This window comes from Roseovarius aestuarii, assembly GCF_019966515.1.
In the GTDB taxonomy this organism is placed as follows: Bacteria; Pseudomonadota; Alphaproteobacteria; order Rhodobacterales; family Rhodobacteraceae; genus Roseovarius; species Roseovarius aestuarii.
The window spans coordinates 1-46,912 of sequence record NZ_JAIMIB010000024.1; the positions used below are offsets into that span (position 1 = coordinate 1).

Below are 46,912 nucleotides of genomic sequence, written 5' to 3' on the forward strand. Positions count from 1 at the left end.
TTGTCCATCTCGACCCCGATGGTGCCGCGGTCGAGCTTGCGGTCAGCAAGCTGTGCCGAGAGGTAATCCATCGGGTGCCGCTCGGTCGATTGCACGTAGTGGTCCGGGTAACCGATGATGTTAGCGGGGTCCATAAAGCAGGTTCTGAGCGCGCCGTTGGCATCCTGCCCGCGCCCATACCAGATCGGTTCGCCGTCGAGCCCAAGCACCACGCATTGATGCACGTAAAAGGACCAGCCGTCATAGCCCGTGAGCCAGTTCATGTTGCTGGGATCGGTGACAATCAGCAAGTCCAGCCCGCGTTCGGCCATGGCGGTGCGGGTCTTCGCGATACGCGCCGCAAATTCATCGCGCGAGAAATGGAGTTTCGGTGTTGGCATGATCGATGCTCCGCTAAGTCAGCTTGTAAAGGTGGCGCCCAGGCCAGCGGCTTCGGCGCGCTGACGGGCAAGCGTCGCGATGGCGGTGTCCTGCACGCCCGTGCCGGTCAGATCGGCGATGATGAGATCGTTGCCGGACTGGCGACCAGGGGCCTTGCACGACGTGATATCACCGAGTTCGGTGAACTGGCGATCTGCCGGGAATACCCCCGCTTTGATCGCACTGCGCAGCTCGCCCTTGAGAGCGCATTGCGACTGGTTGTCGGGCACATAAAGCGTCGCCTTGGCAAGGCAGCCGGGGTCCAGTTCGACCTTATGTTCCTGATCCGAGCCCATGGCGATGACAAGCTGTCCCGGCTGCAGCCAGTCGCTTTGAATCAGCGGCGTGTCCGACGGTGTCGTGGTGACCACGATATCAGCCAAGGCCACGGCGTTGGCGGGGTCGATGCTGGCAGTGGCGTCCATCCCAAGCTCGTTGCGCAGATCGGTACAGGCGGTTTCGGCCTTGGCGCCATCCCGCGCCCAGATCACGGCGCTGGTGATCCCCCGCACAAGGGCCATAGCCTTGAGTTGCAGCCGTGCTTGTACACCCGCGCCAATAACGCACACACGGGCCGCATCTTCACGGGCGAGATGGCGCGCGGCAACAGCCCCTGCCGCAGCAGTGCGCACATCCGTAAGGTATCCATTGTCAAGAAGCAGTGCCTCGAGCACGCCCGTGGTGCTTGAGAACAGCACCATCAGGCCCGAGGTGGACGGCAACCCCAGTTTGGGATTGTCAAAGAAACCCGGGCTCATCTTCACGGCAAAACTGTCGATACCAGGAACATAGGCGGACTTTACGCAAACCTCGCCATTATGATCCGGCACCATCAGCGTCATGATCGGCGGCATCACCACCTTGCCGCCTGCCAGCGTCGTGAAGCCCTGTTCAACACACTCCACCGCGTCGATATCCAGCGGCACCAGATCGCGCAGCTCACCCTCGGTCAGTATCTTGATGTCAGGCATCTACCCCCCTGTTATCTGGGTCACGTCCATCCCTTGTCGGGAAAGATCTTTGACTTGTGGTCACGTGGTCTTGGATAGCATCCGTCCCAGCGGCTTGCCTCCCAGAATGTGCATATGGAAATGCGGCACCTCCTGCACACCGTCGTCACCGGCATTTGCAATGGTGCGGTAGCCGTCGCCGTCCTCGCCGGGCTGGATACCCTTCATCTGACAGACCGCGCCGATGGTGCGGGTGAAATCGGCGATTTCGGCATCGCTGGCTTCAAGTGCGAAATGGTCGTGGCAGACATAGGCGCCCTTTGGGATCACAAGCACATGCACCGGCGCCTGTGGTTGTATATCGTTGAAGGCCAGGCTGTGTTCGGTTTCAAGAACCGTGTCATTGGGAATCTCGCCGCGCAGGATCTTGGCAAAGATGTTCTGGTTGTCATAGGCGTATGGCATAAGCGGTGTCCTCAATCGGCAAACAGATGTTCCTGCTGCACAATGTCCTGCGTTTTTTCGACCGGAAGATCAAGGAAGCGGGCCAGCAGGTTGGCGTTCCGCTCGGGTTCTGTCGATTGGTGCATTACCAGGTGGTTTTCGAACTCAGAATCCCTGATACGGTCGCTCTCGAACGTCATGTCACCGCGAATTGTCGGTAACAGGCGCTCCAACGTGTCGGAGGGTGTCTGCTCACCGGCAAGACCCACGCGCATGGCATGGCCGATCAGGTATTCATCGGTAAACTCGCACTGCACCTCAAGCAGTTTCGTGGTGGACCGGTCGCCGCAGAAATCCTGTAGCAGGTCCAGATTGCCCGGATCGATGCAGACGATCAGACGGTCGGTTTCGAAGTAGTCGAACAGCATCCGCATCAGTGCGCGGCGGTGGCGGGTACGTTTGCCCAGCGTGGCCTGAATGCCGCCCAGATCGGGCAGGGCGGTGTCCTCTTCGTTAAAGAGATATTCGATCGCGGGCACGTTGGTGACCTGGCGAATGCGTTCCAGCAGACGTTTGGCAACATGCCATTTCTTGCAGATCACGATCATCAGTTCACGCTCGCGCCCCAACGTGCTTTCGGTTTCCCAGAAGCGACTTGCGAAGCGGCGGCCGATCCGTCCTCGCCCGCTCAGAAACTTGAAAAGACTGCGCCCCTCATTCGAGATCTGGAACTGCGCCTCGTCATTGGAATATAGCGCGCCAAGCCGCTTCTTGAGTTCAAGCGCCTCAGGGCTGATTTTGCGGGCGAAGAGAAAGTCCTGACTAAGCAGCAGATCATAGTGATCATTATAGAAGGTAACGGGTATTCCGTAATCGGTGAACATCAGGAAGGTCAGGGTACGTGTCTCGATCTCGGACTCGGGTACCAGATGGCGCACGAGCGTCTGGAAAAAGGTTTCATCCGGAATCCAGGTCGAGCGGAAAAAGCGCATCACATCCGTGCGCCGCCGGGTGAAATCGAGGATCCACTCGACCGTGCGGCGGCGCAGACACCACCACTGGCTGCCGATCTGGATTTGGATGTCATGCGGGATGTCACGAACCAGCCCCAGCTTTTTCTGCATGCTGAGGCTGGTGTAAAATAGCTGTTTGTTCTTTCGTTCGTTGAAAAAATGGCGATAGATCAGCCGTTCTTCCTTCATCCCGGTCTTGATCCAGTCGCTTTCGAAATAATCGAAGCTTTCGATGTAATCCACATCGTGTTCGTCAAGCAGATCATGGGCGTATCTCGCAGATTTGATCGCGGCACAATCGCCGGACAGCATGTAGAAATGTGTGGCCCGGGGAAATTCTTTTACAGCGGCGTCGATCGCATTCAGCGTGGCCTGGACAAGGCTCCATTCCCCCCAGCCGCATCTGACCCGTTTTCTGGCGAAGGTCACGTTTGGATTGTCGGCCAAGGCCTCGCGTATCTGGCGGTAGTGGTCCGGTTTCGCCCGCGCATCGAAATGGATCGCCATGTAGTCGCCCGCGGCCGTCAACATCTGCGCCTGCCCAATGACCGCTTTGGGATCCTTATGGCAGAGAAGAATGAAGGCGATTTTGGCCATGTTGGAAACGAACTACCGGATGCTGCCTCGATTGTTTACATTGATAAGCATGAATAGGTGTTGAATAAACAGGCTTTCTTTGAATTTTTTAACGGGTTAAAAACCACTAAGCCCGATTAAACCGGGCAGATCGAGCGTGGAGGCGGCAGAATGGGGTTTCCCGGCACCTGGATGACCGAAAGTGAATCCGTAGTTTACCGCGTGGTGCCGAAATGCGCCTGCTCGACCATCGGTCAAATCCTTTACTATTCCGATCATGGCGAATTCTTCGATGGTGATATTCACGATGCCACCGATGGGCTGCATAAATGGGCCCGAGAGGAAAGCCAGCCGACCATCACGGCCAATGTAACAGCGCATGGGTCCTATGCCTTCACTTGCGTGCGCAATCCCTACACCCGTATCCTCAGCAGCTTTTTCGACAAGATCTGCGGCATTCAGCGCAATGGTAAGCGGTATCGCGGAAAGTTGGTGCCGCTTCTGGTGCAGAAATACGGGATTGAGGTTGGCGGCGAGGATGGCAAACAGGAGTTCGACCAGGTCCAGAGCTTCCGGCGGTTCCTGCTCTTTGCGCGCGACACCATTCGCTGGCGCCGCCCGATGGAACCTGACATTCACTGGTCGGCGCAATCCGGCCACGTCTCGACCTTCATCGTCAATGGGGGCACCTATGACAAGATTTTCTGGACCGAGAAGTTCAATGACGGCATGGGCGAGGTTCTGAAATCAATCAAGACACCGAAGAAGGTCAATATCAAGAAAATCCCGCGGTTCAACGAGTCCGAGGGGCATGGCCCAAAGCGAGCGCACCCGGTTGAGGATTATTTCGACGATCTGTCGATGCATCTTGTCTATGAAATCTACAAACGCGATTTTGACTTGTTCAAGTATGATTTCGAAGATCCATCCAACAAGATGCCGATCGGCGAGATTGATCTGGACGAGGTGCATGTCAAGCTGGGCGAGTAGATGGTTGGGTATTCGGGCCGCCCGCTGCACGCCAAACTGGGGCTTAAGCCCGGCATCAAAGCTGTCTTGCTGGATGAGCCTGACAATTATGCTGAATTGCTGGGGCCGAATGTGCCCGACGTTGTGTTTCAGCGGAAGCTGACGAGTGGCGCCGCTTTCACCCACCTGTTCACGACCAGACGGGCAGAATTGGAAAAATCTCTGCGCATTGCGCTACCGGTTATGGCGCGTGACGGCATGATCTGGGTCAGCTGGCCCAAGAAAGCGTCGAAACGGCCAACGGATGTGACCGAGGATGTCATCCGCGAAATAGCTTTGCCGATGGGGCTGCTCGATGTGAAGGTTTGCGCAGTTGATGCTGTCTGGTCTGGATTGAAACTGATGATCCGGAAAGAGCTGCGGTGAGGCAGCCTTGCAATAGTTGCCAAAGGTCAGGATTTCCTGACCTATCATTTTTTCCGGAAATATAGAAAACTGTTCTCAGGGGCAAATTTTAGTATGATAAATAGTATCTCCCGACGTACTTTGCTCTTGGATGGCGGGGCGGTGATTGGTGGGTGGGCGACCCGGCATTTCACCCCCGCCAAACCCAAATCTGGATGGGGCTAAGTCGCTTGAGCCCGGTGGGGCCACCACTAGATTGAACGACACTAGCGGGCTCAGCACTTCCCGCATTATTGCCGTTGCTTCCAGGTGACGCGGCCGGCGGCGACCTCGTATATTTCTCTCTCAGACGTTCATTGGCAATTTGTCAGGCGCCGCGCCGCTGCTATAGTGCGCGCCGAACCTGGGAAAGACATCAATCGGGCAGGTCTTGCCACGTCCTGGCCTCTTGCAACCGCACACAGGGTACGCCATGTAAGCCTCAACCTATTCCAGTAAGCTCAACAAACAGGTGCGACATGCTTGAACTTGGCAGCCAACCCCCCGCGCAAGACCTGATCAAGGATGTGTCCGAGGCCGATTTCATGGCCGAGGTGATCGAGACTTCCAAGACGACCCCGGTGATTGTCGATTTCTGGGCGCCCTGGTGCGGTCCCTGCAAAACCCTTGGCCCGGCGCTTGAGGCAGCAGTGACCAAGGCCAAGGGCGCGGTCAGGATGGCCAAGGTCAATGTCGACGAAAACCAGGGCATCGCCGGGCAGCTTAGGGTGCAGTCGATTCCGACAGTCTATGCGTTCTGGCAGGGCCAGCCGATTGATGGCTTTCAAGGCGCGGTGCCGCCGTCCGAAATCGACGCTTTCGTCGAACGCACGGTCAAAGCCGCAGGTGGAGATGCCAGTGGTGGGCTGGAAGAGGCCGTCGCCGCCGCCAATGAGATGCTTGACGAAGGTGCTGCCACTGATGCGGCACAGACCTTTGCCGCCATTTTACAGGAAGATCCTGCAAACGCCCCGGCCTATGCCGGGCTGGCGCGGGCTCATATCGCGATGGATGATCTAGATCAGGCCGAGGCAATCCTGAACGGCGCCCCGGTTGAGATCAGCCAGACACCCGAGCTTGAGGCGGCCCATGCGCAGCTAGAACTGGCGCGCCAGGCCGCGGATGCCGGGCCGGTTGGCGAGTTGCAGGCGCAGGTCGAGGCCAATCCCGAGGATCATCAGGCACGGTTCGATCTGGCGCAGGCGCTGAGTGCCAATGGCCAGACGCAAGAAGCCGTCGATCAGTTGCTGGAACTGTTCCGCCGAGATGCCGAGTGGAACGAAGGCGCCGCCAAGCAACAGCTGTTCACCCTTTTTGATGCGCTCAAACCCAATGATCCGGTGGTGTTGAATGGTCGTCGCAAGCTGAGCTCAATGATATTTGCCTGAGCCGTATCCTGCGCTAGGTTGGTTTACATGAAACACCCTGCCGACCTGCCGGATGTCGTCCCGATCTTTCCCTTGCCGGGGGCGCTCCTGCTGCCGCGTTCTCGTCTTCCACTACATATTTTCGAACCACGCTATCTGGCGATGCTGGACGATGCGCTAAAAACGCCGGAGCGGATGATTGCGATGATCCAGCCGAACCGGGTGCCCAATGGCTGCGACGATGCTCTTTACTCGATCGGATGCGCGGGCCGCATCACTCAGTTCTCTGAAACCGAGGATGGGCGATATATGATCACGCTTTCCGGTCTGTCGCGATATCGGGTTGTCGAAGAGCTGGAAGGATTCACCCCCTATCGCCGCGCAAACGTATCATGGTCAGGGTTCGAGCGTGACCTGGGCCCGACAGATGTGGACGTGCATTTTCAGCGCGGGCCGTTTCTGGACCTGCTGGGGCGCTATTTCCACGCGCGTGAGTTGCAGACGGATTGGGAATCACTGAAAGAGGCGGATGATGAATTGCTGATCAATTCATTGTCGATGTTGCTGGGTTTTGAACCCGAGGACAAACAGGCCCTACTGGAGGCACCATCGCTGACGACCCGGCGCGAAACACTGGTGACATTGATCGAATTTGCCCTGCGCGGTGGTGACGACGAGGAATTGGTGCAATGAGCGATAAATTACCCGGCCCTGAATTCGACCGTCGCATGTTGGAGGCGCTGATCTGCCCTCAGACACAATCACGGCTGGAATATGATGCAGATGCACAGGAACTGATCAGCCGTGCCGCCGGTTTGGCTTTTCCCATCCGCAGCGGCATACCGGTCATGCTGATAGACGAAGCGCGTGTTCTAGAGTGAGCGGCTGTCCTAACGCTCGTCATGAGAGATGAGATCTACCAGATTGGTTTTATTCGGCGGGTGCGAAGCCGGTGATGAGTTGACGTAAGCCAAGGGCTGCACCCACAAAAATGGCCAGGAAGGTGACGGGGGCGCTATAGGCAAGAACGGAAAATGCCGAGATACCTTGCCCCACGCTGCATCCCACCGCAACAATTGCACCAGGACCCATCAGCGCCGCGCCCAGGATTTGCCGTTTCAACTCGCGCGGGTCCTCGCAGGCTTCCCAGCGGAAATGCCCTTTCGAGTACGATCCGAGTGCTGCGCCAATGACAACACCCAGGACTGAGCCTACGCTGAATGACAGGGCATTGCCTGAGGCTGTCATCGAATAGATGATCGTGTCGCCTATAGGCGCCGCAAAGGTATGGGTTTCAATCGGTTCCGCCTCGAATCCGGTGGTCGCAATCCAATAGGTGCCTATCCAACCCGACAAGATGGCCAGGCCGACAATCATACCCCAGAAAATATGCCCGGGCGATCTGCGCATTTCGCGGCTGGACAGGGCAGCAACAAGGATCAGAGCGCCAACCGCAAGACCTGTAACTGGAGGTGATATCCCCCAGATGCTTTCGCCGAGTTGTCCGATACCTTGCGGTGTCGTGGCGCCGGTTTCGGCGGGAAACAACCACACCCGAAAATGCGCAAGTGGCCCCGACATGACGAAATAGGCAGACAGGCCCATCACGATGACGATCATGAACGAGCGCAGGTCACCACCGCCGAGCCGCGCCAGCGCGCCGTATCCGCAATTGCCGCTCAGGGCCATGCCATATCCGAAAAGAAGCCCTCCCACGACCGAGCCGACTGGGTTCCAGACGCGGTCGAGATAGGCCGTCGCCGCGCCATCCAGGAACCCCAGAGCCATTGAAATCTGTGTGCCGATGACAGCCGTGGCGATTGCAATACCCCACATGCGCATGCGCCGGTTGTCTGATCCGTAAAGTACGTCTTCGATGGCGCCCAACGTGCAGAAACGACCAATGCGAGCGGCCAACCCCAACGCGATACCGCCGATCAGGCCGATCAGCGCAGCTGCGTTGGCTTCTCCTAAAGTCTCCAGCATTTGGCCCCCTCCAGGCGCCGAAAAGCGGCCTGAAATCCAGTCAGTCTTCCTTACAGAACATGTCGTAGACGAGTTCCATGATTTGCCGGGGTCGCTCATCTGCCAGGCTGTAGTAAATTGCCTTGCCGTCCCGCCTTGGCGTAACCAGGCCCTCAAGCCGCAACCGAGAAAGCTGCTGGGAAACGGCTGCCTGTCGTGCAGAAAGAAGGTCTTCCAGTTCAGTCACGGACTTTTCGCCCGAAGCCAGGTGACAAAGGATCATCAGCCGACCCTCGTGGCTTATGGCTTTCAGGAAATTCGATGCACGCTGAGCATTGCGCATCATCTTTTCCATGTCTTCGGCGCACATATTGGCGTCGAGCACGGGCAAGCGTGAAGCGGTATCAGTCAAACTGTTTGTTTCAGATGTCATATGAACTGTCATAGCGGATTAGCCCGTTTGATCGAAAGAGATATTTGCCTGTTTGAACATCATATTCAGCAAGCTCCAAAAGAAATCTTCGCCCGGATACCCTTCGATCCGACCGACTTCTTTCCCATTTTCAACAAGGATGAAAGTGGGTGTGTAGTGAACGCGGCTTCGAAGATCTGCCCCGGGATCGTCCGCGTGGAGATCATAACGCCTGAGAGGTGCGGTCTTGCCTTCATCTGTCTTGGGGTAAATGTGCGAAATCTCTTCATTCCAGCGCGCGCACCAATAGCATCCCTGTTCTTCGGCCATGAGCAGGTAAGTTTCGGCCGCAGATGAAAAGGGCAGCCATGACATCGCCACGATCAGAAGGGCTTTTAGGCGGATCAAGGCGGACTCCGATTGACGCGCGTTTAAATGTTATCATAATCTAATATTTGAATACTTCAAGTTTTACCAGCGGGATCCAGATGTTTGATGTGACCTTTCTTGGGGCATTGGTGGCCGGTTTGCTGTCCTTTCTGTCCCCCTGCATCCTGCCGATCGTGCCGTTCTATCTCAGCTATCTCGCCGGTGTCGGAATGAACCAGATTTCGGCCAATTCAGGCATATCCGGCGCTGTAAGGACGCGTGCTTTCCTTGCAGCGGTTTGTTTCGCCCTGGGTGTCATCACCGTATTCATGGGGCTGGGAGCCACGGCGACGGCATTTGGTCAGATGGTGCGGGAGTATTTTGACATCCTTCGCTGGGCGGCGGCCGCGATTATCATTGCGATGGGGCTACATTTCCTTGGCGTCATTCGAATCGGCATCCTCTACCGGCAGCTTCGGGCGGATGCCGGCGACACAAGCAATGTGAGCTTTCTGGGCGCCTATATCATCGGGTTGGCCTTCGCTTTTGGCTGGACGCCTTGTGTCGGGCCGGTGCTGGCGGCGATCTTGTTCACAGCCGCCGGACAGGAAACTGCCGGGCAGGGAGCGACCCTTCTATTTGTGTATGGGTTGGGCATGACCCTGCCCTTTGTTCTGGCGGCACTCTTCATTGGGCCGTTCATGCGGTGGATGGCGCGGTTTCGTCGCCACATGGGCTTGATCGAAAAACTGATGGGGCTTTTACTGATCCTGTTCGGCCTTCTGATCGCCACCAATTCAATCAACATAATCGCGCAATGGATGCTGGAGAACATTCCCTGGTTCAGTAACATTGGATAGTTAGGAGGACTTACGATGACACGATTTCTGACACTATTAGCGGCACTTTTGATGGGCGGGCAGGTGTTGGCCGCCGAGGTGGGCGATGACGGTCTGCACAAGGCCGCCTGGATGCGCGATACGTTTAAAGATCTCAGCGAAGATCTGGAGGAAGCAAACGCAGAGGGCAAGCGCCTGATGGTCATCATCGAGCAGCGGGGGTGCATCTATTGTAAGAAGATGCACGAGGAGATTTTCGTCATTCCCGAGGTTGAACATTTTATCGAAGAGAACTTCTTTGTCGTGCAAATCAACATGTTCGGGGATGTGGAAGTAACTGATTTTGACGACACCGCCATGCCGGAAAAGGATATGGTGAAACGCTGGGGCGCGCTGTTCACGCCAAATATCTATTTCTTTCCGGAAGAGGTAAGCGATGACGCGATGGCATCCCAGGTGGCGGTGGCCAATATGCCTGGCGCGTTTGGGCCCGGAACAACGATGAGCATGCTCCGTTGGGTGGTCGAAAAACGCTACGAGGGGGAAGAGTCATTCCAAAAGTACCATGCGCGACGGTTGGAGGAAGAAGGCTAAGCTGTTTGGAGAGTTGTATAATTGCGGAATATGTTGCTCATGCGAACAAATACAAAAATTCACGTAGTTGAATTTGATGTTGCGTTGGCGTGGCTGTGTGCAGTAACTTGCAATTCAACCAAGGCACGGAATCGACCTAGGGAGGGTGCATGAAACACGCATTGGGAGGAGCCGCACTTGCCATAATGGCGGCAACGTCGGCGTACTCGGAAGCAGTGAAACCGGCAAATGTTGCTTTCAATGATGGCATCGTCGAAGCTTCCTTGACTGGTCAGCCCGGAGACCCGGTTGCAGGCCGCGCTGTATTCGCGGACCGCAAGCTTGGCAATTGCCTCGCGTGCCATACGAATACAGACCTGTCTGAGGAGTCTTTTCACGGCGAGGTTGGACCACCTATGGACGGTGTCGCCGACCGTTGGGGCGAAGCTGAGCTGCGTGCCATCGTGACCAACTCTAAAAAGGTCTTTGAAGGCACCATCATGCCGGCCTTTTATATCGACAGCGGCTATGAGCGCCCGCTGGAGGACTTTGCAGGCACGTCGATCCTGACCGCTCAGCAGGTCGAGGACGTAGTGGCGTATCTGCTGACGCTCAAAGAGTAGCGACCTACAGAGATTGAGGAGATCAACATGCAACTGACACGGCGCAACATGCTGATGTTGAGTACGGCCAGTGTTGCCGCGACAGCAATGGGGACGTTCCCGGCTTTCGCATCGCTGACCGATGACGAAATCGCAGAAATTACCGGCGGGGCTGATCTGGGCGAGGGAGCGATTACGTTGACCGCCCCTGAAATTGCGGAAAACGGCAACACCGTTCCAATTGAAGTAAGCGCGCCCGGCGCGGTTGCGATTACGCTGTTTGCAGACGGTAACCCGGTGCCCAACGTTGTCACCTTCAACTTCGGACCGCTGAGCGCGTCGCGCAGCGCGTCCACCCGTATTCGTCTGGCCACCACTCAGAACGTTGTCGCCATCGCTCAGATGGAAGACGGTTCGTTCCAGAAAGCGTCAGCCAATGTGAAAGTAACCATCGGCGGCTGCGGCGGCTAAGGCAAGGACGAGGAGAAAGAACATGGCAAAAGGTGTAAAACCGCGCGTCAAGGTCCCGAAAAAAGCAAAAGCCGGTGACACGATTACGATCAAAACCCTGATCAGCCACAAGATGGAAAGCGGTCAGCGCAAAGACGATGATGGAAACATCATCCCGCGTTCGATCATCAATCGTTTCACGGCCGACTTTAACGGGCAAAACGTGATCGACGTGACGCTTGAACCCGCGATCTCAACCAACCCGTATTTCCAGTTCGAGGCGATCGTACCCGAGTCCGGTGAATTCACCTTCACTTGGTATGACGACGACGGCTCGGTCTACGACACGAAGAAAAAGATCGAAGTCTCATAAGAGGCTCAGACGATCTTGTCAGGGAGGGACAAGAATGAACCTGAAGAAATGGGTTACTTTCGCGGCTGCAGCAGGTTTCGCCGGAGGCGCTTTTGCACAGGACAGCAACTCGCTGTCGATTGAAGGCGAGGCGATGGTGACCGAGACCGCGGCTCCGGCACATATGGAAAACGTCAGCACGATTTATTCTGGCTGGCGGTTTCGGTCCACCGAAACACAGGCATTGGAAACCGACGATTTCGACAACCCGGCTTTCGTTTTTGTCGAGCAAGGTATGGATCTGTGGGGTAAGGTCGAGGGGGCAGCAGAAAAATCATGTGCATCCTGCCACGAGGATGTGGCGGATTTTGCCGGTTTGCGAACCCAGCTTCCCAGGGTCGATGACGGTCAGTTGGTTGCGATGGAAGATCTGATCAACGAGTGTCGCACGGAACGGATGGCAGCCGAGCCTTGGGAATGGTCCAAGGGCAACATGACGGCGATGACCGCCCTTATCGGTTTGCAATCGCGCGGCATGCCGATTTCCGTCGCGACCGACGGCGAAGCCGCGCCGTTTTGGGAGCAGGGTAAGGAGCTTTACTACACACGCGTCGGTCAGCTGGACATGGCATGCTCTAACTGTCACGAGGATAATTACGGCGTGATGATCCGTGCGGATCACCTGAGTCAAGGACAGATCAACGGGTTTCCGACCTACAGGTTGAAGAACGCCAAGCTGAATTCAATCCACGGCCGTTTCAAGGGTTGCATGAAAAACATTCGGGCAGAGCCTTTCAAGGAAGGCGGGCCGGAGTTCAAGGCGCTGGAGCTGTATCTGGCGTCGCGCGGACAAGGGCTTTCTGTCGAAACGCCTTCGGTTCGCAACTAGAAACCACAGACCCCGCATCCAGGAGGTGCGGGGTTTTCTCGACGCATAACATTCAAACATGCGCATATGTAATGAAAGATCTGATATATGATCTCGCGACGCGATTTTCTGCAAGTTGGGATGGCCGCCTCGGCCATGGTCGGTGCTTCCGGGTTTGGCAACTGGGCGCGGCTGGCAGCGCAGCAGTCACTGACCCAGGATCAGCTTTTGGAGTTCGAGATGTTCGGAAACATCTCACTGATTCACATCACGGATGTCCATGCCCAGCTCAAACCGATCTACTTTCGAGAGCCGTCCTTCAATCTGGGTGTTGGCAGCAACAAAGGTGCCGTGCCGCATGTTACCGGCGCTGACTTTCGCCGCCTCTACGGGATCGCTGATGGCAGCCCAAGCCATTACGCCCTGAGTTCGGGTGATTTTGCTGCGTTGGCGCAGGGCTATGGCCGCGTGGGCGGGCTGGACAGGGTCGCGACGGTGGTCAAAGCCATTCGTGCCGATCGCCCGGATGCAATTCTTCTGGATGGCGGTGATACATGGCATGGGTCCTACACCTGCTATCACACGCAAGGCCAGGACATGGTCAATGTGATGAATGCGCTGAAACCTGACGCGATGACGTTTCATTGGGAGTTCACACTGGGGTCGGATCGGGTGGCAGAACTTGTCGAATCCCTGCCGTTCGCTGCACTTGGACAAAACATCTTCGATGCCGAATGGGACGAACCGACCGATCTGTTCCCGCCCTACAAAATGTTCGAGCGTGGTGGCACCAAGATCGCCGTCATCGGACAGGCTTTCCCGTACATGCCCATCGCGAACCCGCGCTGGATGTTCCCCGAATACGCCTTTGGTATTCGGGATGAGAACATGCAGGCCATGGTCGACGAGGTACGTGCCGAAGGTGCGGAATGTGTGGTTGTTCTCAGCCACAACGGTTTTGACGTGGACAAGAAGATGGCGACGGTTGTGAGTGGCATTGACGTGATCCTGTCGGGGCACACACATGATGCGCTGCCCGAGCCGGTTCTGTCGGGCGATACGATCATCGTGCCCTCAGGGTCGAATGGTAAATTTGTCAGCCGCGTCGATCTGGATATCCGCGATGGGCGGATGATGGGGTATCGCCACAAGCTGATCCCGATCTTTTCGGACGTGATCGCACCTGATGCGGATATGACCGCACTGATAGATGCGCAGCGTGCGCCCTATGTTTCAGAGCTGGCTGAGGTAATCGGGCAGACCGAAAGCACGCTGTATCGCCGGGGGAATTTCAACGGCACGTGGGACGATCTCATATGTGACGCGCTCTTGTCGGAACGCGAGGCCGAGATCGCGCTTAGCCCGGGTGTCCGCTGGGGGCCGTCGATGATCCCGGGTCAGGACATCACCCGAGAAGATATCTGGAACGTGACCTCCATGAGTTATGGTGAGGCGTATCGCACAGAAATGACTGGTGAGTTCCTGAAAATCGTTCTGGAGGACGTGGCTGACAACATCTTCAACCCGGACCCCTATTACCAGCAGGGCGGCGACATGGTGCGGACCGGCGGGCTTGGCTACAGCATTGATGTCAGCAAACCGCAGGGCGAGCGTATCAGCAACATGACCCTGCTTGGCAGCGGCGAAGCGATTGATCCTTCCCGGTCCTACGTCGTTGCCGGTTGGGCGTCGGTCAACGAAGGTACCGAGGGGCCGCAAATCTGGGACGTGGTTGAAAACCATATCCGCACACTCGGCACCGTCACGGTGCAACCGAACAACAGCGTCGAAGTAACCGGCGCTTAAGAAACGGAGAGCACACATATGGACGATATCTTCAAATCCAGAACGTCGCGCCGTGCCTTCCTGCGCGGAAGCGCTGCCGCCGTGGCCGGCTCGGTCGCCGGAACGGCTGCGGCAAGCGAACCCGATCCGCTGATCACTGAACTTCAGGACTGGGCATCCTACACCGGGGTTGGCGTTGATGAAACGCCCTACGGTCTGCCCATCCGTTTCGAGGCGGACGTGGTTCGGCGCAATGTGGAATGGCTGACGGCGTCCCCGATCAGCTCGATCAATTTCACGCCCATTCACGCGCTTGACGGCACGATCACGCCTCAGGGCTGCGCGTTCGAACGGCATCATTCCGGCGCAATCGAGCTATCCAAGGAAGATTACCGGCTGATGATCAACGGGCTGGTCGATCAACCACTTGTCTTCACCTATGAGGATCTGGAACGTTTCCCGCGTGAGAACCATGTTTATTTCTGTGAATGCGCGGCCAATACCGGCATGGAATGGGCGGGGGCGCAGCTGAACGGTGTTCAGTTCACCCACGGCATGATCCACAATATGGAATATACCGGCGTTCCGTTGCGCACTCTTTTGAACGAGGCGGGCCTGAATGCTGCCGGCGAGCTGTCAGACAAATGGGTTTACGTGGAGGGCGCAGATGCCTCGTCGAATGGTCGATCCATTCCGATGGAAAAGGCGCTTGATGACGTGCTGGTGGCGTTCAAAGCCAACGGTGAAGCATTGCGCATGGAGCACGGCTACCCGGTGCGCCTTGTTGTGCCCGGTTGGGAAGGCAACATGTGGGTCAAATGGATCCGCCGCATCGAAGTGGTCGACGCCGCAGTTGAGAGCCGTGAAGAAACCTCGAAATACACCGACGTTTATGAAGATGGCACCGCGCGTAAATGGACGTGGGTAATGGATGCGAAATCTGTTGTGACGTCGCCCAGCCCGCAAAAACCGATAACCCACGGCAAAGGTCCGTTGGTCATCTCTGGTCTTGCGTGGTCGGGCCACGGGCGGATTACGCGCGTGGATGTCTCGAAAGACGGTGGCATCAACTGGGAAACAGCACGCCTTGGCAAACAGGGTGACACCAAGGCCTTGACGCGCTTTTACCTCGATACGGAATGGGACGGCTCCCCCATGCTCCTGCAGAGCCGGGCGATGGACGAGACGGGGTATGTCCAACCAACCAAAGATCAACTGCGCGAACAGCGCGGGGAGAATTCCGTCTACCACAACAACTGTATCCAGACCTGGTACGTGAATGCAGAAGGGATCGCCGAGAATGTCGAAGTCTCTTAGTCACATTTTTCTGCCGGCATTCGGTGGTGCGGCGCTCGCGATCGCGGCGGCTGTCGTTGTTGCCAATCGCGACTACGGTCAAAGCAAGATCGAGACGCTCGAGGACCGGATCGCCCAAGTTGAAGCACAGGCGTCCGCGGCCAGCGAAATGGCAAGAGCCGAGGCCGAACGTGCAACTGCATTGGACGTGAAGATAGCAGAAGTTCAGGCCGCTGCTGCTGAGAGGATGGAGAGCGGAGTAACTCTCATCGCATCTGCACCAGATGCTGATGGCCGATATGGATTGGGACGCGCCGCACTTGTCGATGAAATCGCGGCATGGGACGTGGATGTCTTGCCCGACGGTCGTGGCCTTCCGGAAGGGTCAGGCGATGTATTTACGGGCGAAGAGGTGTTCGCCGAAAAATGCGCTTCATGTCATGGCGATTTTGCCGAAGGTGTTGACAACTGGCCCGTGCTTGCCGGTGGATTTGATACATTGGGTGACAAAGACCCGGTCAAGACAGTTGGCTCTTACTGGCCTCATCTGTCGACAGCCTGGGATTATATCCATCGCTCCATGCCATTTGGCGAGGCAGGTACGCTGACGGCTGATGAAACCTACGCGATTGTGGCCTACATCCTCTATTCCAACGATCTGGTCGATGATGAGTTCGAGCTAAGCCACGAGAACTTCACCGCCTTCGAGATGCACAACAAGAATGGTTTCGTGGTTGATGACCGGTCCGAGCTTGAATACGCTCAGTGGAGAAAGGAGCCTTGCATGGAAAACTGCAAGGACAGTGTTGAAATCACCATGCGCGCGACCTTCCTTGATGTGACGCCGGAAGGTGGCGGTGATTCCGTCATGAACCACGCTACGACGAACGATACTCCGACCTTTTCGGCGGTCGCTGCGTCTGACACCAACGCTCAGTCAGTTGATGCTGGCACAGCCGACGTCGCCGCGGTCGATCCGGCCCTCGTTGAGACGGGTGAGAAGGTATTCAAAAAGTGCAAAGCCTGCCATGCGGTTGGCGAGGGAGCCAAGAATAAATCCGGCCCCCAACTCAACGCGCTTTTGGGGCGTACAATCGGGGCGATCGAGGGGTTCAAATATTCCGCTGCTTTCAAGGCTGCTCACGATGAAGGGCGCACCTGGGACGAAACGGCAATGACGGAGTTTTTAACCAAACCCAAAGCCTACATGAAAGGCACCAAAATGAGTTTTGCGGGCCTCAAGAATGAGGACGACATCGCTGCTGTCATTGCCTACCTCAAAAGCTTCGGTGGCTAAGGAGATGGCGGCGCCCACACGGATCGCAGCATTTGTGACTGGATTGGTGTGTTTGGCCACCTCTGCATTGGCCGAGAGCGGCGATGTCGAAGCTGGAAAGCGCGTCTTTTCCAAATGTCAGGGCTGCCACCAGGTGGGCGAGGAGGCGAAACACCGGATTGGCCCGCATCTGAACGGGCTCTTCGGACGGCGGGCCGCCAGTCACGACGATTTCAGGTATTCGAAAAGCTTCCGGCGCGCGGGAACAGGCGGGTTGGAATGGCATGCCGAGACACTGGATACATTCCTGGAAAACCCGAGATCTATGGCCAGCGGCACGCGCATGAGTTTTCGGGGGCTGAAAGATGCTGGCGATCGTGCCAACCTTATCGCCTATCTGCGCACATTTTCCGATGATCCTGCCAACATACCTGAGGCGGATCCGACGGCACGCGGCACCGATCATGATCTGGAACCGACTATCTTGGCCCTCAAGGGTGATCCGGAATATGGAGAATATCTGAGTGGCGAATGCGTAACGTGCCACCAGGCGTCGGGAGCCGGCAACGGGATTCCATCCATAATACTGTGGCCCGAGGAAGATTTCGTGGTCGCAATGCATGCCTACAAGAAGAAGCAACGCAAGCATCCGGTCATGCAAATGGTGGCCGGACGTTTAGGTGATGAGGAGATCGCCGCACTGGCCGCATATTTTGGTCAACTGAACGAATAACAAAAAGCATAAACGGGAGGAAATGAAATGAAACTCAACAGAAGAGCGTTCCTGGGCACGACCGCGGCAGCCGCGGGCACGATCGCGGCGCCGGTGGTGCTGGCAGACGGCCATAGCAAACCGCGCGTCATTGTTGTCGGCGGTGGCGCAGGCGGCGCAACCGCCGCGCGCTATATCGCGAAGGACAGCAAGGGCGAAATTGACGTCACCCTGATCGAGCCAACGCGCACCTATTACACGTGCTTCTTTTCCAACCTTTACCTGGGCGGGTTCAAAGAGGTCAGCGATATCGGTCACACCTATGGCAAACTGGCCGCAAGCGGCGTCAATGTGGTCCATGATTGGGCTGTGGGCGTCGATCGTGATGCCAGAACAGTTTCGTTGGCCGGTGGCGCATCCTTGCCCTACGATAAGCTGATCCTCAGCCCCGGTATCGACTTTGTTGATGGCGCTGTTGAAGGTTGGGATCTGAGTTCGCAGAATGCCATGCCTCATGCCTATAAAGCAGGATCGCAATCGGAGTTGTTGAAAGCGCAACTGGTGGCGATGCCCGAGGGCGGTACCTTTGTCATGGTGGCCCCGCCCAATCCGTTTCGCTGCCCGCCGGGACCCTATGAGCGGGTGTCGATGGTGGCGCATTTTCTGAAAAACAACAATCCCACGGCCAAGATCATCGTGGCCGACCCAAAGCCGAAATTCTCGAAGATGGCCCTGTTCCAGGAAGGCTGGGCTAACCATTACGAGGGCATGGTCGATTGGATCGGTGAAGACTTTGGTGGCGGCAACGTCTCAGTTGATCCTGCGGCAATGACCGTGTCGATCGATGGAGAGGAAACCAAGGCCGATGTCTGCAACGTGATCCCGGCGATGAAGGCCGGGCGCATCGCAGAACTGGCTGGGGTGACGGATGGTAACTGGGCGCCGGTGAACGCCGCTGATATGTCATCCAAGGCCGATCCGGACATTCATGTACTGGGGGATGCAAGCCAGCAGGGCGACATGCCCAAATCTGGATTTGCCGCCAACAGCCAGGCCAAGGTTTGCGCCAATGCGGTTCGCGGCGCGTTGACCGAATCCAAAGTGTTCCCGGCCAAGTTCTCGAACACGTGCTGGTCGCTTATCGCCGCTAACGATGGCGTTAAAGTGGGTGCTACCTACGAGGCTACGCCCGAGAAGATCGCCAAGATCGATGGTTTCATCAGCCAAACCGGCGAAACATCGGATGTGCGCAAGGCGACCTACGAAGAGTCCGAGGGGTGGTACACGGGTATCACCACCGACATGCTGGGTTAGTCCCCGCGACATGCGCCCCGGAAATTGACCTCGCTCAACGATCGGGGCGCGTAAATTTGCCAGTCTTAAGGCGATATCAAAGGAGGATCTTGCCATGAAAAAATTGATCGCTGCGATTTCGTTGGGGCTGTGCACCGCCGCTTATGCGGAGGGGCCTGTCACTGTGCCCTACGACGGGTCATTCGAGGATGCGGCATTTGCTGTCGAAAGTGCCATCGTGGATCAGGGATTGGTTGTCGATTACGTCAGCCATGTGGGCGAAATGCTTGTGCGCACCGGTGCCGATGTTGGCAGTGACAAAACGCTGTTCAAAGAAGCAGACATCTTTATCTTTTGCTCGGCGGTTGTCTCACGCAAGGTGATGGAGGCCGACCCAATGAATATCGCGCACTGCCCCTACGGGATTTTTGTCGCCGAGAACGCCGATGGCGTGATGGTCGGCTACCGCACCTATCCCGAAGGGCCGATGCAGTTAGTACAGGATTTGCTGGCCAGGATTGTGGCCGAAGCAGTGGAAGAATAGCGGATTTCAGGCGCTTACCCCGCTTACCCCGCTTGCCGAACGCGACGGCCCGATAGGAACCACTGTGTGGCCATCGCACCCAGCCACATACAGAAAACAGCAAGCCAGGCGGTGACCGCGAATATCGAACCTCCGGCCATGCCGGCCCCGACCGCACAACCGCCCGCCAGCATGCTGCCGAAACCCATCAGGACACCACCCGCTAGATAGCGTTCCATAGGGACGTCCGGTTCGAACCGCTGAATGCGGGCCTCGCGTTTGATCAAGGCCGCCAGCAGCGCCCCTGAGAAAACACCTGGTACAAGCCCGGCGCCGAAACTGAGCGGGAAACCCCGTTCGTTCACAAGCGCCATCAACGTGTCGGTGGAAGGTCCGGTAAATGTGACGGACTGGATCGCGACAACCTCAAAAGAATGTGCGGCGATCACATAAGTGAGAACCCAGCCCGCGCAAACTGCAAGCCCCACAGAAGCGGCAGCGGCCAGTTCTGAAGGCCGAACTTTTTGCCGCCAACCGAAGAAAAGAGACAGGACAAAAGTGCTGACCACCATCACCGTCACCATTCCAGGGCTGAAGTTCAGAGATGTTGCCAAATTCCGCGCTTGGCCACCCGAGATCGTCCAGAGGGAGGCCAGGCTTTCGCGTGCGGGTGACAGAACACCGCGTAAGGACGCCTGCGCAACGAGGGTCACGACAAGGCCCGTCATGATAGCGCGCAGATTGCCGGAGGCCGACAAGACCAACAAGCGGCTAACACACCCTCGCGCCAGGATCATACCGGCGCCAAAAAGAAGCCCGCCGATTATGGCGCCTGACACGCTGCCGATGCCGGCCAGTTGTCGTGCTTCACTTAAGTCCAGAGCACCAGAGAATACGAATAATTGCACCGAGGCCAGGGCCGAGAAGAACGCCACCAACCAGATCGCTAGCCTGGGTCCCAGTGAACCGCCCGTTACCTCAACTACTGCGGCACGCAGGCAGAACCGCGAATGGTAAGCAGCAAGACCAAATACCACGCCTACGACTGCACCAGAAGCCAGTAAGAGCTGCCCTTCGCCGAAACTTTCGACCAACTGATCCATCTCAGAGCCCGTGTCGTTTCCTGGCGTGATACGCGCTACACGCGCGCTCGTAATTGACTTCGCTCAAAGCCGGAAGTTCTGATCTGCGTGGTTTATTCAAATTCCATCTGTTCATACACCCGGCCGGCATTCTTGGTGGCCAGTTCATCGAACGTATGCAAATGCGAATAAGGCGACTGGTCGACGTAATAGGCATCCGCCAGATCACCGCCCGCGTCCAGATGCTCTCCGATCTTGCCGCGCAGGTACATGAGGTAGTCTTTGGTGTACCTGCGCACCTGAGCCATGTTCGTGGGATGGCCGTGCCCCGGGATGACATAAGTGGCGTTCAGGGCTTCAAATTCAGCGTCCCAGGTTTCCAGCCAGTCCGCTGTCATCGTATCGTCAAAAATGGGCAGCAAGCGCTCGTGGAAGGCCATATCGCCTGCGATAACAAGGCTTTGTTCGGGCAACCATACTGACACGTCTCCTGGGCTGTGAGCGGGGCCAAGATAGCGAACCTCGATATGGAAATCGCCCATATCGACGATGTAGTCATCTTCGAACGTCTCTGTCGGTCCCGCCAGAAATGTTCCCTCGGCCTTTTCGCGATTGTAGCGCTTCATCCCTTCAAGAATCTGCCCGCCGTATTCTTCAAACTCATGCGCGGCGTCCACATGGGCAAGGATCGGCACGCCTTGTTCCGACCAATAGGAATTGCCCAGCATCGAGTGCCCCTGACCATTTTCGTTGATGACCAGTTTCACCGGTTGATTGGTGATTTTTTTGATCTCGCCATGCAGCGCCTCGGCCAGAATATAAGCCGCACCGCCATTGATCACGATGACGCCGTCCCCGGTCACGATAAAGCTGAGGTTGTTGTTATGTCCGGTGTTCTCATAGGTCGGCGGCGCTGTTGCCCCAATGGCGGACCAGACATGCGGGATAACTTCAACGGGTTTGGAATATAGCGCAGAGCCGGGATATTGGTCAGCAATGTTTTCATCGGCAAGCGCGGGAAGCGCGCAAAGCATTGCGGAAAGGATCGCAAGAATGCGCATCATAGATCCTCCCCGATGAACCGATACCCGTCGCCCGACACCTCTGCGCGGCCAATGCCGTTACCGGGTAGATGGAACCCCACAAGCGTCATTTGTTCGGCGCTCAGCCGATCCAGGAGCCGACGGCGCGCGGCAATCGCCTGTTCGGCATTCTGATCCGCGCCACTGGGCCAGTCGGGTCTGGCAAAGGCAACATGATGGTTGCCGATGGCATCGCCGACGACCATTGCAGCGTCTGATCCGTTTCGAACCTCAAAGCTCATATGCCCCGGCGTGTGCCCATTTGATGCGATGGCTGCGACACCTGGCAGGATTTCCTGGCCGTCATCAAAAAATTCTACCGTATCTTCAATAGCCTCCATGCGACGCCTTGCCCCAACGGCAAAGGCGGCACGATCTTCGCCAATGGTGTTGACCGTTTCAGGATTCCACCAGTAATCCCATTCATCCCGGCCCATCATATAGGTGGCATCGGTAAAGAGAGGATCGTCAAATTCGTCCAATAGACCCCAGATATGATCGGGATGTGCGTGGGTGAATACCACATGAGTGATGTCTTCGGGGCTAAGACCCAAGCCATAGAGCGACTCAGTCAGCATCCCGGCCGTCGGCATGAAGTCGGGGCCAGACCCGACATCAAAAAGCACGGTATTTTCACCGTCGCGGTATAATGCAAGATTGCACGCAGGCTTCAGTTGATCCTCCGAAAGTCCGAATTCCTGAAGGATCGGTGCCAGCTCGTCTTTCGTCATCGGCTCGAACATAAAGCTGCCAGGTAAAACCAGATGACCGTCACTGACAGCGGTCAGAACACCGGAACCGATTTTCACCTCCGCCAGCGCCTGTTGCGGCAGGCTGGCCAGACACGGCCAGGCGGCGAGCGCAGAGAGGAAATCTCGACGGGAAAAAGACATCTTCACCTCCAATAAATTCTCGTATTAGAATATGTATTAATATCATCAGAAGTGCAACGATTTCAGAAGGCGTAACCAACGCAAAAAATTCCTGAGTAGATGCGTGCCGTCACAGCCTGCGCTCTTCCCGGTACGCACTCGTTGGGCACATGGCTACCGGAGGTCTAAAAGCCCGACCGGGGGTCTGAGATTTGTGAACCCCGTTCATGCCTGATGCGGCGACCGGTCTTACGCGTCCACATTGGTCGCCGAAAAATTTTTAATATCTGCGCGATCCTATCCGCCGCGAACCGCATCGATCATTCGCTGAACATTGTCCGGATCTGCATCTGGCGTGATACCGTGTCCCAGATTGAAGATATGCGGGCCGCCCTGGAAAGCTTTGACGATGGCGCAGGTTTCAGCCGTCAGGGCCGCCCCGCCGGTCACCATGTGCGAGGACGCAAGATTGCCTTGCACACAACCATCTTTTTGGATGTTTGCGGCGGCCCAATCGGGGCTGACCGAGTTATCCAATGCCACGCAATCCGCGCCGGTGGCAGCGTGAAAGCCGACATATTTGCCAGCCGCCTCGCGCGGAAAGGCGATGATTGGCGTGTCGGGATGACGAGCCTTCAGTGCGGCGATGATCTGGCGGGCAGGTTCAATCGCATAGCGGTCGAAATCTTCGTCCTTGAGCGACCCGGCCCAGCTATCGAAGAGTTTGATCACTTCGGCCCCGGCTTCGATCTGCGCCGAGAGATACTCGATCGTTGCCTCGGTAAGGCGCGCTAAAATCCCCTCGAATACGGTGCGGTTTTCCGCCTTGAGCGCATGGGCCGGACCCTGATTCGGGGTGCCGCGCCCGGCGATCATGTAGGTGGCCACTGTCCATGGGGCGCCGGCGAAACCGATCAGCGTGGTCTCGGGCGGCAACGCCCCCGACAGGTTGCGTACGGTCTGATAGATCGGCGACAGTGTTTCATGAATGTCCGAAGTGGGTTTCAGCGCGTCCAGCCCGGCCTGATCGGTGATGGTCGACAGGCGCGGCCCCTCGCCGGTGACAAACCACAGATCGGCGCCAAGCGCCTGCGGCACCAGCAGGATATCGGCAAACAGGATCGCGGCATCAAACCCGTAGCGGCGAATGGGTTGCAAGGTGACCTCGGTCGCCAGATCGCTGTTGTAACACAGCGATAGGAAATCCCCGGCCTCGGCCCGCGTGGCACGGTATTCCGGCAGATATCGTCCGGCCTGGCGCATCATCCAGATCGGCGGCACATCCTGGGTCTCGCCCGCCAGTGCCTTCAGAATCGTCTTTTGTGCGGCCATCGTTACCCTCCGATTTAAGGGGTGTTCACCTCCCGGCGACAAGATGTCAACCGCACCTGCCTTGCAAGAGCGAAACCCCGGGGCTAAACCGCCCGCATGAAACTGGAATTACCCTCGCCCCGCACCCCGCTGAAACTGGGCACGCGCGGCTCTCCGCTGGCGCTAGCGCAGGCGTACGAAACCCGCGACCGGCTGGCCGGGGCATTTGATCTGCCGCATGAGGCGTTCCAGATCGTGGTGATAAAGACTACCGGCGACAACCGCGCCATGATCGCCGCCGACCGCCCGCTGAAGGAAATCGGCGGCAAGGGGCTGTTCACCAAGGAAATCGAAGAAGCGCTGCTGGCAGGCGTGATTGATGTTGCCGTGCATTCGATGAAGGATATGCCGGTATCGCAGCCCAATGGGTTGGTGATTGATTGCTATCTGCCGCGCGAGGACGTGCGCGACGCCTTTGTCGCGCCCTTGGTTGACGTCCTCGCCGATCTGCCCGCAGGCGCAAAAGTGGGCACCTCGTCGCTGCGCCGAAAGGCCCAGGTGTTGGTGGCCTACCCCCACCTTGAAGTGGTCGAATTTCGCGGCAATGTGCAGACCCGGTTACGAAAGCTGGATGATGGCGTGGCCGACTGTACCTTCTTGGCGATGGCAGGGCTGAACCGGTTGGACCGGTCGGATGTGGCAACGGCAGCAATCGATCCCGATGTGATGCTGCCCGCCGTGGCGCAAGGCGCGATCGGGATCGAACGGCGCGCCGATGATACCCGCGCCGCGGATATGCTTGCCGCGATTCATCATGCATCTACCGGCCAGCAATTGGCCGCGGAACGGGCGTTTCTTGCCGCGCTTGATGGCTCTTGTGAAACACCTATCGCAGCGCTGGCTGAACTAACGGGCGGCAATTTGCGTCTGCGTGGCGAAATCCTTCGTCCCGATGGCAGCGAAAGTCTAAGCGATGATCGCACCGCGCCGATCGAGGATGGGATTGAGCTTGGACGCGCGATGGCCGAAACCCTGTTAAACGAGGCCGGAGATGGGTTTTTTGACTGGCGGGTTTAGGATCGAGCCGGGTAGGCCAATATGACCACTACGGTGTTTCTGGTGGTGATCGCCGCTGCGCTGTTGCACGCGTTATGGAATGCCTTGCTGAAATCCGGCGCCGACAAGTTTGTCGGCATGAGCGCGGTCATGATGGGTCAGGCACCGCTGGCGGTGATCGCCGCCGTCAGCTTTCCGTCGCCCGCCGCCGACAGCCTGCCCTATCTCTTCGCCGGGATCGCCCTGCATGTCGGCTACCAGATCTTTCTTACGCTGGCCTATCGCGTGGGCGATCTGAGTCAAGTCTATCCCATCGCCCGCGGCGTCGCACCGCTGATCGTCGCCGGCGTGTCGGTCGGGTTTCTGGGCGTGGTGTTGAACCTGCCCGAGATCATCGGCGTCGCCACGATCGGTATCGGGATCATCAGTCTGGCGCTGGTGCGCAAGGAAACCGGCCAGCGCAACCTGACCGCCGCAACACTGGCACTTGTGACCGGTTGTTTTATCGCCGCCTATTCGTTGGTGGATGGGCTGGGCGCGCGGGTGTCGGGTTCTCCCATCGGGTTTTATGGCTGGCTGGCGATCGGTTCGACGCTTGGGTTTACCGGCTCGATGCTGCTCTGGCGGCCACGCATTGTCCGAACGGCGCTTGCCACGCAGAAACTGCGCGGCGTACTGGGTGGCAGCGCCTCTTTCATCGCCTTCGCGCTGGTGATCTGGGCGTTCACTCAGGCCCCGATCGCGCTGGTCACCGCCCTGCGCGAAACCAGCATCGTCTTCGCGCTGCTCTTCGGCGTGGTGTTCCTCAAGGAAAGGCTGGATCTGGCCAAGCTGGTATCCACCGCGCTGACACTGACCGGAGCGGCGCTGCTCAGGTTCGCGCGGCATCTGTGACCGGCGCTAGGCACCCGGCGGAACTGACGAATAATCCGGGTTTCGTGCCGCATCCTTCTGTCCGCATGAAATCTCTGGTAGTATCAAAGCTGAAAACTGGACCTATCAGAAACCCTGATTCTGACGGTTGATACTGGTAGGATAAATAGCGTAGCGCGCGCGAAAATTCGCCCGGCTTCCATGCCGGGCTTAAACCGATGGAGACCCGATATGGACGGCAAAGTTCTGGACAATGACATCACCAAGGTAGTGGAGGCCGACCGCGCCCATGTCTGGCATCATCTGATCCAGCACGCCCCCTGGACAGGTCCTGACCCCAAGGCTGATCCCCGGATCATCGTCGAAGGCCGCGGTATGCGTGTCTGGGACCAGAAGGGGAAAGAACATATCGACGCCGTTTCCGGCGGCGTGTGGACCGTCAATGTTGGCTATGGCCGCGAGCGGATCGCCAACGCCGTGCGCGACCAGCTTATCCAGCTTCCCTATTTTGCAGGCTCGACCGGCTCAATTCCCGGTGCTCTCTTTTCGGAAAAGCTGATCTCGAAAATGCCGGGGATGAGCCGGGTCTACTATACCAATTCAGGTTCCGAGGCGAACGAGAAAGCCTTCAAGATGGTGCGCCAGATCGCGCATAAGCGCTATGGCGGCAAGAAGCACAAGATTCTCTATCGGGATCGCGATTATCACGGCACCACGATCACCACGCTGTCGGCCGGCGGACAGTCGGAGCGCGGCGCGCAATACGGCCCCTATACGCCGGGTTTTGTCAGCGTGCCACATTGCCTGGAATACCGCGCTCAGTGGGATCTGTCGGGTGAGGAATACGGGCTGGCCGCCGCCAACGCGATTGAAGAAGTCATCCTGCGCGAAGGACCCGATACTGTAGGCGCCATTTGCCTCGAGCCGGTCACCGCAGGTGGTGGTGTGATCGTACCGCCAGAAGGTTACTGGCCCCGTGTGCAGGAGATTTGCCGCAAGTATGACATCCTGCTGCATATCGACGAGGTGGTCTGCGGGCTTGGCCGTACCGGCACATGGTTCGGTTATCAGCACTATGGTATTGAGCCTGATTTTGTCACCATGGCCAAGGGTGTCGCCTCGGGTTACGCGGCAATCGCCTGCTGCGTGACGAATGAGAAGGTTTTTGAACTTTTCCGGGACGATATGACCGATCCGATGAATTACTTCCGTGACATTTCGACCTTCGGTGGCTGTACCGCCGGCCCGGCGGCAGCGTTGGAAAACATGGCGATCATCGAAGAGGAAAACCTGCTCGATAACACGGTGGCGATGGGCGAATATATGCTTGATCAGCTGAAGGCGCTGCAGGACAAGCATGAAGTGATCGGTCAGGTGCGCGGCAAGGGGTTGTTCCTGGGGGCCGAACTGGTTTCCGACCGGTCAACCAAGGAGCCGGTCGATGAGAAGCTGGCGCAGGCGGTTGTCGGTGACTGCAACGCGCAGGGCGTGATCATCGGTGTCACCAACCGCTCGATCCCTGGGTTCAATAACACGCTATGCTATTCGCCTGCACTGATCGCGACGAAGGACGATATCGATCAAATCGTTGAGGCCACGGATAAGGCGCTGACCAAGGTTTTCGGCTAGCCTTTTCTCCCACCCTGCGGGCCGTCGTGGGGTGGGGCCAATTCGGTTCCGTTTCTTATGATTGCGATATCGGGTGCCTGCTCTCAGGCCGGGGCGTGTTGTTGCAGGATATTCAGCGGCACGATGTCCAATGCGCGTTCATGGGTGGCCTCAAGCCGAACTTGCGGCGCGCAGCCCTCGTCATGAGCCTGCAGAAAACGAGCAGCACAGAGGCACCATTGATCTCCCGGCTTGAGTCCGGCAAAGCCAAACTCCGGATGTGGCGTGCTGAGGTCGTTGCCGACATATTTTGAAAATGCGAGGAATTCGGCTGTCATCAGCGCGCAAACCGTATGGCTGCCGCGATCTTCGGTGCAGGTGCTACAATGCCCATCACGGAAATAGCCTGTGACGGGATCAGTGGAACAGATTTCTAGCTTGCCGCCCAGAACATTAATCGCCGGTTCCTTTTGGACCATGTGACATCTCCTTTAGAGAACAAGCCTAACGTGCTTACAACGCCGCGGCAATTGCCCGAAACATTGCGATGTTGACGTCATGTACTCCCGGATTACGGAACTGCCGGTCGGCACCGGTTGTCACGATTACCACGTCGCGTGGCTGGTCGACATAAATATACTGACCATAGATCCCACGCGCCATGAACACACCATCCCGTGCCTCCTTGGGAATCCACCACTGATAACCATAGCGGATTTTGTCGGGTGCGGTGGGGGCGCTGGCGATGGTCGAACTGGCAATCCAATCGGCCGGTACAATCTGCTTTCCGTGCCAGTAGCCGCCCTGTGCGATCATCTGCCCGAAACGTGCATAATCCCGCGTGGTCATGTTAACCCCGCCCAGGGCAAAGGCTACGCCGCGCCCGTCGGTCAGATAGTATGGTTCGACCTCGAGTCCCAATGGCGCGATGATCTTTTCCGATAGCAGATCGGGGATATCCCGACCGGTCGCGCCACGGATCACCATGCCCAGCACATGGGTGTCGATCGAGACGTATTTCCATTGCGCCCCCGGTTGCGCAATCCGCGTGTCGAGGGCCGCGGCAAACCCGTCCATCGACCCGCCAAGGGCCAAGACGCGGCCCATCTTGTTGATGTCCGAATCATAATCCAGATAATCCTCGTCAAAGGCCACACCGCTGGTCATCTGCAGGATATTGCGGATCGTCACCCCGTCATAGGCGCTGCCCGTCAGTGCCGGGACATATTGCGTGACCTGATCGTCAAGCGAGCCAATCGCACCCTCGGCCTTGATGATGCCAAAGAGCGCTGACAGGAAACTTTTTGCGATCGACCAGCCGATGCGCCGGTCTTCTGCCAACGTACCAAGGCGATAACTTTCATGGACGATTTGCCCTCGGTGCAGCACCAGCAGAGAAGTAACGAAGCGCTCATTGATCCACTGATCTGTGTTTGGCGGTAATATCGTCGCTGTCCCTGTCGGCAGCGGACTGACCGGCCCGTCCCCGCGCGAAATGGCTCGCGTCAGAAATGCCCGGTCCATATGAGAAAAATTCGCGACGATCTTGCCTTCTGAGAAGAGTGAATTAACCGCCATCAGGCGGGTGATTTCCTCGCGTTTGTAAAACCCTACGACAAGCGCCGCCAGCAAAAGTGCCAGTGCTGCACGCCCCAACCATTTTAATGCCCGTCGCATCACACCCTCTTAATTCGTACAGGCCAGAAGATCACCCAGCTGGCTGGAGGACAAGCCCGACGTGGCAGCGCCACATGCCTTTCGGGTGGGCTGAAGTCTGCTTAAACCGGGGTTAGCGGAATTTATCTATGAGACGCTGCATGGGGCTGCGCACTTCGTCCGGTTCAAGTTCAGGTTTCGGCTGGGGCTTGACTGATGGTTTTGCGCCGGATTGCGGCTTGGCTGCCGAGGTCGGGGAACGCGCTGGTGCCACTCGTTGTGCTACGGCATTCTGGAACCTGTCATTGGCCCCCTCGGCTAGAAACACGGCGCCATCGCTGATTCCGCGCATGAGATCGTCCAGCCAATCCGCGTCTGCTTTGGCAAAATCCTGCAACACGTAATGCGGCACCAATTCCTTGCGGCCCGGATGGCCGACACCTAGCCGCACTCGTTGGTAGCTGTCGCCGATATGCTGATGCAGAGAACGCAACCCGTTATGCCCGGCATGGCCGCCACCCTGCTTGACGCGCAGCTTGCCCGGGGCCAGGTCAATCTCGTCATGGATGACAGTTACGTCTTCAGGTGACAGTTTGTAAAACCGCATCGCTTCGCCGACGGACTGACCGCTGAGGTTCATGAAAGTCTCGGGTTTGAGCAATATCACCTTTTCCCGACCCAGTTGGCCGTCGGAAATCTGTCCCTGGAACTTCGATTTCCAGGGGCCAAATCCGTGATCTGCGGCAATCCGGTCAACGGCCATGAAGCCAATATTATGACGGTTCTTCAGATATTTGGCGCCGGGGTTCCCCAGGCCGACAATCAGCTGCATCGTTGTAGCCCTGTTTCTTGCTGCCGGTGGTCTACGCCGGTGGCTGGGCGGAATCAATCACCACGGCAAATCCACAGACAGAATGACGACAAAAAAACGCGGCCTGATCTAGGCCGCGTTTCTCAACTTCCAACACTGAAACCGGCGAATTACTCTTCGCTGCTTTCTGTGTCAGCCGCTTCGCCGCCTTCTTCGTCACCGACGACGGGCACTTCGGCTGCGTCTGTATCTTCGTCCTCGTCATCCGCATCGGACTTGAGCGCCGATGGGGCAGAGACGTTACAGATCATGAAGTCACGATCAGTGATGGTCAGTTTGGCACCGGCCGGGATCTCGATATCCGAGATCGTTGCGGTGTCGCCGATATCTTCCAGTTTCGCCAGGTCAACCGTCAGCGTTTCGGGGATGTCGCCCGCGGTCACAACCAGCTCAACCTCGTTTCGGATCACCGTCAGAACGCCACCTTTACGCAGGGCGGGACATTCCTCTTCGTTGATGAACTCAACGGGGATGAAAAGGTTGATCTTGGTGGTCCGCCGCAGGCGCATCAGGTCCAGATGGGTCGGCAGATCCTTGACAACATCGCGCTGAACGTCACGGCAGATCACGCGCACATCGTCGTGGCCGTCAACCTTGAGGTTGAACAGTGTCGACTTGAAGCGGCCTGCTTTCAAAGACTTAAGCAGTTTGTTGAACGGAATATTGATCGGCAACGGATCGACGTCGCCCCCAAAAACGATACCCGGAACCATGCCTTCGCGGCGTGCAGCACGAGCGGCGCCCTTGCCCGTCCCCGTGCGTTCCTGGGCGTGAAGATCAGGTACTTCTCCAGCCATGTTAATTCTCCAAAGGTTAGGGCGGGGCTCCTCCAAGGCTGTAGCCCCGCGTGAAGACGCGCGTATAGACCGGTTTTTCTTCTGAGGAAAGGGCTAATATCGCCGCTTGGCGGTTATTGCCAGCGGTCCGAGAAATCCCGCGGGATCATCAGGATGTCGCGGTCGACGCCTTTGATATCGCGGTGTCCGCAGAAGGCCATCGACACATCCAGTTCCTTGTGGATCACCTCGAGTGCCTTGGTCACGCCGGCCTCGCCCATAGCGCCCAGACCGTAGACATAGGCACGCCCGATATAGGTGCCTTTTGCGCCCAGTGCCACGGCTTTGAGGACGTCCTGACCTGAGCGGATACCGCTGTCGAGATGCACCTCGATTTTATCCCCGACGGCATCCATGATCTGGGGCAGGGCGCGGATGGCCGACAGCGCGCCATCCAGCTGTCGCCCGCCGTGGTTGGACACGATGATGGCGTCGGCGCCCACGTTCAAAGCCTCAAGCGCGTCGCGCGGGTCGATGATGCCCTTGATGATCAGCGGCCCGTCCCACATCTTGCGGAACGCGCGGATGCGGTCCCAGTCGAGCGCCTCGTCAAAGGCCTCGGCGGTCCAGGTGCTGAGCGACGAGGGATCGCTGACGCCCTTGGCGTGACCAACAATATTGCCAAAAAATCGCCGTTTGGTTCCCAGCATCCCTAGGCCCCAATGCACCTTAGTCATCATGTTGGCCACGGATTTGACGGTCAGTTTCGGCGGGGCGGAGAGACCGTTCTTGAGGTCCTTGTGGCGTTGACCGAGCACCTGAAGATCAACGGTGATCACCGCCGCCGAGCAGTTTGCCGCCTTGGCGCGGTCAAACAGCCGCTGCATGAAATCATCGTCCTTGAGGGTGTAGACCTGCATCCAGAAGGGCTTGGAAGTATTCTCGGCCACATCCTCGATCGAGCAGATCGACATGGTCGAGAGCGTGTAGGGCACTCCGAATGTCTCTGCCGCTTTCGCCGCTTTGATCTCGCCATCGGCGCATTGCATGCCAGTCAGGCCGACAGGGGCGAGCGCGACCGGCATCGCGACCTCCTGTCCGATCATCTGTGTGGCAGTGCTGCGGTTCGACATATCGACGGCGATGCGCTGGCGCAAAAGTATCTCGCTGAAATCGCTGGTGTTTTCGCGGAATGTCTGTTCGGTCCAGCTGCCGCTTTCGCAATAGTCATAGAACATGCGCGGCGTGCGGCGCGCGTAGATAAGCTTTAGGTCGTCGATGCAGGTGATGACTGGCATGAAGTATCCATGTCAAATTTTGGTAATGTTTACTTACCAATATGGCAGGTTAATAAAAATGTCTATGCGGCAAAGTGTTCGATTGTTTGGAGGCCGCTTTAGACTTTGCAAGTTTCCGGGGCTACTGAAAAGGTGTCTATGAACAGACCGCAATTTTTTTTCTTGTGAGGCCGAAATTTAAAGGAGCTCCACATCTTGCAAGTCATAATGATATTCGGACCACATGCGGTCGGCAAAATGACCGTCGGTCAGGAACTCGAAAAAATATCCGGGTTCAAATTGTTCCACAATCATGTCCCGATCGAGATGGTGCTCCCTTACTTCGGCTACAGCACCCGGGCGGGGCGCCAACTGGTGCACAAGATTCGAGAGGCATTCTTCAGAGCATTCGCCGAAAGCGATAAAGCGGGTTACATTCTGACGTGTATCTGGCAGTTCGATGCCGCTGGAGAACAGGAATATATGGATTGGGTTGCCAGCATATTCGAAGAGCACGGGGCCGAGGTTCATTGGGTCGAATTGGAAGCAAATCTGGAAGAGCGCCTGAAAAGAAACAAATCTGCAAACCGGCTCAGCCACAAGCCGTCTAAGCGTGATCTGGAAGTTTCCGAGCAAAGATTGATCGAAAGCCACAAGAAACACCGGCTGAATTCCCGTGACGGCGAACTGACATATAAGAACTATCTGAGGATAGATAACTCCGACCTGAAACCCGCTGTTGTCGCGAGGCAAGTACTGGACTGGCTTCAATCCAGAAATTGAGAACCTTCAGACCGAATGTGCACCGTCGGCAAGTGTCTTGACGAAAGCCAATACTTCGCCAGCGGATTTACCCGCGGCGATCTGGCTGACGATGGCACTCCCCACAACCGCGCCGTCTGCCACGCTCGCGATAGCGCGGGATTTTTCGGGGGTGTTGATGCCGAAGCCGACGATTACCGGCAGATCGGTGGCGGATTTGATCCGCGCGACCTCGGGGCCTACATCGGTGGCCTCGGCCTCGGCGGCGCCGGTAATGCCGGTGATCGAGACGTAATAAACGAAACCGCTGGTGTTCTGCAGCACCTTGGGCAGACGTTTGTCATCCGTCGTGGGGGTGGCCAGACGGATAAAGTTCAGCCCGGCGTTCTGCGCCGGGATGCAGAGCTCGTCATCTTCCTCGGGCGGCAGATCGACCACGATCAGCCCGTCGATGCCCGCCGCCTTGGCGTCGGCCAGAAAGCGCTCGACCCCGCGATTGTAGATCGGGTTGTAATAGCCCATCAGCACGATCGGGGTGGTGTCATCGCCCTTGCGGAACTCGGTGGCCATCTCAAGCGTGCGCTCCAGCGTCATGCCGGCCTCAAGTGCGCGCTGCCCGGCCAGCTGGATTGTCGGGCCATCGGCCATTGGATCGGTAAAGGGCAGACCCAGTTCGATCACGTCCACACCTGCGCCGGGCAGGCCTTTGACGATCTCAAGCGCCGTGTCGTAATCCGGATCGCCCGCCATGATATAGGAAACGAAGGCCTTTTTGCCGGCGGCTTTCAGGTCAGCGAATTTGGCGTCGATGCGGGTCATCATGGGTATCCTTGGTCTGAACGCCCCGGGTTTGGCCGAAACGCCGGGGGAATTCAATAGGGTCAGGGCATCTGGCTGGGTGCGCTGATCATCCAGCAGGCACCGAAACGATCCGTTACCATACCGAACCCGTCGGCCCATTCCGTGGGGCCATAAGGCATAGTGATCTCTCCGCCTTCGCTGAGCGCGTTGAAGGCCGATTTGGCGGCCTCGGCGCTTGGCATCTCCATCATCACCCAGCTTCCGGCCATCGCGGGGGTGGTGCCCATCATGTCGTCCGAGGCCATCAGCAGGCCGCCATCGAAGGCGATCATCGAATGCATGATCCAGTCTTTCTTGTCGTCGGGCACCTCCATCGACGGCATCTCGGCGCCGGTCATCATCATGGTGATCTCGCCGCCGAAGATATCGGCATAGGCGGTGACGGCCTCGCGGCAATTGCCGGTGAAGATCAGATAGGGGGTGGGGTTCATGATGCGTCCTCCTGTGCGTTTCGGGGCAGCCTAGCACAGTCCCCGTTGCAGTGTGCAGCGGATGCGCATAGAAGCGCCGGAAACCGGATGTCGGAGGATGCGATGGGCTTCAAAATGGGGATCGTGGGCTTGCCCAATGTCGGTAAGTCGACGCTGTTCAACGCGCTGACGCGGACGGCGGCGGCGCAGGCGGCCAATTTTCCGTTCTGCACGATAGAGCCCAATGTAGGTGATGTGGCCGTCCCGGATGACCGCCTTGATAAGCTGGCGGATATTGCCAAGTCAAAACAGATCATTCCGACGCGCATGACCTTTGTGGACATTGCGGGTCTGGTCAAAGGGGCAAGCAAGGGCGAGGGGCTGGGTAACCAGTTTCTGGCCAATATCCGCGAGGTCGATGCGATTGCCCATGTGTTGCGCTGCTTTGAGGATGGCGATGTGACCCATGTAGAGGGCCGAGTCGATCCCGTCGCTGATGCGGACACGATTGAGACCGAGTTGATGCTGGCCGATCTGGAAAGCATCGAGAAGCGGCTGCAGAACATAATTCGCAAGGTGCGGGGCGGCGACAAAGAGGCGGTGCAGCAGGAACGGTTGCTGAAAGCGGCCGTCGAGGCGCTTGAGGATGGCCGTCCAGCGCGCAGCGTGGAAGTTGATGATGAAGACGCGAAGGCCTGGAAAGGTTTGCAGCTTTTGACGACAAAGCCCATTCTCTACGTCTGTAACGTTGATGAGGCAAGCGCTGCTGAGGGCAACGAATTCTCGGCAAGAGTTGCACAGATGGCGACCGATCAGGGCGCGGCGAGTGTCGTGATTTCGGCGCAGATCGAGGAAGAGATCAGCCAGCTTGAGCCGGACGAAGCTGAGATGTTTCTGGAAGAGATGGGTCTTGCCGAGGCAGGGTTGGATCGTTTGATTCGGGCGGGCTATGACCTGCTTCACCTCGAAACCTATTTCACCGTCGGCCCCAAAGAAGCGCGCGCCTGGACGATCCGCACAGGCACGTCGGCGCCCAAGGCGGCGGGCGTGATCCACGGCGATTTCGAAAAAGGGTTCATTCGGGCCGAGACCATTGCCTATGACGATTTCGTCTCATTAGGCGGTGAGCAGGCGGCGAAGGAAGCAGGCAAGATGCGTGCCGAAGGAAAAGGCTATGTCGTCAAGGACGGTGATGTGCTGCATTTCCTCTTCAACACCTGAGCACTGGAATTGGGGCCGGGACGAGGTCTGGCTTTCTGATATCTTGAACCCGAGTTCCGGTTGATCGGGCCGCAATCAGCGAAGTGCATTTTTTCAGATTTCGAGGGGCATGGTGCCTCTCGGAATGACGTTTTTGTAGGTGTCGGAGTCAAGACTGCATCCGGCGTCATGGTCGTAAGTTATGCCGATATAATTCGCGCATAATCGCCCGGCGGTCGGGCGCGCCCGTCTCCGGCCTCAAATGGCTGTCCGACAATATTCCGCACTTTAGAACGCTTGCGTCCGGAACGACATTCAGGCGCTGGACACCTGCGTTTGACTGACAGGCGGGTGAAGCAGCGTTCGGTGCATGCAAACGAAATTTACCACTGACTTCCTAAGACTTCAGGCAGCGATGTAACTACCAGCAATACCGGGGGCTGAGATCAGCCCGCGTCAGGGCGTCCGGGGCGACAACGTCCCCGACTTCCCGGGAAATATCAGGAATATCAGTAACGGTCCTCTATGGGCCACGGCACTCAGCCTGGCATCGCAGCTTTAATCGGTACCAATGGCCCGTTTTGGGTCGGATACAAGGAAAGAAAGCATCTATGCCTGATGTAAAAATCGACAATTTTGCAATACACCAGCACGTGACCGACGGTCCTCTGCGACAGGGTGACGGCGCTATGCTGCACCGTGCGGATGGCACCTATGCGGCGGCCAACGATCAGGGTGTTTGGAATGACCTCTATGTCTCGGTCGACGAGGATTATCTTCGGAGCCTTCTGGACCTCCAACCGCCGCCCCCTCCGCCGCCCCCTCCTCCTCCCCCTCCGCCGCCGCCCCCTCCTCCGCCCCCTCCTCCTCCCCCTCCGCCGCCGCCCCCTCCTCCGCCCCTACGACGGCGGACGTGCATAACGCGGCGGAATTGGCTTCGGCCCTTTCATCAGCACAAAGTGGCGATGTGCTAACGCTGGCGCCTGGTTCCTACGGCAATTGTCCGTCGATTCCGAACGGCGTGACCATTCGGGGGGCAGACCCGGCGAACAAGCCGGAATTCTCGAAGTTCACCATTAACCGCCGCGACGGAATCACGCTGTCCGACATACATTGCCGATATACGTACAAGTCGGGTGATTCAGATTCGACGAATAAGTTCCTGATCCAGGACAGCACCAACATCAAAGTGCTTGGCTGCAAGTTCCAGGGCGATTTCGACGGGAATGGTGCCGGCAAAGGCCGCGGCCTTCGGATGTGGGGCGCCAACCAAAATGTGCTGGTGGAACGCTGCGAATTCGTTGACTGGTGGAAAGGGCTTGGCGTGAATGGCAAGAACATCACCATCCGGCTCTGTGACATCCACGGCATCAGGTCAGACGGCATCAACACCGGTAGTGGCGAGAACTATTTGATCGAACTGAACTATATCCATGATTTTGGCACGCCCGGCGGCGCGTCCGATCACAGGGATATGATTCAGGCCATCGGTGGTGCGAAGGGTATCACGATCAAGGATAACTTCTTTGATCAGAATAACGGCCTCTACGCGCAGGGTATCTGGTCGGATCACAACAGCACGGACAGTGATCTGACGATCACCGACAATGTTATGATCATGTCGCACACCAACTGCATTGCCTGGATCAGTTTCTCGAACGGGGTGGTTGACCGGAACCAGGTCGCTCAGTGGCGTGATGCCAACGGCCAGGCGCGTCCCGACAATAACCCGGGTGTGGCGATTCCGAAGATGAACATGAATGGGACGCTGACGAGCTTCATGGGCAACCAGGCTCCGAGCATCATCAAGCCTGCATCTTCTGATCCGTCGAACCAGGTGACTAATCTGGACGACAAGGCGGTTCGCGCACAGGCACGGGCGGATGACCGCTGGATTCACTTCTTCTGATCTTTGACCAGAGCGCAGGCGGTCATACTTAAGATCGCCTGCGCCGTTTTCCGGGTTGATCCGGCTCATGATGCGTCCGTTGCGATCCCCGACACTGGGAACAGGCAGTGGGCGCATTTTGTTTCTGATCCTGTCGTTTCGGGCGTCCCGTTGGTGGGGCCTATCGGCGGGCTTCCATGCGCAAAAAAATCGCGGAGATCCATTTTTTGCGCAATCCGTCCACATACCCCTTGTATTGCCATATTATTTGAAGATAGACCCACCAGCGGAGCTGTGGCCGAGTGGTCGAAGGCGCTCCCCTGCTAAGGGAGTAGGCCCGGAAGGGTCTCGTGGGTTCGAATCCCATCGGCTCCGCCACCCACACCATTCTCTGTCAGCACAGCCGACATTTCCCTGTTTTACCCCGACTTTCCGGGGTCTTGCGCTGTGCCTTCTGCGTGGGAGACACCTATGATCCAGTCGACCAGGGCAGAATCCCTCGGCCGTCTCTGCCGCCAGCATCACGCGCTTCGGTTGGGTTTGATTTTCCCTGCTAACAGGGAATTAACAGGGAACTTTTTCACAATTTACAGGGACATTTCCAACGGGAGCAGGGAATGAAGCGCGCAGATCAGGGAAGGTTAAAATCCTGGCTGAACCCGTAAACCCGCGCCTGCATATCCCAGTCGAGCGGGGTCGGTTTTCGGATGATCTTTTCCAGGGTCAGTTCTGGCGGCTGACTGCCAACGAGGATCGTTCTTTGGATTTTGGGCGAGAGGAAGGCGAGTTGGGCTCGGGTCCGTACATATGACTCAGAGTGTCTGGTTGCGGCGGCGATATCGCTCAAAGATTTTTCGCGGCGAAGGTCGGCTGTCGAGATATGTGCCCGGGCCAGCGCGCGCAGCATCGTTCTGTCGGACTCGGGTTCTGGGTCGCCAGCGACGATCTTTCCCTCAACGCCCCGTCGACGCAATTCGAAGGGCGCTTGGATTTGCAGCGCGGAAGGATCAATTTGGCTAGGTTCCAAGCCAAGTTTATTTGCCAACTCCGTCGTTTGGAGATTTAGGACGATGCGTCCTTTGGCGAGTTGGCCTCCCGCCGTTATATTTGGGAGAAGCTCGTGCGCACCTTTCCGTAGCTTCTTTATTAGATTCTGAGCCTTGGTACAGACTGCGTCGCCAATCTGAAGATCTGGCATGACGCAAATCCGATGACCACTGGCCAGATCGCTCGGGTGCTGCGCGATGATGTCCGCAACTGCCTGCTCCAATGCCACTGCGGGCAAAGGCCAGCCACTTGGATCGGTACCTCCGGAGATCAGGCGATTGGAGACATAGTAGCGCAGCCTTCGTCTATGACGCTTGGTACGTGTCGGCGCCAATCGGCCTCCGGTCTCGTCCCGGAGATCAAAGCGGCGCGGAGCAAAATTTCAGTTTTTCAGCACCTGCTTGAGCCGAGTGAGATCGGTCGGATGAAAAAGGAGGGGATGCTTCCGCCGAAGACCTATAGCTCATAAAAACCAGTGGGCGGCTGCTTCAGTGGCCGCCCTTAGATGTTGTAGAGTTGTTGTAGAACATAAAATGGGCGGTCTCTGCGGATCGCCCGTTTTGCTTGATTATCAAGATGTTCAGTGGTGAGCCGTACAGGATTCGAACCTGTGACCCACTGATTAAAAGTCAGTTTTCATCCAGCTTCCTGACTATGTCCGAGCTTGTCTCTATTAGTCCTTTTGTATCTGACTTTTAGTAAAAACGCGCCTTTAAATAAAGACTTTGCGACTTGTCCCCCAATCAGGAAACGTCTACAGTTATCCGTAGTCGTCCACCACAAGCCAGCCGTTTTTGTCCCCCATATGTCCCCCAATTAATATGCGTAAGAAACTCACCGACCGCTTCCTGGAAAAGATCAAACCGTCTGAGGGCGGTCGCGTGACATATTCCGATACATTGAGACCTGGCTTGCAATTAAGGGTGGGCTTGCGGAAAGCGTCTTGGGTTTACGAAAAGAGGGTGAAAGGTGGTCCTAAACGAAAGCACACTCTCGGGGCATATTGCACCTGGACTACATCAGGCCAGCGCATACCTGTACAGATTGGCCTTAGTGCAGCCCGCGAGCGTGCTCTCGAAATCGAACTGGAAGCAGGACAGGGTGTTGACCGTGTTGAACTGGCCGAGCGGACCAGACTTGCGAAAGAGCGAGCTGTAGCAATCAGGATGACTGTTTCCGAAGTGCTCGACATTTATGAACGATTGAAGCTTTCAACATTGAGAACTGGCGAGGAGCGCGCAAGAGAACTCCGCAAGGTGCTGTCGACTTATCCACACTTTCCAGCCAACGATTTAACTAAGGCAAACCTGCAGGCCATTATTGATGAGAAGGCGGCGGCAGGTAAGTTTGTTTATGCAAATCGCCTGCGGTCTTATCTCCGCGCGTTTACCCACTGGGCATCACGCCGCGACTATCTGAAAGAAGACGTAGGTTTTGATCTTGAAGGCACGGGAAGGGAAATGGCGCGCGACCGGGTTTTATCGGTTGATGACGTTCGCAGCATTTATCGGGCAACCTTTGAGCTTGGTCCATTGTGGGGTCCAATGTTCCGTCTCCTGGTTCTGACAGGCCAGCGGCGCGGTGAAATTGCGACGTTGCGTTGGTCGAATGTTGATTTGAAGGCGCATCAACTTACTTTGGCAGGTTCGCAGACCAAGAACGGAAAACCACACATTACGCATTTGTCTGCACCGGCTAGTTCAGAACTCGAAGAATTATCATGTGGCCGCGACAGTTCCGAGTTTGTATTCACCACTACTGGGAAAACGCCCTCGTCCGGCATTTCCAAAGCAAAGCGAAACCTGGACAAGTTGCTTGGGGATGATATTTCGCATTGGCGACTGCACGATTTGCGTAGGGCAATGGCAACAGCATTGGCAGAAGCTGGCGTGCCTGAAGGTGTTGTAGACCGCATTCAAAACCACTCCGCGTCGGGCAGTGCACCCAGTGCTGTTGCGCGGGTCTATCAGCAATCAAACTTGTTGCCACAACGTGCCGTTGCGCTGAATCGATGGGCTGAGATGGTAACACATAAATCCCCTAAAATTGTTCGCCTGAATGGATGAGAATAAGAAATACGAGGGCAGCTTAAGAGCGAAAGTCTGCAAAGATGGGTCGGAAGAATATTGGTGTGAACTGGTTTCCCACGGCATCCCGCACAGAAAGAAACTAAGCTCAGGTTTGACGCTTTTGGAAGCTCGTTCTCAAGCCACTCAGTTGGAACGTGAGCAAATCAATGAGGAAATTGCGAGGCGTCAGTATTTCCATGTCGAGAGTTCGGGAATCAGCCGTGGTGTGTCGGGTGATTTGGCAGAGACCAAGGTGGGGAAGTTTCTAATTCGCGAACTTGAGATTGAACTCGATAATCTATCCAGCGAACAGCTTTCGGAGTTCCATTTAACGATATTGAAGATGCATTCGCCGCAACCCTACGACATTTCTGGAAAAGACTTGCGTGCGAGTAAAAAGAAAATCAAACAAGCTCAAAGTGCCCTTTCAAAGATCCTAAACCTGATGGATGAACTTAGGTACGCGCCTACTGAGAACTTCCTGAGCGCATCGATGCCGGGCGTTTTGGAAACAGTATTTTCATTGTCGCAACACTTGATCGAAGTTGAACGCCAAATTGAAGTCGATTTGCACCTTCGTAGTAAAGCACCAAAAGGTGATCATGCAAAAAAATACTTCTGCGAGCTTGCGATCAGAGCTTTCTTGACTTGGCAGCGTGATTGGCGTGATGACCAAGATATAGGCATAACATACCCCGAAGACTGGCGGGGTTCATTCAAAACTACAATTGTAGACGGTGAGCCAGGGAGCCCAATGCTTGTGTTTGTCGATAGGGCAACAGAAGATTTTTATCCAGACATATTGGGATGGGATTTCAATGCTCATCATTATGCCAAACAACTTAAGTATTTGGTTGATCGCCCAGACTCTCAACTGGACCTACCCGTTCGAAAGCGTGAATAGCGGAAAACCGTTCGGTTTGCACTTTGGCCTAATCTACTCTGCTAATCGAAAGTGCCCCCATGCATCCAAGATAGCATGAGGAAAACATGACCTACCCAATTGCCGATCCTTCCGTCCGCACTAATGCTGTAATCGAGAGCGCGCGGGGCTTGCACGCAGTCCAAGGCTTTGATCCCGAAGACGCCGTTCAACTGACCGCATATCAGGAGTACGTCAAGAACTGTCTCGTCCAATTGGTTGCCATGTACGCGTGCTCCAAGCGCTACCTGAAAATTCCTGAAGCTGCGGACTATAGCGGTCATAGTCGCAGCGCTCTTTACGAAGCTCATAAGCGCGGTGAACTGATCTTCACCAAGTTCGGTGGTGCAACTCGCATCGAGAAAGCCGACCTTGATGCGTTTCTCGATAGCACAGGCGTCAAAATCGAAGCTGCCGAATAGAAATACCCCAGCCGGACGGACCGGACTGGGGCTGGTTTTCTTAAGGTAGCAACCAAGCTTCTAGCGCAGTTCAGTTGTCCTTTCGACTTGAAGGAGCTCGAAATGAAACAAACAGTCAACATACTCCCGAAAAGCAAGTGCTGCACAATGCGCCGTCCTATGTCGCCACTGGAACAGCGAGTTCGCTTCATCCTTTGGCAGTCTGGCGTCTCTGGTGTCTCCGCGCGCAGCATTGCCCACCATATCTATGGAGCGAGCCTTTGATGAGTAGCCACCACGAAACGGCCGACAGCTATCACGCCGAACTTGCCCGGCATGGCAAGCACCGCGTCATCATCTGCAAGGATGGCCATCAATACATACTCCAATACCTCAAGAAACCGGGGGCTGAGAGTCCTTGGGTGGCAATCGCATATTGCACCACCAAAATGGCCCTTATCCGTCTCAGCCTCGACGTGGAGCCGGGCCTTGAGCCCGGATTGAAGGCACTGCCTGAACGGGCACGATTGTCTGAGAAGCAAACACCACTTCTTTCCCCATTCTGAAGGGATCTCATTAATGATTCATCCCCGCCAATTCACAGAACACTTGGGCGGAACGTGGTATCGCAGCTATGGCACCGCGCCCTGTCCTGCCTGCCAAATCGAGCGTCGCAAAGACCAGAATGCTCTTACCATCAATGCAGGCGATCGCCGTTTGTTGCTTCACTGCAAAAAGGCTGGCTGCAGTTTTCGCGATATCCTCCGCGCAGTTGGCATAGCGGGTACGACGCAAGAGTTTGACCCCGTAGTAATGCGACAAATGGAGCGCGCGCGCGCTGAGAAAGCCGAGAAAAAGCTGCAACGCGCCCGGTCCATCTGGGCGCAAGGTCAGTCAATCGAAGGCACGCATGGCGAGGCTTATCTTAGGGGGCGCGGCATTATCTGCGCCATGCCAGGCAGTCTTAGGTGGTTGCCGGATACGTACCACACGCCAAGCGGCACGTTCTGCGCGGCTATAGTGGCTGATGTGTCCACAGGCGGGATCCACCGCACATTCTTCACGAAAAGGGGTGAGCGCCTTAGGCAATCGGCCAAGATGATGTTCGGCCCTTGTCGTGGTGGCGCGGTCCGCCTTTCAGAGTCTACCGGGCCGCTTGTCGTGTCTGAGGGCATAGAAACGGGCCTGTCGCTGCTGAGCGGCCTTCTGGACGGCCCTGCGACTGTATGGGCTGCGCTGTCCACGTCTGGCATCAAGGGCTTGAGACTGCCACCCATCCCCGGTGAGTTGGTTATCGCGACAGACAGCGATGATACCGGTGCTGGGCATGCGGCGGGAAACCGTCTGGCACGCGATGCCCATGCACGAGGCTGGAATGTATCTCTGATGCCTGCTCCTGACGGCCAGGATTGGAACGACGTTCTGCGTGGCGGGGTGGTGGCATGAATATCGCAGGAGCCGCAGTGCACCCGTTCGATCCAACCACAGATTGGCCTGAGCCGGATATGACTATCGGTAATCCTATCCGCCCGCCCGCGCCGATCATGAGTGATACGGAGTTCAATCAAGTCTATGGCCCTTGGGCACAGTGGCTGCGCAATGCTGCTGAAACCAAGAACGCGCCAATTGACTACGTTGCTCTGTCGCTTCTGACGACTGCCAGCGCTGCTATCGGCAATTCGCGCTGGGCGGTCCCTTGGGATGGATGGTCCGAGCCGCCTGTTCTCTGGGGGATGCTGGTTGGCGATCCATCTTCGGGGAAAAGTCCGGCGCTTGATGCTGTGCTAGACCCTGTGAAGGAATTGGAGCAGGAGCTGACCGAGACTTACAAGGCCCAGCTTTCGGAGTGGCAGGCAAAGGATGAGATTGCCAAGCTGCAACTGGCACAGTGGAAATCTGATGCCAAAACCGCGTTGGGTGACGGCGACGAGCCACCGGCGAAGCCTGATGAAGCGGACGCCGGGCCTAAGCCGGTCAGGCAGCGTATCCGTGTTTCAGACGTGACCACAGAGAAAATCGCGGTGCTGCTTCAGTCCACATGGCGCGGGCTGCTGCTATCTCGTGACGAGTTGTCCGGCTGGATTGGCAGTATGGATCGTTACAGCGGTGGCGGTGGTGATCGGCCCTTTTGGCTGGAAACCTATGGGGGCCGCTCCTATACGGTGGACCGCAAGGGCAGTGACGAGCCGATACTCGTAGACCATCTTTCAGTATCCATCATCGGCGGCACTCAACCGGACAAGCTTGATAGCCTTCTCGTGAAATCGGATGACGATGGGCTGTTGTCCCGCTTCGTGACCGTCTACCCCGATCCAGTGCCGTTGAAGCGTCCGGATGCAATCATTGATAGCGATGCTCTGTCAAACGGACTGAGCCGGTTACGTGAATTGACGCCCGCCAACGATGAACAGGGAAACCTGCGCCCGTTCTATATCCATTTCTCGGATACCGCTGCGGATGCTTTGCATGAGTTCCGAAGACAGTGCCGTGAATGGGAGGGTGATGCCAGCGGCCTGTACAAAAGCCATATAGGGAAAATGCCGGGGCTTGTGGTGCGGATTTCCAACGTCTTGGCGCATCTCGATTGGTGCGCATCAACTGACGGGCAGTACGTTTCAGCAATCGACGTAGGCCATGTCGGGCGAGCCCGTCACCTTGTCGGCGAGCATCTTCGCAATCATGCATTCCGGGCTTATGGCATGACAAAATTGCCCGTTGAGGTTCAGGGCGCAAAAGTCATTGCCGGTATCATTCGAAGCGAAGGCCTGCGACTATTTAAAGTGCGCGATATCCAACACAGAGGCCGCACTGGGCTTGCGACAGCAGGCGAGGTTCGCGCGGCCCTGAATGTCCTGATCGACGCAGATTGGCTGCGGATGGTGAAAGAGGATTCCGGCGGCAGGCCAACGGTCTCCTACGCCGTCAACCCCAGGCTGGAGGACGTGTCATGAGTAAGTGGTTAGCGATAGCCGAACAGGGCGAAGACAATCTGAATTCTCTTACCGACAACCGGCAAGAACTGGCAGAAACACCCTTTTTGCCGGTTTCTGCCGTATGTCGGGATAGGAAATTAGAGAAATCCCGCGCCGAGAACCTCAGAAAACCCAACCTTGAGGAAGCGCTGGCCCCTAAGAATGACCCTATGATTTCCATAAGGACGGATGGGTCTGACTACCCCAATGGCACGTCTCCCGGTGGCCGTCCTGTCACCTATACTGGCAAGGTCGTTTCGCTGGATGCGTGGCGGCGGCTTTCGGAGTGGGAAAAGCACGGCCCCGACGGCTGGCAGTGGAATGGCAAAACCCAGAATTGGGAGGTGCCGTCATGACAGTTTATCATGCTGGCCCGTTAAAACGTCACAGGGCCACGAAGGAGGAAATGGCCGAGCGGGCGAATTTTCTTATTGCCTACGCAAAAACACATTCGCCGGTAACGGTCAGGCAATTGTTCTATGCGGCCACAGTCGCCAACCTGCCAGGCATCGAGAAAACAGAAGCCGGGTATTGCAAAGTTCAGGCCCAGGTTCTCAATCTGCGTCGGTCGGGGAAAATGCCCTATCATGTGATTGCAGACGCCACTCGGTTCATGCGCAAGCCTCGTACCTATGACGGCTGGCAATCCGCCTTGGTGGCGACCGCGCAGGCTTACCGGAAATCACTTTGGGTGGATACTGAGGAGGTGGTTGAGGTCTGGCTGGAAAAGAATGCTCTGGCTGGTGTGATATCGCCGGTAACGAATGAATATGACGTGCCGCTAATGGCAACGGCTGGGTTCACGTCTGAAACCTTCGCTTTTGAGGCAGTAGACGACCTGCGGGGGCAGAATAAGCGGCTGGTGATTTACTCCCTTTACGATTTCGACCGCAGCGGCCAATCCGCAGAGCAATCATTGCGCGAAAAAGTCTACCGGTTCGGTGCCGGTTTCGATGTTGATATCGAGTTTCATTCTCTGGCGCTGAATGTGCATCAGGTGGAGAATTGGGGTTTGCCCGCTAGGCCACACAAGCGCGCCACAACAGCAGACAAGGCATGGCCGCACTCGTATGCAGCTGAGTTGGACGCAATCCCGCCCGACCAGCTTAGGGATTTGGTTCGAGGAGCGATTGAACACCACATTTCCGCACATGAGCTTGAGGCATTGAAGCAGGTCGAAAAGTTGGAACGAAAAACTCTGGAAGACTTCATTTATCAGTAGGCCGCATGGACATGACCCAAGCGACCAAATTCGCATCATTGCCGCTGAGGCCGCCATACAGGCCGTCTCAGGGGCTACCAGCGCCACAGACGCCCCCAAACCCGACTGAAACGCGCCATAGCCCCCTGACGCACGCGCTGCGGCTGCTGGCAGCACAGGAACACGCCGCCGCCATCAAATCGTTCGTCAGCCCGGCACGGATCGACATAGAGGTATCGGTTGTTACCAGTGGCGGCGATGTAATCAACACGGGTGAAGGTCATGAAACTTGAATCCATCACCGGACCAGAGCTAAAGGCGATACGCCGAAAGGCCGGTATCAATCAAACTGAAATGGGCAAACTGATAGGCGCATCGCGTAGTGGCGTCAGTTATTGGGAGACCAAGCAACACCCACTCACCTCAAAGCAGTATCGCTTTGGCGTTCCGGCAATGATGTTCAAGGTCCTGGGTGTCGAGATTTTGCCGATTTATCAGAGGTCAACGCGCGCGCGCGGGTATGGGGTTTTACCGCTATATGACGCCGCGCAGGCCATGCTGGATCGAGAGATGGAAAGACGGCGTACAAAACTACAAGCGCAAATGGATCGTCGCCGTCAGCAATGCGGTGCGAAAACCCGCAAGGGTCACCCGTGTCGCATGAAATCAGAACCCGGCAAGCGGCGCTGCAAGTATCACGGTGGAAAGTCCACCGGGCCAAAAACCGCAGAGGGCAAGGCTAGGATTGCAGAGGCCCAGAGAAAGCGTTGGGAGGCCTATCGACGCCAGGTGAAATTAGCTCAAGAAATCTCAACGATATCAACGCCGGTTCCTGTCTAAAGTAACGGAAAATGCAATGGAAATTAAATGCCTGACCGTGAAAGCAGCTTGATATGGATAGGATATCTGGACCCGCCGCATGTAGGGCTCACGTGGTCGCACTATCCATGGTAGAATTCGACGCATGTAGCCCGCCGCGCCGGGTGGCTGATGCGCAATTATGCGCGCGGCTGGAATTGCGAGTACTGTTGCGAGTTGATGCCGGTCTGGAAAAGAACCGATGCGCGGTTTTGCTGTGAAAGCTGCCGCAAGATGGCGGCGCGTCGTCGACGGCGGCGGAAAGCAAGAGATTGAATGACAGCTATGCGGACATTGCCGACGTTCGCAGTATCAGTTTGAACGGTAGCAATCGACATCTAATTCTTTGTCGTCGCAGC

The 46,912-nt window shown here is 56.8% G+C and carries 54 protein-coding genes and 1 tRNA gene; 33 read left to right on the forward strand and 22 right to left on the reverse strand.

The annotated features are described in order from the left end of the window. The 4 genes from LC334_RS20395 to LC334_RS20410 all read right to left on the reverse strand — a co-directional run. Positions 1 to 380, reverse strand: a 380-nt coding sequence (locus tag LC334_RS20395; protein WP_223413100.1) for an aminopeptidase P family N-terminal domain-containing protein, incomplete at its 3' end; no start/stop codon positions are given. An 18-nt stretch (positions 381 to 398) separates the two neighbouring features. Then, entirely contained in the window at positions 399 to 1,391 is a 993-nt protein-coding gene (gene eutC, locus LC334_RS20400; RefSeq protein ID WP_085802267.1) for an ectoine utilization protein EutC, read from the reverse strand. Between the two features lie 60 nt (positions 1,392 to 1,451). Further along, on the reverse strand, positions 1,452 to 1,835 hold the full coding sequence (locus LC334_RS20405) for an HIT domain-containing protein (protein ID WP_085802266.1): 384 nt from the start codon (positions 1,833 to 1,835) through the stop codon (positions 1,452 to 1,454). A gap of 11 nt (positions 1,836 to 1,846) precedes the next feature. Further along, positions 1,847 to 3,424 (reverse strand): DUF5928 domain-containing protein, encoded by a 1,578-nt coding sequence (locus LC334_RS20410; RefSeq protein ID WP_085802265.1) that lies wholly within the window; start codon positions 3,422 to 3,424, stop codon positions 1,847 to 1,849. A gap of 150 nt (positions 3,425 to 3,574) precedes the next feature. Between LC334_RS20410 and LC334_RS20415 the strand changes: the two genes are divergently transcribed. The 5 genes from LC334_RS20415 (at position 3,575) to LC334_RS20435 (ending at position 7,064) form a co-directional block, all read left to right on the forward strand. Then, positions 3,575 to 4,393, forward strand: coding sequence for a sulfotransferase family protein (locus LC334_RS20415; protein ID WP_085802264.1), 819 nt, complete (start codon positions 3,575 to 3,577; stop codon positions 4,391 to 4,393). Further along, positions 4,394 to 4,798 (forward strand): DUF3052 family protein, encoded by a 405-nt coding sequence (locus LC334_RS20420; RefSeq protein WP_085802263.1) that lies wholly within the window; start codon positions 4,394 to 4,396, stop codon positions 4,796 to 4,798. It begins immediately after the preceding gene. A gap of 497 nt (positions 4,799 to 5,295) precedes the next feature. Continuing rightward, entirely contained in the window at positions 5,296 to 6,204 is a 909-nt protein-coding gene (locus LC334_RS20425) for a thioredoxin family protein (RefSeq protein ID WP_085802262.1), read from the forward strand. Positions 6,205 to 6,231: 27 nt separating this feature from the next. Further along, positions 6,232 to 6,876: an LON peptidase substrate-binding domain-containing protein gene (locus tag LC334_RS20430; protein WP_085802261.1), complete on the forward strand. Its 645-nt coding sequence runs from the start codon at positions 6,232 to 6,234 to the stop codon at positions 6,874 to 6,876. Further along, positions 6,873 to 7,064: a Trm112 family protein gene (locus LC334_RS20435; RefSeq protein ID WP_085802260.1), complete on the forward strand. Its 192-nt coding sequence runs from the start codon at positions 6,873 to 6,875 to the stop codon at positions 7,062 to 7,064. Before LC334_RS20430 ends, LC334_RS20435 begins: the two co-directional genes overlap by 4 nt. A 49-nt stretch (positions 7,065 to 7,113) precedes the next feature. Here LC334_RS20435 and LC334_RS20440 read toward each other — a convergent pair whose 3' ends face one another. From LC334_RS20440 to LC334_RS20450, 3 genes are all read right to left on the reverse strand, one after another. Continuing rightward, positions 7,114 to 8,169 carry a YeeE/YedE family protein gene (locus LC334_RS20440; protein WP_085802259.1) on the reverse strand — a complete coding sequence of 352 codons (1,056 nt, stop codon included), beginning with the start codon at positions 8,167 to 8,169 and terminating at the stop codon, positions 7,114 to 7,116. 40 nt (positions 8,170 to 8,209) lie between these two features. Next, the gene (locus LC334_RS20445) at positions 8,210 to 8,518 is read right to left on the reverse strand and encodes an ArsR/SmtB family transcription factor (RefSeq protein WP_370737950.1); all 309 of its coding nucleotides are present in this window, start codon (positions 8,516 to 8,518) and stop codon (positions 8,210 to 8,212) included. 81 nt (positions 8,519 to 8,599) lie between these two features. Next, positions 8,600 to 8,968 carry a thioredoxin domain-containing protein gene (locus LC334_RS20450; RefSeq protein ID WP_370737949.1) on the reverse strand — a complete coding sequence of 123 codons (369 nt, stop codon included), beginning with the start codon at positions 8,966 to 8,968 and terminating at the stop codon, positions 8,600 to 8,602. Positions 8,969 to 9,048: 80 nt separating this feature from the next. Between LC334_RS20450 and LC334_RS20455 the strand changes: the two genes are divergently transcribed. The 12 genes from LC334_RS20455 to LC334_RS20510 all read left to right on the forward strand — a co-directional run bounded on the left by LC334_RS20455 (position 9,049) and on the right by LC334_RS20510 (position 19,519). Beyond that, positions 9,049 to 9,789 (forward strand): cytochrome c biogenesis CcdA family protein, encoded by a 741-nt coding sequence (locus LC334_RS20455; protein ID WP_085802257.1) that lies wholly within the window; start codon positions 9,049 to 9,051, stop codon positions 9,787 to 9,789. A 15-nt stretch (positions 9,790 to 9,804) separates the two neighbouring features. Continuing rightward, positions 9,805 to 10,362 (forward strand): thioredoxin family protein, encoded by a 558-nt coding sequence (locus LC334_RS20460; RefSeq protein ID WP_085802256.1) that lies wholly within the window; start codon positions 9,805 to 9,807, stop codon positions 10,360 to 10,362. A gap of 149 nt (positions 10,363 to 10,511) precedes the next feature. Continuing rightward, positions 10,512 to 10,964 (forward strand): sulfur oxidation c-type cytochrome SoxX, encoded by a 453-nt coding sequence (gene soxX / locus LC334_RS20465; protein ID WP_085802255.1) that lies wholly within the window; start codon positions 10,512 to 10,514, stop codon positions 10,962 to 10,964. A gap of 27 nt (positions 10,965 to 10,991) precedes the next feature. Then, a complete protein-coding gene (gene soxY, locus LC334_RS20470) occupies positions 10,992 to 11,414 on the forward strand; it encodes a thiosulfate oxidation carrier protein SoxY (protein ID WP_085802254.1) in 423 nt (140 codons plus the stop codon). A gap of 22 nt (positions 11,415 to 11,436) precedes the next feature. Continuing rightward, positions 11,437 to 11,766, forward strand: coding sequence for a thiosulfate oxidation carrier complex protein SoxZ (gene soxZ / locus LC334_RS20475; protein WP_085802253.1), 330 nt, complete (start codon positions 11,437 to 11,439; stop codon positions 11,764 to 11,766). A 34-nt stretch (positions 11,767 to 11,800) separates the two neighbouring features. Next, positions 11,801 to 12,634 (forward strand): sulfur oxidation c-type cytochrome SoxA, encoded by an 834-nt coding sequence (gene soxA / locus LC334_RS20480; protein WP_085802252.1) that lies wholly within the window; start codon positions 11,801 to 11,803, stop codon positions 12,632 to 12,634. 87 nt (positions 12,635 to 12,721) lie between these two features. Further along, entirely contained in the window at positions 12,722 to 14,419 is a 1,698-nt protein-coding gene (gene soxB / locus LC334_RS20485; protein WP_085802251.1) for a thiosulfohydrolase SoxB, read from the forward strand. Positions 14,420 to 14,437: 18 nt separating this feature from the next. After that, entirely contained in the window at positions 14,438 to 15,715 is a 1,278-nt protein-coding gene (soxC, locus tag LC334_RS20490) for a sulfite dehydrogenase (RefSeq protein WP_085802250.1), read from the forward strand. After that, positions 15,699 to 16,991 (forward strand): c-type cytochrome, encoded by a 1,293-nt coding sequence (locus LC334_RS20495; protein ID WP_085802249.1) that lies wholly within the window; start codon positions 15,699 to 15,701, stop codon positions 16,989 to 16,991. The genes soxC and LC334_RS20495 overlap by 17 nt, the downstream gene beginning before the upstream one ends. Before the next feature lie 4 nt (positions 16,992 to 16,995). After that, complete coding sequence (locus tag LC334_RS20500; RefSeq protein ID WP_085802248.1) at positions 16,996 to 17,703, forward strand: c-type cytochrome; 708 nt, start codon at positions 16,996 to 16,998, stop codon at positions 17,701 to 17,703. A gap of 27 nt (positions 17,704 to 17,730) precedes the next feature. Continuing rightward, positions 17,731 to 18,996: an NAD(P)/FAD-dependent oxidoreductase gene (locus LC334_RS20505; RefSeq protein WP_085802247.1), complete on the forward strand. Its 1,266-nt coding sequence runs from the start codon at positions 17,731 to 17,733 to the stop codon at positions 18,994 to 18,996. 94 nt (positions 18,997 to 19,090) lie between these two features. Continuing rightward, on the forward strand, positions 19,091 to 19,519 hold the full coding sequence (locus LC334_RS20510; RefSeq protein ID WP_085802246.1) for a DUF302 domain-containing protein: 429 nt from the start codon (positions 19,091 to 19,093) through the stop codon (positions 19,517 to 19,519). Positions 19,520 to 19,542: 23 nt separating this feature from the next. On the opposite strand, the gene LC334_RS20515 is transcribed toward LC334_RS20510, so the two are convergent. The 4 genes from LC334_RS20515 to hemE all read right to left on the reverse strand — a co-directional run bounded on the left by LC334_RS20515 (position 19,543) and on the right by hemE (position 23,866). Next, the gene (locus LC334_RS20515; RefSeq protein ID WP_085802245.1) at positions 19,543 to 20,601 is read right to left on the reverse strand and encodes a YeeE/YedE family protein; all 1,059 of its coding nucleotides are present in this window, start codon (positions 20,599 to 20,601) and stop codon (positions 19,543 to 19,545) included. A gap of 92 nt (positions 20,602 to 20,693) precedes the next feature. Next, a complete protein-coding gene (locus LC334_RS20520) occupies positions 20,694 to 21,644 on the reverse strand; it encodes an MBL fold metallo-hydrolase (protein WP_085802244.1) in 951 nt (316 codons plus the stop codon). Then, positions 21,641 to 22,555 carry an MBL fold metallo-hydrolase gene (locus LC334_RS20525; protein ID WP_085802243.1) on the reverse strand — a complete coding sequence of 305 codons (915 nt, stop codon included), beginning with the start codon at positions 22,553 to 22,555 and terminating at the stop codon, positions 21,641 to 21,643. The genes LC334_RS20520 and LC334_RS20525 overlap by 4 nt, the downstream gene beginning before the upstream one ends. A gap of 276 nt (positions 22,556 to 22,831) precedes the next feature. Beyond that, the gene (gene hemE, locus LC334_RS20530; protein ID WP_085802242.1) at positions 22,832 to 23,866 is read right to left on the reverse strand and encodes a uroporphyrinogen decarboxylase; all 1,035 of its coding nucleotides are present in this window, start codon (positions 23,864 to 23,866) and stop codon (positions 22,832 to 22,834) included. 96 nt (positions 23,867 to 23,962) lie between these two features. Between hemE and hemC the strand changes: the two genes are divergently transcribed. From hemC to LC334_RS20545, 3 genes are all read left to right on the forward strand, one after another. Continuing rightward, entirely contained in the window at positions 23,963 to 24,922 is a 960-nt protein-coding gene (gene hemC, locus LC334_RS20535; protein ID WP_085802241.1) for a hydroxymethylbilane synthase, read from the forward strand. Between the two features lie 21 nt (positions 24,923 to 24,943). Next, positions 24,944 to 25,795, forward strand: a complete 852-nt coding sequence (locus LC334_RS20540; protein WP_085802240.1) for a DMT family transporter — start codon at positions 24,944 to 24,946, stop codon at positions 25,793 to 25,795. A gap of 210 nt (positions 25,796 to 26,005) precedes the next feature. Further along, complete coding sequence (locus LC334_RS20545) at positions 26,006 to 27,403, forward strand: aminotransferase family protein (RefSeq protein WP_085802239.1); 1,398 nt, start codon at positions 26,006 to 26,008, stop codon at positions 27,401 to 27,403. 83 nt (positions 27,404 to 27,486) lie between these two features. On the opposite strand, the gene LC334_RS20550 is transcribed toward LC334_RS20545, so the two are convergent. The 5 genes from LC334_RS20550 to LC334_RS20570 form a co-directional block, all read right to left on the reverse strand. Next, a complete protein-coding gene (locus LC334_RS20550; RefSeq protein WP_085802238.1) occupies positions 27,487 to 27,861 on the reverse strand; it encodes a DUF2237 family protein in 375 nt (124 codons plus the stop codon). Between the two features lie 34 nt (positions 27,862 to 27,895). Continuing rightward, a complete protein-coding gene (locus tag LC334_RS20555; RefSeq protein ID WP_085802237.1) occupies positions 27,896 to 29,059 on the reverse strand; it encodes a serine hydrolase domain-containing protein in 1,164 nt (387 codons plus the stop codon). A 112-nt stretch (positions 29,060 to 29,171) separates the two neighbouring features. Then, positions 29,172 to 29,870: an aminoacyl-tRNA hydrolase gene (pth, locus tag LC334_RS20560; RefSeq protein WP_085802236.1), complete on the reverse strand. Its 699-nt coding sequence runs from the start codon at positions 29,868 to 29,870 to the stop codon at positions 29,172 to 29,174. A gap of 149 nt (positions 29,871 to 30,019) precedes the next feature. After that, complete coding sequence (locus LC334_RS20565) at positions 30,020 to 30,706, reverse strand: 50S ribosomal protein L25/general stress protein Ctc (RefSeq protein ID WP_085802235.1); 687 nt, start codon at positions 30,704 to 30,706, stop codon at positions 30,020 to 30,022. Positions 30,707 to 30,819: 113 nt separating this feature from the next. Then, positions 30,820 to 31,983: an alpha-hydroxy acid oxidase gene (locus tag LC334_RS20570; RefSeq protein ID WP_085802234.1), complete on the reverse strand. Its 1,164-nt coding sequence runs from the start codon at positions 31,981 to 31,983 to the stop codon at positions 30,820 to 30,822. A 207-nt stretch (positions 31,984 to 32,190) separates the two neighbouring features. On the opposite strand from LC334_RS20570, the gene LC334_RS20575 reads away from it, so the two are divergent. Then, the gene (locus tag LC334_RS20575; protein ID WP_223413101.1) at positions 32,191 to 32,745 is read left to right on the forward strand and encodes an AAA family ATPase; all 555 of its coding nucleotides are present in this window, start codon (positions 32,191 to 32,193) and stop codon (positions 32,743 to 32,745) included. 6 nt (positions 32,746 to 32,751) lie between these two features. Here the strand turns inward: LC334_RS20575 and trpA are convergent, their stop codons facing one another. Then, complete coding sequence (trpA, locus tag LC334_RS20580; protein ID WP_085802270.1) at positions 32,752 to 33,543, reverse strand: tryptophan synthase subunit alpha; 792 nt, start codon at positions 33,541 to 33,543, stop codon at positions 32,752 to 32,754. 62 nt (positions 33,544 to 33,605) lie between these two features. After that, the gene (locus LC334_RS20585; protein ID WP_085802232.1) at positions 33,606 to 34,016 is read right to left on the reverse strand and encodes a VOC family protein; all 411 of its coding nucleotides are present in this window, start codon (positions 34,014 to 34,016) and stop codon (positions 33,606 to 33,608) included. A gap of 102 nt (positions 34,017 to 34,118) precedes the next feature. Here LC334_RS20585 and ychF point away from each other — a divergent pair, with 102 nt between their 5' ends. The 3 genes from ychF to LC334_RS20600 all read left to right on the forward strand — a co-directional run bounded on the left by ychF (position 34,119) and on the right by LC334_RS20600 (position 37,461). Next, positions 34,119 to 35,216 (forward strand): redox-regulated ATPase YchF, encoded by a 1,098-nt coding sequence (ychF, locus tag LC334_RS20590; RefSeq protein WP_085802269.1) that lies wholly within the window; start codon positions 34,119 to 34,121, stop codon positions 35,214 to 35,216. Between the two features lie 892 nt (positions 35,217 to 36,108). Further along, complete coding sequence (locus tag LC334_RS20595; RefSeq protein ID WP_085802231.1) at positions 36,109 to 37,104, forward strand: right-handed parallel beta-helix repeat-containing protein; 996 nt, start codon at positions 36,109 to 36,111, stop codon at positions 37,102 to 37,104. 267 nt (positions 37,105 to 37,371) lie between these two features. Beyond that, positions 37,372 to 37,461: transfer RNA gene (locus tag LC334_RS20600), tRNA-Ser, on the forward strand. Positions 37,462 to 37,714: 253 nt separating this feature from the next. On the opposite strand, the gene LC334_RS20605 is transcribed toward LC334_RS20600, so the two are convergent. Continuing rightward, positions 37,715 to 38,464 (reverse strand): hypothetical protein, encoded by a 750-nt coding sequence (locus LC334_RS20605; protein ID WP_139836524.1) that lies wholly within the window; start codon positions 38,462 to 38,464, stop codon positions 37,715 to 37,717. A gap of 487 nt (positions 38,465 to 38,951) precedes the next feature. Between LC334_RS20605 and LC334_RS20610 the strand changes: the two genes are divergently transcribed. The 4 genes from LC334_RS20610 (at position 38,952) to LC334_RS20625 (ending at position 42,088) form a co-directional block, all read left to right on the forward strand. Next, positions 38,952 to 40,196 carry a tyrosine-type recombinase/integrase gene (locus LC334_RS20610; protein ID WP_085802228.1) on the forward strand — a complete coding sequence of 415 codons (1,245 nt, stop codon included), beginning with the start codon at positions 38,952 to 38,954 and terminating at the stop codon, positions 40,194 to 40,196. Further along, the gene (locus tag LC334_RS20615) at positions 40,189 to 41,103 is read left to right on the forward strand and encodes a hypothetical protein (protein ID WP_085802227.1); all 915 of its coding nucleotides are present in this window, start codon (positions 40,189 to 40,191) and stop codon (positions 41,101 to 41,103) included. The genes LC334_RS20610 and LC334_RS20615 overlap by 8 nt, the downstream gene beginning before the upstream one ends. Before the next feature lie 86 nt (positions 41,104 to 41,189). Beyond that, positions 41,190 to 41,543 (forward strand): helix-turn-helix domain-containing protein, encoded by a 354-nt coding sequence (locus tag LC334_RS20620; protein ID WP_085802226.1) that lies wholly within the window; start codon positions 41,190 to 41,192, stop codon positions 41,541 to 41,543. 263 nt (positions 41,544 to 41,806) lie between these two features. Continuing rightward, positions 41,807 to 42,088, forward strand: coding sequence for a hypothetical protein (locus tag LC334_RS20625; RefSeq protein ID WP_085802225.1), 282 nt, complete (start codon positions 41,807 to 41,809; stop codon positions 42,086 to 42,088). Positions 42,089 to 42,098: 10 nt separating this feature from the next. On the opposite strand, the gene LC334_RS20630 is transcribed toward LC334_RS20625, so the two are convergent. Further along, a complete protein-coding gene (locus LC334_RS20630; protein WP_223413102.1) occupies positions 42,099 to 42,317 on the reverse strand; it encodes a hypothetical protein in 219 nt (72 codons plus the stop codon). Between the two features lie 18 nt (positions 42,318 to 42,335). Here LC334_RS20630 and LC334_RS20635 point away from each other — a divergent pair, with 18 nt between their 5' ends. From LC334_RS20635 to LC334_RS20650, 4 genes are read left to right on the forward strand one after another with little or no spacing between them, the layout of a single operon-like run. Beyond that, positions 42,336 to 42,968 carry a DUF7146 domain-containing protein gene (locus LC334_RS20635; RefSeq protein WP_223413103.1) on the forward strand — a complete coding sequence of 211 codons (633 nt, stop codon included), beginning with the start codon at positions 42,336 to 42,338 and terminating at the stop codon, positions 42,966 to 42,968. Then, positions 42,965 to 44,473 carry a YfjI family protein gene (locus tag LC334_RS20640; RefSeq protein ID WP_085802223.1) on the forward strand — a complete coding sequence of 503 codons (1,509 nt, stop codon included), beginning with the start codon at positions 42,965 to 42,967 and terminating at the stop codon, positions 44,471 to 44,473. The genes LC334_RS20635 and LC334_RS20640 overlap by 4 nt, the downstream gene beginning before the upstream one ends. Next, positions 44,470 to 44,850 carry a hypothetical protein gene (locus LC334_RS20645; RefSeq protein ID WP_085802222.1) on the forward strand — a complete coding sequence of 127 codons (381 nt, stop codon included), beginning with the start codon at positions 44,470 to 44,472 and terminating at the stop codon, positions 44,848 to 44,850. Before LC334_RS20640 ends, LC334_RS20645 begins: the two co-directional genes overlap by 4 nt. Beyond that, on the forward strand, positions 44,847 to 45,716 hold the full coding sequence (locus LC334_RS20650) for a hypothetical protein (protein ID WP_223413104.1): 870 nt from the start codon (positions 44,847 to 44,849) through the stop codon (positions 45,714 to 45,716). Before LC334_RS20645 ends, LC334_RS20650 begins: the two co-directional genes overlap by 4 nt. Before the next feature lie 74 nt (positions 45,717 to 45,790). Here LC334_RS20650 and LC334_RS20655 read toward each other — a convergent pair whose 3' ends face one another. After that, positions 45,791 to 45,979, reverse strand: coding sequence for a hypothetical protein (locus LC334_RS20655; protein WP_139836523.1), 189 nt, complete (start codon positions 45,977 to 45,979; stop codon positions 45,791 to 45,793). Here LC334_RS20655 and LC334_RS20660 point away from each other — a divergent pair. After that, complete coding sequence (locus LC334_RS20660) at positions 45,978 to 46,535, forward strand: HGGxSTG domain-containing protein (protein WP_085802220.1); 558 nt, start codon at positions 45,978 to 45,980, stop codon at positions 46,533 to 46,535. The genes LC334_RS20655 and LC334_RS20660 overlap by 2 nt on opposite strands. Before the next feature lie 158 nt (positions 46,536 to 46,693). On the opposite strand, the gene LC334_RS20665 is transcribed toward LC334_RS20660, so the two are convergent. Beyond that, positions 46,694 to 46,891 carry a hypothetical protein gene (locus tag LC334_RS20665; protein WP_139836522.1) on the reverse strand — a complete coding sequence of 66 codons (198 nt, stop codon included), beginning with the start codon at positions 46,889 to 46,891 and terminating at the stop codon, positions 46,694 to 46,696. Positions 46,892 to 46,912 lie beyond the last annotated feature (21 nt).

Coding starts and splice junctions, on each gene's coding strand:
- LC334_RS20500 (WP_085802248.1), top strand. CDS start 16,996: ATGGCGGCGCCCACACGGATCGCAGCATTTGTGACTGGATTGGTGTGT.
- LC334_RS20410 (WP_085802265.1), bottom strand. CDS start 3,424: ATGGCCAAAATCGCCTTCATTCTTCTCTGCCATAAGGATCCCAAAGCG.
- LC334_RS20550 (WP_085802238.1), bottom strand. CDS start 27,861: ATGGTCCAAAAGGAACCGGCGATTAATGTTCTGGGCGGCAAGCTAGAA.
- soxX (WP_085802255.1), top strand. CDS start 10,512: ATGAAACACGCATTGGGAGGAGCCGCACTTGCCATAATGGCGGCAACG.
- LC334_RS20575 (WP_223413101.1), top strand. CDS start 32,191: ATGATATTCGGACCACATGCGGTCGGCAAAATGACCGTCGGTCAGGAA.
- LC334_RS20495 (WP_085802249.1), top strand. CDS start 15,699: ATGTCGAAGTCTCTTAGTCACATTTTTCTGCCGGCATTCGGTGGTGCG.
- soxY (WP_085802254.1), top strand. CDS start 10,992: ATGCAACTGACACGGCGCAACATGCTGATGTTGAGTACGGCCAGTGTT.
- soxZ (WP_085802253.1), top strand. CDS start 11,437: ATGGCAAAAGGTGTAAAACCGCGCGTCAAGGTCCCGAAAAAAGCAAAA.
- LC334_RS20615 (WP_085802227.1), top strand. CDS start 40,189: ATGGATGAGAATAAGAAATACGAGGGCAGCTTAAGAGCGAAAGTCTGC.
- hemE (WP_085802242.1), bottom strand. CDS start 23,866: ATGGCCGCACAAAAGACGATTCTGAAGGCACTGGCGGGCGAGACCCAG.
- LC334_RS20625 (WP_085802225.1), top strand. CDS start 41,807: ATGAGTAGCCACCACGAAACGGCCGACAGCTATCACGCCGAACTTGCC.
- LC334_RS20555 (WP_085802237.1), bottom strand. CDS start 29,059: ATGCGACGGGCATTAAAATGGTTGGGGCGTGCAGCACTGGCACTTTTG.
- LC334_RS20545 (WP_085802239.1), top strand. CDS start 26,006: ATGGACGGCAAAGTTCTGGACAATGACATCACCAAGGTAGTGGAGGCC.
- LC334_RS20610 (WP_085802228.1), top strand. CDS start 38,952: ATGCGTAAGAAACTCACCGACCGCTTCCTGGAAAAGATCAAACCGTCT.
- trpA (WP_085802270.1), bottom strand. CDS start 33,543: ATGACCCGCATCGACGCCAAATTCGCTGACCTGAAAGCCGCCGGCAAA.
- LC334_RS20585 (WP_085802232.1), bottom strand. CDS start 34,016: ATGAACCCCACCCCCTATCTGATCTTCACCGGCAATTGCCGCGAGGCC.
- hemC (WP_085802241.1), top strand. CDS start 23,963: ATGAAACTGGAATTACCCTCGCCCCGCACCCCGCTGAAACTGGGCACG.
- LC334_RS20655 (WP_139836523.1), bottom strand. CDS start 45,979: ATGACCTTCACCCGTGTTGATTACATCGCCGCCACTGGTAACAACCGA.
- LC334_RS20510 (WP_085802246.1), top strand. CDS start 19,091: ATGAAAAAATTGATCGCTGCGATTTCGTTGGGGCTGTGCACCGCCGCT.
- LC334_RS20420 (WP_085802263.1), top strand. CDS start 4,394: ATGGTTGGGTATTCGGGCCGCCCGCTGCACGCCAAACTGGGGCTTAAG.
- LC334_RS20620 (WP_085802226.1), top strand. CDS start 41,190: ATGACCTACCCAATTGCCGATCCTTCCGTCCGCACTAATGCTGTAATC.
- LC334_RS20425 (WP_085802262.1), top strand. CDS start 5,296: ATGCTTGAACTTGGCAGCCAACCCCCCGCGCAAGACCTGATCAAGGAT.
- LC334_RS20635 (WP_223413103.1), top strand. CDS start 42,336: ATGCGACAAATGGAGCGCGCGCGCGCTGAGAAAGCCGAGAAAAAGCTG.
- LC334_RS20505 (WP_085802247.1), top strand. CDS start 17,731: ATGAAACTCAACAGAAGAGCGTTCCTGGGCACGACCGCGGCAGCCGCG.
- LC334_RS20440 (WP_085802259.1), bottom strand. CDS start 8,169: ATGCTGGAGACTTTAGGAGAAGCCAACGCAGCTGCGCTGATCGGCCTG.
- LC334_RS20455 (WP_085802257.1), top strand. CDS start 9,049: ATGTTTGATGTGACCTTTCTTGGGGCATTGGTGGCCGGTTTGCTGTCC.
- LC334_RS20660 (WP_085802220.1), top strand. CDS start 45,978: ATGAAACTTGAATCCATCACCGGACCAGAGCTAAAGGCGATACGCCGA.
- LC334_RS20525 (WP_085802243.1), bottom strand. CDS start 22,555: ATGTCTTTTTCCCGTCGAGATTTCCTCTCTGCGCTCGCCGCCTGGCCG.
- soxC (WP_085802250.1), top strand. CDS start 14,438: ATGGACGATATCTTCAAATCCAGAACGTCGCGCCGTGCCTTCCTGCGC.
- LC334_RS20565 (WP_085802235.1), bottom strand. CDS start 30,706: ATGGCTGGAGAAGTACCTGATCTTCACGCCCAGGAACGCACGGGGACG.
- LC334_RS20515 (WP_085802245.1), bottom strand. CDS start 20,601: ATGGATCAGTTGGTCGAAAGTTTCGGCGAAGGGCAGCTCTTACTGGCT.
- ychF (WP_085802269.1), top strand. CDS start 34,119: ATGGGCTTCAAAATGGGGATCGTGGGCTTGCCCAATGTCGGTAAGTCG.
- LC334_RS20570 (WP_085802234.1), bottom strand. CDS start 31,983: ATGCCAGTCATCACCTGCATCGACGACCTAAAGCTTATCTACGCGCGC.
- soxB (WP_085802251.1), top strand. CDS start 12,722: ATGATCTCGCGACGCGATTTTCTGCAAGTTGGGATGGCCGCCTCGGCC.
- LC334_RS20520 (WP_085802244.1), bottom strand. CDS start 21,644: ATGATGCGCATTCTTGCGATCCTTTCCGCAATGCTTTGCGCGCTTCCC.
- LC334_RS20405 (WP_085802266.1), bottom strand. CDS start 1,835: ATGCCATACGCCTATGACAACCAGAACATCTTTGCCAAGATCCTGCGC.
- LC334_RS20540 (WP_085802240.1), top strand. CDS start 24,944: ATGACCACTACGGTGTTTCTGGTGGTGATCGCCGCTGCGCTGTTGCAC.
- LC334_RS20445 (WP_370737950.1), bottom strand. CDS start 8,518: ATGTGCGCCGAAGACATGGAAAAGATGATGCGCAATGCTCAGCGTGCA.
- LC334_RS20645 (WP_085802222.1), top strand. CDS start 44,470: ATGAGTAAGTGGTTAGCGATAGCCGAACAGGGCGAAGACAATCTGAAT.
- LC334_RS20460 (WP_085802256.1), top strand. CDS start 9,805: ATGACACGATTTCTGACACTATTAGCGGCACTTTTGATGGGCGGGCAG.
- LC334_RS20435 (WP_085802260.1), top strand. CDS start 6,873: ATGAGCGATAAATTACCCGGCCCTGAATTCGACCGTCGCATGTTGGAG.
- soxA (WP_085802252.1), top strand. CDS start 11,801: ATGAACCTGAAGAAATGGGTTACTTTCGCGGCTGCAGCAGGTTTCGCC.
- eutC (WP_085802267.1), bottom strand. CDS start 1,391: ATGCCTGACATCAAGATACTGACCGAGGGTGAGCTGCGCGATCTGGTG.
- LC334_RS20640 (WP_085802223.1), top strand. CDS start 42,965: ATGAATATCGCAGGAGCCGCAGTGCACCCGTTCGATCCAACCACAGAT.
- LC334_RS20665 (WP_139836522.1), bottom strand. CDS start 46,891: ATGTCGATTGCTACCGTTCAAACTGATACTGCGAACGTCGGCAATGTC.
- LC334_RS20430 (WP_085802261.1), top strand. CDS start 6,232: ATGAAACACCCTGCCGACCTGCCGGATGTCGTCCCGATCTTTCCCTTG.
- LC334_RS20415 (WP_085802264.1), top strand. CDS start 3,575: ATGGGGTTTCCCGGCACCTGGATGACCGAAAGTGAATCCGTAGTTTAC.
- pth (WP_085802236.1), bottom strand. CDS start 29,870: ATGCAGCTGATTGTCGGCCTGGGGAACCCCGGCGCCAAATATCTGAAG.
- LC334_RS20650 (WP_223413104.1), top strand. CDS start 44,847: ATGACAGTTTATCATGCTGGCCCGTTAAAACGTCACAGGGCCACGAAG.